Annotated in this window: 50 protein-coding genes, 1 tRNA gene, 2 pseudogenes and 1 riboswitch (1 of these 54 only partly in view); of the genes and pseudogenes, 37 read left to right on the top strand and 16 right to left on the bottom strand. The window is 59.1% G+C overall.

Annotated elements, in window-relative coordinates:
• Positions 1 to 836: the 3' portion of an adenosine deaminase gene (locus OKC40_RS04770; protein ID WP_270794302.1), read on the top strand. The gene continues 229 nt to the left of window position 1, outside the view; 836 of the gene's 1,065 nt are visible here — the last part of the coding sequence; its start codon lies off the left edge, out of view; its stop codon occupies positions 834 to 836.
• A 114-nt stretch (positions 837 to 950) separates the two neighbouring features.
• Here the strand turns inward: OKC40_RS04770 and OKC40_RS04765 are convergent, their stop codons facing one another.
• The 4 genes from OKC40_RS04765 to OKC40_RS04750 all read right to left on the bottom strand — a co-directional run bounded on the left by OKC40_RS04765 (position 951) and on the right by OKC40_RS04750 (position 6,149).
• A complete protein-coding gene (locus OKC40_RS04765; protein WP_270794300.1) occupies positions 951 to 1,937 on the bottom strand; it encodes a zinc-binding dehydrogenase in 987 nt (328 codons plus the stop codon).
• Between the two features lie 145 nt (positions 1,938 to 2,082).
• Positions 2,083 to 3,204: an alkene reductase gene (locus tag OKC40_RS04760; RefSeq protein WP_270794298.1), complete on the bottom strand. Its 1,122-nt coding sequence runs from the start codon at positions 3,202 to 3,204 to the stop codon at positions 2,083 to 2,085.
• 182 nt (positions 3,205 to 3,386) lie between these two features.
• The gene (locus OKC40_RS04755) at positions 3,387 to 4,922 is read right to left on the bottom strand and encodes a TerC family protein (protein WP_270794297.1); all 1,536 of its coding nucleotides are present in this window, start codon (positions 4,920 to 4,922) and stop codon (positions 3,387 to 3,389) included.
• Between the two features lie 300 nt (positions 4,923 to 5,222).
• Positions 5,223 to 6,149: a cation diffusion facilitator family transporter gene (locus tag OKC40_RS04750; protein WP_042059343.1), complete on the bottom strand. Its 927-nt coding sequence runs from the start codon at positions 6,147 to 6,149 to the stop codon at positions 5,223 to 5,225.
• Between the two features lie 163 nt (positions 6,150 to 6,312).
• Between OKC40_RS04750 and ydiJ the strand changes: the two genes are divergently transcribed.
• The 6 genes from ydiJ (at position 6,313) to OKC40_RS04720 (ending at position 15,269) form a co-directional block, all read left to right on the top strand.
• Positions 6,313 to 9,384 (top strand): D-2-hydroxyglutarate dehydrogenase YdiJ, encoded by a 3,072-nt coding sequence (ydiJ, locus tag OKC40_RS04745; protein WP_270794296.1) that lies wholly within the window; start codon positions 6,313 to 6,315, stop codon positions 9,382 to 9,384.
• Entirely contained in the window at positions 9,384 to 9,872 is a 489-nt protein-coding gene (locus tag OKC40_RS04740) for a hypothetical protein (RefSeq protein WP_270794294.1), read from the top strand. Before ydiJ ends, OKC40_RS04740 begins: the two co-directional genes overlap by 1 nt.
• Before the next feature lie 108 nt (positions 9,873 to 9,980).
• The gene (locus tag OKC40_RS04735) at positions 9,981 to 10,442 is read left to right on the top strand and encodes a hotdog fold thioesterase (RefSeq protein WP_270794293.1); all 462 of its coding nucleotides are present in this window, start codon (positions 9,981 to 9,983) and stop codon (positions 10,440 to 10,442) included.
• A gap of 181 nt (positions 10,443 to 10,623) precedes the next feature.
• Entirely contained in the window at positions 10,624 to 12,534 is a 1,911-nt protein-coding gene (locus tag OKC40_RS04730; RefSeq protein WP_042059352.1) for a DEAD/DEAH box helicase, read from the top strand.
• Between the two features lie 334 nt (positions 12,535 to 12,868).
• Positions 12,869 to 13,351 carry a molybdopterin-dependent oxidoreductase gene (locus OKC40_RS04725; protein WP_075113061.1) on the top strand — a complete coding sequence of 161 codons (483 nt, stop codon included), beginning with the start codon at positions 12,869 to 12,871 and terminating at the stop codon, positions 13,349 to 13,351.
• A gap of 1 nt (position 13,352) precedes the next feature.
• Entirely contained in the window at positions 13,353 to 15,269 is a 1,917-nt protein-coding gene (locus tag OKC40_RS04720; RefSeq protein ID WP_075113060.1) for a putative bifunctional diguanylate cyclase/phosphodiesterase, read from the top strand.
• A gap of 134 nt (positions 15,270 to 15,403) precedes the next feature.
• On the opposite strand, the gene OKC40_RS04715 is transcribed toward OKC40_RS04720, so the two are convergent.
• From OKC40_RS04715 to OKC40_RS04705, 3 genes are all read right to left on the bottom strand, one after another.
• Positions 15,404 to 16,726, bottom strand: a complete 1,323-nt coding sequence (locus OKC40_RS04715) for a Na+/H+ antiporter family protein (protein ID WP_042657651.1) — start codon at positions 16,724 to 16,726, stop codon at positions 15,404 to 15,406.
• Positions 16,727 to 17,001: 275 nt separating this feature from the next.
• On the bottom strand, positions 17,002 to 17,679 hold the full coding sequence (rnt, locus tag OKC40_RS04710) for a ribonuclease T (RefSeq protein WP_270794292.1): 678 nt from the start codon (positions 17,677 to 17,679) through the stop codon (positions 17,002 to 17,004).
• 99 nt (positions 17,680 to 17,778) lie between these two features.
• Entirely contained in the window at positions 17,779 to 18,522 is a 744-nt protein-coding gene (locus tag OKC40_RS04705; protein ID WP_270794291.1) for a phosphatase PAP2 family protein, read from the bottom strand.
• Positions 18,523 to 18,769: 247 nt separating this feature from the next.
• Between OKC40_RS04705 and OKC40_RS04700 the strand changes: the two genes are divergently transcribed.
• From OKC40_RS04700 to OKC40_RS04660, 9 genes are all read left to right on the top strand, one after another.
• Positions 18,770 to 19,891 (top strand): 4-phosphoerythronate dehydrogenase, encoded by a 1,122-nt coding sequence (locus OKC40_RS04700; protein ID WP_270794290.1) that lies wholly within the window; start codon positions 18,770 to 18,772, stop codon positions 19,889 to 19,891.
• Positions 19,892 to 20,083: 192 nt separating this feature from the next.
• Entirely contained in the window at positions 20,084 to 21,100 is a 1,017-nt protein-coding gene (locus tag OKC40_RS04695; RefSeq protein WP_270794289.1) for an aspartate-semialdehyde dehydrogenase, read from the top strand.
• 270 nt (positions 21,101 to 21,370) lie between these two features.
• Positions 21,371 to 23,566, top strand: a complete 2,196-nt coding sequence (locus OKC40_RS04690; protein WP_270794287.1) for a FimV/HubP family polar landmark protein — start codon at positions 21,371 to 21,373, stop codon at positions 23,564 to 23,566.
• 199 nt (positions 23,567 to 23,765) lie between these two features.
• Positions 23,766 to 24,575, top strand: a complete 810-nt coding sequence (gene truA, locus OKC40_RS04685) for a tRNA pseudouridine(38-40) synthase TruA (protein WP_234606090.1) — start codon at positions 23,766 to 23,768, stop codon at positions 24,573 to 24,575.
• Between the two features lie 119 nt (positions 24,576 to 24,694).
• Positions 24,695 to 25,558 carry an acetyl-CoA carboxylase, carboxyltransferase subunit beta gene (gene accD / locus OKC40_RS04680; protein WP_042657645.1) on the top strand — a complete coding sequence of 288 codons (864 nt, stop codon included), beginning with the start codon at positions 24,695 to 24,697 and terminating at the stop codon, positions 25,556 to 25,558.
• A gap of 2 nt (positions 25,559 to 25,560) precedes the next feature.
• On the top strand, positions 25,561 to 26,820 hold the full coding sequence (gene folC / locus OKC40_RS04675) for a bifunctional tetrahydrofolate synthase/dihydrofolate synthase (protein WP_160880311.1): 1,260 nt from the start codon (positions 25,561 to 25,563) through the stop codon (positions 26,818 to 26,820).
• 74 nt (positions 26,821 to 26,894) lie between these two features.
• Positions 26,895 to 27,695 (top strand): cell division protein DedD, encoded by an 801-nt coding sequence (dedD, locus tag OKC40_RS04670; RefSeq protein ID WP_270794285.1) that lies wholly within the window; start codon positions 26,895 to 26,897, stop codon positions 27,693 to 27,695.
• 171 nt (positions 27,696 to 27,866) lie between these two features.
• The gene (locus tag OKC40_RS04665; RefSeq protein ID WP_042657642.1) at positions 27,867 to 28,184 is read left to right on the top strand and encodes a heavy metal-binding domain-containing protein; all 318 of its coding nucleotides are present in this window, start codon (positions 27,867 to 27,869) and stop codon (positions 28,182 to 28,184) included.
• A gap of 288 nt (positions 28,185 to 28,472) precedes the next feature.
• Positions 28,473 to 29,075, top strand: a complete 603-nt coding sequence (locus OKC40_RS04660) for a hypothetical protein (RefSeq protein WP_270794284.1) — start codon at positions 28,473 to 28,475, stop codon at positions 29,073 to 29,075.
• Positions 29,076 to 29,189: 114 nt separating this feature from the next.
• On the opposite strand, the pseudogene cysG reads toward OKC40_RS04660, so the two are convergent.
• A pseudogene (gene cysG, locus OKC40_RS04655) lies at positions 29,190 to 29,333 on the bottom strand (siroheme synthase CysG); the annotation flags it as partial.
• A 299-nt stretch (positions 29,334 to 29,632) separates the two neighbouring features.
• Positions 29,633 to 30,475: a patatin-like phospholipase family protein gene (locus OKC40_RS04650; protein ID WP_270794282.1), complete on the bottom strand. Its 843-nt coding sequence runs from the start codon at positions 30,473 to 30,475 to the stop codon at positions 29,633 to 29,635.
• A 265-nt stretch (positions 30,476 to 30,740) separates the two neighbouring features.
• Between OKC40_RS04650 and OKC40_RS04645 the strand changes: the two genes are divergently transcribed.
• Positions 30,741 to 31,757, top strand: coding sequence for a S66 family peptidase (locus OKC40_RS04645; protein WP_270794280.1), 1,017 nt, complete (start codon positions 30,741 to 30,743; stop codon positions 31,755 to 31,757).
• 64 nt (positions 31,758 to 31,821) lie between these two features.
• On the opposite strand, the gene OKC40_RS04640 is transcribed toward OKC40_RS04645, so the two are convergent.
• Positions 31,822 to 34,077, bottom strand: coding sequence for an LTA synthase family protein (locus OKC40_RS04640; protein WP_270794279.1), 2,256 nt, complete (start codon positions 34,075 to 34,077; stop codon positions 31,822 to 31,824).
• Between the two features lie 255 nt (positions 34,078 to 34,332).
• Between OKC40_RS04640 and OKC40_RS04635 the strand changes: the two genes are divergently transcribed.
• Positions 34,333 to 35,418: a hypothetical protein gene (locus tag OKC40_RS04635; protein WP_270794277.1), complete on the top strand. Its 1,086-nt coding sequence runs from the start codon at positions 34,333 to 34,335 to the stop codon at positions 35,416 to 35,418.
• A 57-nt stretch (positions 35,419 to 35,475) separates the two neighbouring features.
• Here OKC40_RS04635 and OKC40_RS04630 read toward each other — a convergent pair.
• Positions 35,476 to 36,378: pseudogene (locus OKC40_RS04630) on the bottom strand (IS4 family transposase); the annotation flags it as partial.
• A gap of 130 nt (positions 36,379 to 36,508) precedes the next feature.
• Positions 36,509 to 37,732: an MFS transporter gene (locus OKC40_RS04625; RefSeq protein ID WP_270794275.1), complete on the bottom strand. Its 1,224-nt coding sequence runs from the start codon at positions 37,730 to 37,732 to the stop codon at positions 36,509 to 36,511.
• A gap of 95 nt (positions 37,733 to 37,827) precedes the next feature.
• Here OKC40_RS04625 and OKC40_RS04620 point away from each other — a divergent pair, with 95 nt between their 5' ends.
• Complete coding sequence (locus OKC40_RS04620) at positions 37,828 to 38,703, top strand: LysR family transcriptional regulator (RefSeq protein WP_270794274.1); 876 nt, start codon at positions 37,828 to 37,830, stop codon at positions 38,701 to 38,703.
• A 63-nt stretch (positions 38,704 to 38,766) separates the two neighbouring features.
• Complete coding sequence (locus OKC40_RS04615; RefSeq protein WP_270794273.1) at positions 38,767 to 39,723, top strand: LysR substrate-binding domain-containing protein; 957 nt, start codon at positions 38,767 to 38,769, stop codon at positions 39,721 to 39,723.
• Between the two features lie 79 nt (positions 39,724 to 39,802).
• Here the strand turns inward: OKC40_RS04615 and ribA are convergent, their stop codons facing one another.
• Positions 39,803 to 40,396: a GTP cyclohydrolase II gene (gene ribA, locus OKC40_RS04610; protein ID WP_005337152.1), complete on the bottom strand. Its 594-nt coding sequence runs from the start codon at positions 40,394 to 40,396 to the stop codon at positions 39,803 to 39,805.
• A 248-nt stretch (positions 40,397 to 40,644) separates the two neighbouring features.
• Here ribA and cmk point away from each other — a divergent pair, with 248 nt between their 5' ends.
• The 6 genes from cmk (at position 40,645) to pyrF (ending at position 45,818) form a co-directional block, all read left to right on the top strand.
• Positions 40,645 to 41,337, top strand: coding sequence for a (d)CMP kinase (gene cmk, locus OKC40_RS04605; protein WP_058051760.1), 693 nt, complete (start codon positions 40,645 to 40,647; stop codon positions 41,335 to 41,337).
• A 94-nt stretch (positions 41,338 to 41,431) separates the two neighbouring features.
• The gene (gene rpsA / locus OKC40_RS04600) at positions 41,432 to 43,102 is read left to right on the top strand and encodes a 30S ribosomal protein S1 (protein ID WP_042013223.1); all 1,671 of its coding nucleotides are present in this window, start codon (positions 41,432 to 41,434) and stop codon (positions 43,100 to 43,102) included.
• A gap of 92 nt (positions 43,103 to 43,194) precedes the next feature.
• Positions 43,195 to 43,479, top strand: a complete 285-nt coding sequence (gene ihfB, locus OKC40_RS04595; protein WP_033136607.1) for an integration host factor subunit beta — start codon at positions 43,195 to 43,197, stop codon at positions 43,477 to 43,479.
• Positions 43,480 to 43,637: 158 nt separating this feature from the next.
• On the top strand, positions 43,638 to 43,922 hold the full coding sequence (locus OKC40_RS04590; protein ID WP_005337143.1) for a LapA family protein: 285 nt from the start codon (positions 43,638 to 43,640) through the stop codon (positions 43,920 to 43,922).
• 9 nt (positions 43,923 to 43,931) lie between these two features.
• A complete protein-coding gene (gene lapB, locus OKC40_RS04585; protein WP_270794271.1) occupies positions 43,932 to 45,098 on the top strand; it encodes a lipopolysaccharide assembly protein LapB in 1,167 nt (388 codons plus the stop codon).
• A gap of 18 nt (positions 45,099 to 45,116) precedes the next feature.
• On the top strand, positions 45,117 to 45,818 hold the full coding sequence (gene pyrF, locus OKC40_RS04580) for an orotidine-5'-phosphate decarboxylase (protein WP_270794269.1): 702 nt from the start codon (positions 45,117 to 45,119) through the stop codon (positions 45,816 to 45,818).
• Here the strand turns inward: pyrF and rrtA are convergent.
• Entirely contained in the window at positions 45,793 to 46,386 is a 594-nt protein-coding gene (rrtA, locus tag OKC40_RS04575; RefSeq protein ID WP_174219030.1) for a rhombosortase, read from the bottom strand. The two genes, pyrF and rrtA, sit on opposite strands and share 26 nt — an antisense overlap.
• On the opposite strand from rrtA, the gene OKC40_RS04570 reads away from it, so the two are divergent.
• From OKC40_RS04570 to OKC40_RS04550, 5 genes are all read left to right on the top strand, one after another.
• Positions 46,385 to 47,008, top strand: a complete 624-nt coding sequence (locus OKC40_RS04570; RefSeq protein WP_111808933.1) for a tRNA-uridine aminocarboxypropyltransferase — start codon at positions 46,385 to 46,387, stop codon at positions 47,006 to 47,008. The genes rrtA and OKC40_RS04570 overlap by 2 nt on opposite strands.
• A 20-nt stretch (positions 47,009 to 47,028) precedes the next feature.
• The gene (gene queC, locus OKC40_RS04565; RefSeq protein WP_139408991.1) at positions 47,029 to 47,736 is read left to right on the top strand and encodes a 7-cyano-7-deazaguanine synthase QueC; all 708 of its coding nucleotides are present in this window, start codon (positions 47,029 to 47,031) and stop codon (positions 47,734 to 47,736) included.
• 61 nt (positions 47,737 to 47,797) lie between these two features.
• Positions 47,798 to 48,469, top strand: a complete 672-nt coding sequence (queE, locus tag OKC40_RS04560; RefSeq protein ID WP_270794266.1) for a 7-carboxy-7-deazaguanine synthase QueE — start codon at positions 47,798 to 47,800, stop codon at positions 48,467 to 48,469.
• 1 nt (position 48,470) lies between these two features.
• Positions 48,471 to 48,701, top strand: coding sequence for a DUF3820 family protein (locus OKC40_RS04555; RefSeq protein WP_005337126.1), 231 nt, complete (start codon positions 48,471 to 48,473; stop codon positions 48,699 to 48,701).
• Entirely contained in the window at positions 48,698 to 49,273 is a 576-nt protein-coding gene (locus OKC40_RS04550) for a cob(I)yrinic acid a,c-diamide adenosyltransferase (RefSeq protein WP_106844486.1), read from the top strand. The genes OKC40_RS04555 and OKC40_RS04550 overlap by 4 nt, the downstream gene beginning before the upstream one ends.
• A gap of 69 nt (positions 49,274 to 49,342) precedes the next feature.
• Here OKC40_RS04550 and OKC40_RS04545 read toward each other — a convergent pair whose 3' ends face one another.
• Positions 49,343 to 49,747, bottom strand: coding sequence for an H-NS family histone-like protein (locus OKC40_RS04545; RefSeq protein ID WP_005359895.1), 405 nt, complete (start codon positions 49,745 to 49,747; stop codon positions 49,343 to 49,345).
• A gap of 302 nt (positions 49,748 to 50,049) precedes the next feature.
• Positions 50,050 to 50,221, top strand: a riboswitch (Lysine riboswitch).
• An 88-nt stretch (positions 50,222 to 50,309) separates the two neighbouring features.
• Here OKC40_RS04545 and OKC40_RS04540 point away from each other — a divergent pair.
• Positions 50,310 to 51,890 carry a Na+/H+ antiporter NhaC family protein gene (locus tag OKC40_RS04540; protein ID WP_064337722.1) on the top strand — a complete coding sequence of 527 codons (1,581 nt, stop codon included), beginning with the start codon at positions 50,310 to 50,312 and terminating at the stop codon, positions 51,888 to 51,890.
• Between the two features lie 91 nt (positions 51,891 to 51,981).
• A complete protein-coding gene (locus OKC40_RS04535; RefSeq protein WP_005337121.1) occupies positions 51,982 to 52,563 on the top strand; it encodes a thymidine kinase in 582 nt (193 codons plus the stop codon).
• A gap of 72 nt (positions 52,564 to 52,635) precedes the next feature.
• Here the strand turns inward: OKC40_RS04535 and OKC40_RS04530 are convergent, their stop codons facing one another.
• Positions 52,636 to 53,973, bottom strand: coding sequence for a flavohemoglobin expression-modulating QEGLA motif protein (locus tag OKC40_RS04530; RefSeq protein WP_270794259.1), 1,338 nt, complete (start codon positions 53,971 to 53,973; stop codon positions 52,636 to 52,638).
• 158 nt (positions 53,974 to 54,131) lie between these two features.
• On the opposite strand from OKC40_RS04530, the gene OKC40_RS04525 reads away from it, so the two are divergent.
• The 4 genes from OKC40_RS04525 to OKC40_RS04510 all read left to right on the top strand — a co-directional run bounded on the left by OKC40_RS04525 (position 54,132) and on the right by OKC40_RS04510 (position 57,160).
• On the top strand, positions 54,132 to 54,587 hold the full coding sequence (locus tag OKC40_RS04525; RefSeq protein ID WP_082628315.1) for a YbjN domain-containing protein: 456 nt from the start codon (positions 54,132 to 54,134) through the stop codon (positions 54,585 to 54,587).
• Between the two features lie 134 nt (positions 54,588 to 54,721).
• A tRNA-Ser gene (locus OKC40_RS04520) sits at positions 54,722 to 54,809 on the top strand.
• An 83-nt stretch (positions 54,810 to 54,892) separates the two neighbouring features.
• Entirely contained in the window at positions 54,893 to 56,203 is a 1,311-nt protein-coding gene (locus tag OKC40_RS04515) for a site-specific integrase (RefSeq protein ID WP_148140660.1), read from the top strand.
• Positions 56,204 to 56,494: 291 nt separating this feature from the next.
• Positions 56,495 to 57,160, top strand: a complete 666-nt coding sequence (locus OKC40_RS04510; protein ID WP_270794258.1) for a tyrosine-type recombinase/integrase — start codon at positions 56,495 to 56,497, stop codon at positions 57,158 to 57,160.
• Positions 57,161 to 57,204: the final 44 nt, after the last annotated feature.

The following is a 57,204-nucleotide window of genomic DNA, read 5'->3' as shown; positions in this document are numbered from 1 at the left end:
ATCGCGGAGCCAGCGTGCTGGTGACCGAGCAGGACTTCTTCGACCTCACCTGGGCCTATCTGGCGCGTTGCGCTGCCGACAAGGTGGTGCATGTGGAGATCTTCTTCGACCCGCAGACCCACACCGCTCGCGGTATCCCCTTTGCTACTGTGCTGAGTGGCATCGAGCGGGCGTTGCAGACCGGGGAGAAGGAGTTTGGCATCAGTTGGCGGCTGATCATGAGCTTCTTGCGCCACCTCAGTGAAGAGGAGGCGTTCGCGACGTTGGCAGAGGCTATGCCCTTCCTGTCGCGCATTCACGGCATCGGCCTCGACTCGGGGGAGCAGGGCAATCCGCCCAGCAAGTTTGCCCGGGTCTTTGCCCGCTGCCGCGAGCTGGGGTTGCCGGTGGTGGCCCATGCCGGTGAAGAGGGGCCTGCCGACTACATCTGGCAGGCGATCAACGAGCTGCAGGTGTGCCGCATCGATCACGGGGTGCGCTCGGCCGATGATCCCGAGTTGCTGCGTTATCTGGCCGATACCCGGCTGCCGCTCACCGTCTGCCCCCTCTCCAATACCCGGCTCAAGGTGTTTGGCAATATGGCCCAGCACAATGTGTTGCGGCTGCTGGAGCAGGGGCTCTGCGTCACCATCAACTCCGACGATCCCGCCTACTTTGGCGGCTATATGGGGGCCAACTTTGCGGCGCTGGCCGATGGCCTTGGCGCGACCATGAGTCAGCTCTGCCGTTTGTCGCTCAATGCCGTTGAGGCGAGCTGGCTCTCTCTGGCTGACAAGGCGCGGCTGACCCGCGAGATCCGTGGCTATGCCGCGACCCACGGGGTGATCCTGCACTGAGTCAGGCGCCAATGCCCTCGATATGAAAAGCAGTTGATATAAAAAGAGGCTCGCCATCACTGGCGGGCCTCTCTCGTTTCAATGGCCGGTGTGGTTGCCGGGGGAAGGTCAGCGTTATGCCACTCGCACCAGAAACTTCTCACCCTGTCCTTCGCGCTTGAAGCGGTCGAGCAGGGTGGGCAGCGCCTCGAAGTTGCCGACCACCAGCGGCGGCAGGGTCAGCTCGCCGCTCGCCATCTGCGCCATCATGGCGACACCGGCGGCCACCAGTCGGCTCCACTGCTTGTCGGTGCCAAAGGCGTGTTGAGCACCCAGCGCAATCTCGTGTAATGAGAGGCAGTGGGCAAAGGCGGGCTGCGGATTGTGGGGGATGCGCCCGAGCACAGTCACCATATGGCCGTAGTAGCCAAGGGCAGGCAACAAGCTTTCTGCCTGCTGGCTGGAGACCAGATCGATGATCCCCTCGAACGGCTCGTTGCCGTTGGCCACCTGCAAGGCGGCCAGCCAGTCGGGATCCCGATAATCGGCTACACCCTGCACACCTATCTGTTTGAGCCACTGATGGTGGCGTGGGCTGGCGCTGGCAAAGACCCGCGCTCCCTGTTTAAGGGCCAGTTGCACCGCAAAGCGGCCAACACTGCTGCCTGCGCCTGTGATGAGCAGCGCTTCCCCGTGCAGGCCTGGCAGCTTGGCCAGCGCCTGCCAGGCGGTGAGGCCGGGACAGGGCAGGGCGGCGGCCGCCTCGTCACTCAGGGCATCGGGCACCGGCAGCAGGGCTCGGGCCGGTACACGGGTGTGGCGGGCAAAGCTGCCGTGGTGGCGCAGGTCGGTGTGGTAGGCGAACCGGGCGCCGAGACGCAGATGGCTGACGTTGGCACCGAGTGCCACGATAGTGCCCATGCCATCGACGCCGGGCACCTGACCGTCCTGCCAGTTGCCATGACCATATTCGATCAGCTTCCAGTCCACCGGGTTGAAGGCGATGACCCGGTTGGCCACCAGCACCTCGTCAGGACCAAGGGGGGAGAGGGGCAGATCGGCGAGGGTAAGCTGGGTCGGTTCACCGGGGGCATGCCAGCACCAGGCTTGGGTGTGATTCATGAGGACTCCTTGCGAAACAGTGGGAGAGCTTAACGAGATGATTGCAACAGTAAGACAGTCATAACTATCACTGTTGCGAGTGCGCAACAAGACAGCAGGCCCCAACCTGTGGGGCCTGCTTAAGTGGCCTGCTGGCCATCGGCAATCAGCGGCTGGTGGTTGCGTCATCGGCCTGATAGACGGGGTAGTCGGTCAGCCCCTTCTCGCCGCCGCCAAACAGGGTGGCCGGATCGTGGGGGGCCAGCGGATAGCCGTGGCGCAGCCGGTTTGGCAGATCCGGGTTGGCGACGAAGGGGCGGCCAAAGCCAATCATGTCGGCCCAGCCCGCGTCGAGGGCGGCGCGCGCGCGGGCACCATCATATTTACCGGCGTAGATCAGGGTGTTGGGGAAGGCATCCCGCAGACCCTGCTTGAAGTTCTCCGGCATCAGGGGGGCATCGTCCCAGTCCGCTTCGGCAATGTGCAGGTAGGTGACATTGAGCTGGCCCAGCAGGCGGGCAGCCGCCAGATAGGTCTGCTGCGGGTTGGCATCGACTGTGCCGTTGAGGGTGGTGAGCGGCGCAAGGCGCACCCCGACCCGGTCAGCCCCGATCTCGCTGCAGACCGCTTCGGTCACCTCTTTGAGGAAGCGCAACCGGTTCTCCAGCGATCCGCCATAACTGTCGGTGCGGGCGTTGGATTCGGAGTCGAGGAACTGGTTGATCAGATAACCGTTGGCGGCGTGCAGCTCGATGCCGTCAAAACCGGCGCTGATGGCGTTGCGAGCCGCCTGACGGAACTGGCCCACCACCGCATCGATATCGGCCTGAGTCATGGCTCGCGGGGTGACGGTCTCGACAAAGCCCGGCGCATCGCTGCCGTTATCGACGAACACCTTGACACCCACTGCGGGCAGGGCTGAAGCGGAGATGGGCTGAGCACCGCCGATGTTGTCCGGATGGGTGACCCGGCCCACGTGCCAGAGCTGGGCGAAGATGCTGCCCCCCTTGGCGTGTACGGCATCGGTCACCCCTTTCCAGCCAGCGATCTGCTCGGCGCTGTAGATGCCCGGCGTCCAGGCGTAGCCCTTGCCCATGGGGTCGATTTGGGTGCCTTCGCTGATGATCAGGCCCGCCTCGGCGCGCTGGGCGTAGTAGCTCGCCATCATGGCGTTGGCCACATCACCCGGCTGACTGGCACGGGAGCGGGTCATGGGGGGCATGACGATGCGGTTGGCAAGGTGCAGCTGGCCGAGGCGCAGCGGGCAGAACAGGTGATCGTGGCTCATCTTGAGTTCCTCATGGTGGAAGTGAGGCCACTTTATGCCGCCATCTTGTTGTGAAAAAGAGGGGTAATTGCACAAGAGAATTGTGCTTGATGCAGCAATCAGCACAAACCGTTAGGAAAGAGGCGTTTAGGCATAAAAAAGAGGGCCGTCTGGCCCTCTTCAGTATTCTGCTGGTGGCAGGCTCAAGCCGTGGCGGGCATCACTTTCACCCGCTCGATGCGTCGCTCGCTCACCTCGATCACCTCGAAGTTGAGCTGCTGCAGTTGCAACTGCTGGCCCGGGGTGGGCAGAGTGCCGAAGTGGGAGAGCAGCATGCCCGCCAGGGTCACGTATTCATCGCTCTCGCTCACCAGCCCCTCGTGCTCCAGCACCTGCTCCACATGGTGGATGTTGGTGCTGCCGTTGATCAGCCACCCTTCGCCATCGCGCACGATATCCGGGGTTTCGTCCTCGTCCGGCAGTTCGCCGACGATGGCCTCCAGCAGATCGTGGGTAGTGACCAGCCCCTGAATGACGCCAAACTCATCGGAGACCAGAATGAGGCTCCCCTTGGCTTTGCGCAGCTCCGCCAGCAGGCGGATCACGTTGATGGTCTGCGGCACGATAATGGGGTCGTTCTGCTTGGCCAGTTCGCTTAAGGATTGCCCTTCATTCAAGGCAAACAGCAGGTCGCGCGCCTTGAGCACCCCGATCACCTCGTCCAGATCGCCGTCACAGATGGGGAACAGGCTGTGGGGCTCGCGCTGCAGCAGGGCACGGATTTCGTCGCTGGAGTCGTTGATGTCGATCCAGGCCATCTCGGAGCGCGGGGTCATGATGGTGCGAATGGATCGCTCGGCCAGCGACAACACGCCGGTCACCATGTAGCGCTCCTCCTCGCCAAAGCTCAGCGGCGCAGGCGCCGGTGCGTCCAGATCGTCATCCGGCTGATCCTGATAGGCCTTGCTGCCCATCAGCTTGAAGATGGCGGCAGTGGTGCGCTCGCGCAGCGGCTGTTTGGCTTCGTGGCGCTCGGCGCTGCGCTGGGCCAGCTGGTTGAAAAACTCGATCAGCACCGAGAAGCCGATGGCCGCATAGAGGTAGCCCTTCGGAATGTGGAAGCCGAAGCCCTCCGCCACCAGGCTGAAGCCGATCATCAGCAGGAAGCTCAGGCAGAGCACCACCACGGTCGGGTGGGCGTTGACGAAGCGGGTCAGCGGTTTGGAGGCGAGCACCATCACCACCATGGCGATGGTCACGGCGGCCATCATGACGCCCAGGTGTTCCACCATGCCGACGGCGGTGATGATGGAGTCGAGCGAGAAGACCGCATCGAGCACCAGGATCTGGGCGATCACCACCCCGAAGCTGGCGTAGGCGCCGACCGGGCCATCGTCATGGGGTTTGGCTTCCAGCCGCTCGTGCAGCTCGGAGGTGGCTTTGAACAGCAGGAACAGGCCGCCCCCCATCAGGATCAGGTCCCGACCGGAGAAGGGGTGATCCCACAGATGCAAGATCGGGGTGGTCAGGGTGACCAGCCATGACATCACGCTCAGCAGCGCGAGTCGCATCAGCAGGGCCAGCGACAGGCCGATGATGCGCGCCTTGTCCCGTTGGGCGGGGGGCAGTTTTTTCACCAGGATGGCGATGAAGACCAGGTTGTCGATCCCCAGTACGATTTCCAGAATGATCAGGGTAAACAGACCAATCCAGATATGGGGATCCAGCAGCAATTCCATTGTATGACCTCAATAAAAACAGACAGAGCAAACAGTGATCACGGCGCGCGAAGGCCGCAGTAACAGCAAGGCAAAGGTGTTATTCAGAGGCGCTGATGAAGCAGATAAAGATAGGCTTTGACAGAAAGGGACGAAGGGCAACTTCGGGGATTGTCCATGATGGGCAATAAAACCTCGGGTAAAAAATGAGCCCTGATGATAACGATTGGCGCCAATTTGGCAAGTGCAGCATCAACGGGGCGTGACGGGGCTGTGATGAGACAGAGGGAGGCGGCCGGGCCGCGCTCCCCCGTGCGGTCGTTACAACCAGCGCTTTTCGCGGGTGAAGCAGACCGAGAGCCAGGCATCGCCCAGGGTATCGCCGAGGCGGGACCAGAGCTCATGGCGCAGGGCATCCTGCCGTTCGACCGGCCAATCCTGATCCGGTGCCACCAGAATGTTCAATTCCAGATCGAAGCGGCGACCGCTTTTCGCCAGATGGCTGTAGCACTCGAAGCCATAACGCTGGCGCAGCGTCTCGATTTCCCGCTCGACGTGCTGTGACACATCGCCCTTGGGGGCAATTTTGAATACTTCCCGCAGGTTTCTGCTCAGCACCTTGATGGGAATGAGAGTGGCACAGAGGGCCAGCAGCGAAACCAGCACCGGGTCTATGTAGCGGTTGTATTGGCCGTGGCCGATGGCATCCAGACCAATGGCGACCAGAAAACCGACCAGCAGGGTGGCACTTAAAATGGTATCGACCAGCCACTCCTCGGAATCAACCCGCACCAGTTCGGAGTTGAACTGCTTGGCCAAGCGGGCTTCGACCAGATAAAGCAGCGAACAGAGGAAGGTGGAAATGGCCGCACAGATGAGGGCGTGACCGAGGTTTATCTCGCGGCCACCCTCCAGCAGGGTGGTGATGCCGTTATAGAGTGCCCCGAGGCAAAGCAGCAAGATGATGAGGCCGTTGATCACGTTGGCAATGGGTTCGAAGTGGGCGTAGCCGTACTGGAAGCGCTCATCGTAGGGGCGGGTAACGAAGTAGGCCGTGACCAGACCCAGACCTGTCATGCCCATGCTGAACAGGCTGAAAATACCGTCGAGCATGATGGCGTGGGAGCCGACCAGCAGACCGTAGCCAATACCGAAGATGGCAAAGGCGATGCTGCCGACGAGTGACAGGGTGAGCGCCTGCTTCTCGGTGGTGATAAGCGTACTGATAACATGGCTGGGGTGAGCCATAAAAGTCCTCCTTTCAAATGGTGAATATTGCCAAGCGCAAGCGGTTTTCTAGCTGATATACTGCCCGCTCACATGTGAGCGGACTGGCCGGATTGCCATTGACAGGCGGCCAGTCGTAGTCGCCGGCGTGCCGGCATCAAGCAAAGGATGGGAACAAGGATTCATGATCCCGAGACTCGATTACCAGGACAGTTTGTCACCCGCAACCCTGCAGTTTCTTGAGTTGCTAGAGCGCAGCGCATTTCGTGGTGATATCGAAAAGTCTTATGCAAGCCGGTTGGCGATGGCGACGGATAACAGCGTCTATCAGGTAGTACCTCAGGCGGTTCTCTATCCGCGCAGTGCGGACGACATAGCAGCAATGCTCAAGCTGGCCGCAGAGCCGGCGTTCGCTTCCTTGAGTTTTTTCCCTCGTGGTGGCGGTACCGGCACCAATGGTCAGTCATTGGGCGGCGGCATTATCGTCGATCTCTCCCGTTATATGAACCAGATCATGGAAATTAATCTGGAGGAGGGGTGGGTGCGTGCCCAGGCCGGGGTGGTGAAAGACCAGCTCAACGCCTGGCTCAAGCCTCACGGCTACTTTTTCTCGCCGGATCTCTCCACCTCCAACCGCGCCACCTTAGGGGGCATGATCAACACCGATGCCTCGGGGCAGGGGTCTCTGGTTTACGGCAAAACCTCGGATCACGTGCTGGGGCTCAAGGCGGTGCTGGAGAACGGTGACATCATGGTCACCGAGCCGGTCAATGGCTCCCGTCTTGAGGACAAGCTGGCCCTCGAAACTCGGGAAGGGGAGATCTATCGCACCCTCTATCGCATCGGCAAGGAGCGTCGCGCCGACATCGAAGCCACCTTCCCCAAGCTCAACCGCTTTCTGACCGGTTATGATCTCAAGCACCTCTATCATCCCGACACAGATACGCTGGATGTGAGCCGGGTGCTGTGTGGATCGGAAGGGTCCCTCGGCTTTATCACCGAAGCCAGACTCAACATCACACCGATCCCGCGCTACCGCACGCTGGTTAACGTCAAGTACGACAGCTTCCCATCCGCCCTGCGCAACGCCCCTTTTATGGTGCAGGCGCAGGCCCTGTCGGTGGAGACGGTGGACTCCCGGGTGCTCGGGTTGGCCCGCGCCGACATCATCTGGCATTCGGTCAAAGAACTTATTCAGGATGTGCCCGGCAAGGATCTGCAGGGGCTAAACATCGTCGAGTTTGCCGATACCGATGAAGCAGAACACAAGGCCAAGGTGGCGGAGCTCTGTCGCCGTATCGATGCGCTGCTGGCCAAGGGCGAGGCGGGGATCATCGGCTATCAGGTGTGTGACCACCTGCCGAGCATCGAGACCATCTACACCATGCGCAAGAAGTCGGTGGGGCTGCTGGGCAACGCCGAAGGTCGCAAGAAGCCGGTGGCCTTTACCGAAGATACCGCGGTGCCGCCCGAATCTCTGGCCGATTTCATCATGGAGTTTCGTGCCCTGCTCGACGCCCACTGCCTCGACTACGGCATGTTCGGCCACGTCGATGCCGGTGTGCTGCACGTGCGCCCGGCGCTCGATTTGTGCGACCCGGAGCAGGAGGTGCTGCTGCGCCGTATCTCCGATCAGGTGGTGGCGCTCACCGCCAAATATGGCGGCCTGATGTGGGGGGAGCACGGCAAGGGTTTTCGCTCCGAATACAGCCCTGCCTTCTTTGGCGAGCTGTGGGAAGAGTTGCAGCGGGTCAAGGGGGCGTTCGATCCGGCCAACCGTATCAACCCGGGCAAGATCTGTATCCCCTATGGCAGCGGCGCCGAGCTGGTATCGGTCGATGGCCCCAAGCGCGGCAAGTATGACCGCCAGATCCCGCTCGCCGTGCGCACCAGCTACACCCGCGCTATGGATTGCAACGGCAATGGTCTGTGCTTCACCTTCGAGACCGACTCCCCCATGTGCCCCTCGGTCAAGATCAGCCGCGATCGCCGCCACTCCCCCAAGGGGCGAGCGGGTCTGATGCGCGAATGGCTGCGTCAGTTGGCGGAGCAGGGTTTCGATCCGCTGGCTGAAGAGGTGGCGCTGCAATCCGGTGGCGTGCGTTTCAAACAGCTGGTGGACAAGGTGCGCAACAGCTGGGCCAAACAGCGTGGCGAATATGATTTCTCCCACGAGGTGATGGAGGCGATGGCGGGCTGTCTGGCCTGCAAGGCGTGCACCAGCCAGTGCCCGATCAAGGTGGATGTGCCCGATTTTCGCGCCCGCTTTATGCAGCTTTATCATGGCCGCTACCTGCGCGCGCCGAAGGATTACTTCGTCGGCACCGTCGAAAGCTATGCGCCGCTGCTCGCCAAAGCGCCGAAGCTGGTCAACTTCTTCCTCGAAAAAGAGTGGGCCCAGAAGGCGACCGAGAAGAGTATCGGCATGGTCGATGTGCCACTGCTCTCGGTGCCGACCCTGGCCGAGAGCCTGCACGATAACCGCGCCCGCTATTTTGATCTGCCGGGACTGGAGCGGATGAGCGCCGAGCAACGCAAGCAGGTGGTGCTCATCGTGCAGGATCCCTTCACCAGTTACTACGATGCCCCCGTGGTGCGCGACTTGGTGAAACTCGCCAGCAAGCTTGGGTTCCAGCCCTATCTGCTGCCCTTTAAACCGAACGGCAAACCCCAGCATATCAAGGGGTTCCTGCGCGCCTTTGCCCGCACCGCGGCCAACAGCGCCCAGTTCCTCAACAAGGTGGCGGCGCTCGGCATCCCCATGGTGGGGGTGGATCCGGCCATGGTGCTCTGCTATCGCGACGAGTATGCCAAGGCGCTGGGGTCGGCCCGTGGCGATTTTCAGGTGTTGCTGCCACAGGAGTGGTTGCTGTCGTTGCCGACAGATCAGCTGCCTGTCAGCGCCGATAAGGCAACGAGCGGGGAGGGGAGCGAACCTTGGTATCTGTTCGCTCACTGCACCGAGAAAACCGCCAAGCCCTCGACCCACGGCGACTGGAGCACCCTGTTTGGCCGCTTCGGGGCCAGCTTGCAGCCAGTTTCTGTGGGTTGCTGCGGCATGGCAGGCACCTATGGTCACGACATCAAACAGGTGGAAAACTCCAAGGGCATCTATGGCCTGAGCTGGGCCGACCCCCTTGCTCGTCTGCCCAAAGCGCGCTGTCTGGCGACCGGCTATTCCTGCCGCAGTCAGGTCAAGCGAATGGAGGGGGAGAAGCTCAAACATCCATTGCAGGCCCTGCTGGAGCTGCTCTGATGTTGCGTTTTCCCAAACGGTTTCGGGTGCCGAAGGCCTATCGGCACCCGCGTTTCTTGTTGTTGCCCGCCACCCCTGCTCAGGCGGTGGTGGAGTTTGTCGCCATGTTGCGCGAGCGTGAGCAGCTTCATCAGCTGTTTCGCCCGAACGATATATGGCCCTCCGCCAACTTCAGCCTGAGTCAGCACGAAGGGGATCTGGAGTGGCAGCAGTCGGAGTTTCTGGCCAAGCGCTCCTTTGCCTATGGCCTCTGGAGCCCGGATCGGGAGCCGCAGTTCTGGGGCGGGGTTTATCTCTACCCCTCGGTGCTGCCGGAGGTAGCGGTGGAGCTCTTCTTCTGGAAGGTGGCCGAGGCGCCCATCACGGATGAGGAACTGGAAACGCAGCTGCGCGACTGGCTCGCCAGGGTGTGGCAGTGGCCGGAACCCTGTCTGCCGGGGCGAGAGGTGCCTTGGGACGAGTGGCCCGGAGTCACCTACCCCTGGTGACGCAAGGTGGTTGCCAGGATGCCCCGATCGGGGCATCTTTTTTTCGTTGTCTTTTTCGCCGACACTGCTCGCGTTCAACCCATTGATTACATAAGGAGTCTGCTCGCCATGAGTCAAGAAAACGCCCCCATCTGGCGCAAGCCCATCAGTCTGGAGGGGCTCAACGCCACCTCTCGCAACACTCTGATGGCCCATCTCGATATCGTCTATACCGCCTTTGGCCCGGACTGGCTGGAAGCGACCATGCCGGTGGATCACCGTACCCATCAGCCCCTTGGCATGCTCCACGGCGGCGCGTCGGTAGTATTGGCAGAAACCCTGGGATCGCTGGCAGCCAACATGGCGGTGGGACCAGATAGCTACTGCGTGGGACTGGAGGTGAATGCCAACCATCTGCGGGCCAAGCGGGAAGGGGGGGTGACCGGTCGTTGCGCGCCGCTGCATCTGGGGGCGACGACTCAGGTGTGGCAGATTGAAATTCGGGACGAACGGGGACGTTTATTGTGTACCAGCCGACTGACGATGGCGGTGCTCAAACACAAGCGGGGCAAGGACTCCAGCGAGGAGTGACCTGCAATAACGCACCAGTAGTGAAAAATAAGCAAGCCATAGTCGCAAGATCCCTCTATAATTGCCAACGTCTTGAGAGGCTTATCACATTTTTCAAGACAGCAGAACAAAGTGGCGCTATAATCGCCGCCTTTTTGCTATTCCGCGGTGCTTAGCCGCCTGCCTTAATCTGGAAGAATCTATGTCTGATACCGAACAACTGCCCCTTTTTAGTGAGCTTGGACTGGCCGCGCCTGTATTGAAAGCGCTGCAAGACGTGGGCTATGAGCGCCCGTCACCGATCCAGGCCGCAGCAATTCCCCACCTGATGGCGGGACACGATCTGCTGGGGCAGGCGCAAACCGGTACAGGGAAGACCGCTGCTTTTGCCTTGCCTCTGTTGTCTCGTCTGGAAGCTGGTAACCGCAACACTCAGGTTTTGGTGCTGGCTCCGACCCGTGAACTGGCCCTGCAGGTTGCCGAGGCGTGCCAACGTTACGCCAAGCACATGCCTGACTTCCACGTCCTGCCGATCTACGGTGGCTCCTCTTACGAAACCCAGACCCGCGCCCTGCGTCGCGGTGCCCAGGTTGTCGTCGGTACCCCGGGTCGTGTGATGGATCTGATCCGTCGCAAGAACCTGGACCTCTCCGGCCTGAAAGCCCTGGTACTGGACGAAGCCGATGAAATGCTGCGTATGGGCTTCATCGATGACGTGGACTGGATCATGGAGCAGTGCCCGGCCACCCGTCAGGTTGCCCTGTTCTCCGCTACCATGCCGGACCAGATCCGTCGCGTTGCCCAGAAACACCTGAAGCAGCCGAAAGAGATCAAGATCATCACCAAGACGTCCACTGCACCGACCATCCGCCAGCGTTACTGGCAGGTAACCGGTCTGCACAAGCTGGACGCCATGACCCGTCTGCTGGAAGTCGAACCGTACGAAGCCGTACTGGTCTTCGTGCGCACCAAGAATGCTGCCGAAGAGCTGGCTGGCAAACTGGCCGCTCGTGGCCACGCCTGTGAAGCGCTGCACGGTGACATCCCGCAGAAACTGCGTGAGCGTACCGTCGACAAGCTGCGTCAAGGCCAGCTGGACATCCTGATCGCCACCGACGTTGTCGCTCGTGGTCTGGACGTTGAGCGTATCACTCACGTAGTGAACTACGACATTCCGTACGACACCGAATCCTACGTACACCGTATCGGCCGTACCGGTCGTGCCGGTCGTAAAGGTGAAGCCATCCTGTTCGTTGCTCCCCGTGAGCGTCGCATGCTGCGCGCCATCGAGCACGCTACTCGTCAGGCCATCGAGCCGATGAAGATGCCGAGCACCGAGGACATCAACCAGCACCGCCTGACCAAGTTCAAAGAGCGCATCCGGGAAACCATGATGGGTGAAGAGCTCGAGATCTATGTGAACCTGGTTAACGAGCTGATCGAAGAAGATTCTGCCGATCCGCTGGAGCTGGCTGCCGCACTGGCCAAGCTGGTACAGGGCGACCAACCGCTGCTGCTGGATGACTCCATCCCGGATCCGCTGCTGAATGCCAGCAACGATCGTGGTGGTCGTGATTTCGACCGTCGTGACGGTGGCCGCGATTTCGGTGCCCGTGACTTCGGCGACCGTGGTGATCGTCCTGCCCGTCGCATGCCGTCCCTCGAACCGCGTCCGCTGAAAGACAACCCGGATGTGGAGATGGAGCGTTACCGCGTAGACGTGGGTGCCCATCACGGCGTCAAGCCGGGCCAGATTGTTGGCGCCATCGCCAACGAAGCGAACATCGAGAGCCGTTTCATCGGCAACATCGACATCGCCGATGACTTCTCCACCGTCGATCTGCCGAAAGGCATGACCGCCGATGTACTGGAAGTGATCAAGAAAGCCCGTGTTTGCCAGCGTCCGCTGCAGATCACTCGCTACACCGAAGTGCCGGCCGGCAGCAACACTGCTCCCCGTCCTCCGCGCAGCGATCGCCCCTTCAACAAGGAGCGTCCTTTCAACAAGGATCGCCGTCCCCAGGGTGACCGCCCGTTCAACAAGAGCGGTGAGCGCCGTGAAGGTGGCTTCAACAAAGATCGCAAATTCAGTGGCAAGCGTCGCGAAAGCTGATTGCTGACCCAGTTATGAAGAAGGCCGCTCATTGAGCGGCCTTTTTTTGTGCCTGCGATAGGGGCTGTGCAGTCAGTTTGCCTGTGTTGGGGGCCACCTCCCTGTTCCACAAGCCAAGTTGAGAGCCAAAGGGACATGAATATTTTCCGATGCGGTTGCGACAGTCGGAGCGTAGATGCCATGCTTTTGGTGGCATTCGGGTACAGCCTGATGCAGGTTGACTGTTGTGGTGAGCTGGTTGCAGCAACATTGTTTTGCATTGTGACTTTGCCGTTTCCATGTCGGTGGGCAGAGTGAAACCAATAAAACAAACAGTACGATACGGAGGTTTATCATGGGTGGATGGCTTGGCAGGATGCTGCTGTTATCCGGCTGTCTCGTTTCTGGCATGGTGTTGGCTGATGGGCCCTTCCTCAAAATAAAAGAGGATGGCTGTTGCAATGGTACGGGGGAGGTCGTACTGACCCGGGCCGAGTTTGAGGCCTTGCCTCAGACAGAGGTCAAGACCCAGACCCCCTGGACCGAGGGGGACCACACCTATCGTGGTGTGCTGCTGCGAGATCTGGTCAAGATTTACGATCTCAAGAGTGCGGAGGTCAAGGCGGTCGCCATCAATGACTACTGGGCGGCGGTGCCGCTGGAAGATGGAGATAAATACTCGGTACTGCTGGCCGAGAAGCAGGATGGCAAAGCGTTGACCCTGCGCAACAGGGGGCCGCTCTGGGTCATCTATCCCCTCTCTGATCACCCGGAGCTGAACAAGGAGCTCTATCACAGCCGGATGGTGTGGCAGCTGACAGCGATCGAGAGCAAATAAGATGCTGCGCGGCAAGTTTCTGAGCTTGATCCTGATGGTGACTACTTTTTTGGGGGTCGCCATCTGGTCGGTCTGGAACTATGACCGTGCTTTTAATGCCGTGACCCGCTATACCCAGCTCTCCGCTTGGGCGTTGGCTCAGCTGGAGCTGGAGATCCATGGCTTTGATAAGGCACTTTCTCTCTATCGTACCGGTTCAACCAGTCAGGAAGAGATGAACAAGCGCTTTGATATTGCCTGGAACCGGCTCGATGTCTTCCTGCACGGGGAGGAGGCCAAGCCGGTGAGAACCCGCTTTGGGGCTGAACAGGCAGCAGGCAAGATCATGACTCTGTTCGAGAAGTATGAGCAGGCAGTGGTCAGCGGAGAGCGAGATTCAACAGAGCTTGCCCGTTTAGCCGAGGAGCTGGCTCGGGATCTGGCAGCGATCCGCAATGTGATGGTGAAAAACTTCACCGGCCCTTCCGCCATAGCCCAGCGGGAGGTGCTCAATTCGTCGCGTACCCAGAACTTCTTCATTCTGGCCTTCTTGATGTTGGCGACCGTGGTGATGCTGCTGATGCTGTTTCGCGAAGTGCGCCACCAGTATTTTCTTGCGTGGAATGATGCGCTAACCCGCTTGCCGAACCGGGCCTCTCTGATCAAACACCTCAAGCATCTGACAGGACATAAAGGGCGACCTAGCAGAGTGACTGTCTGTCTGGTGGATCTTGGCCATTTCAGGGAGGTAAATGACAGCTTGGGATACGAGGTGGGAGATGCATTGCTGACGCAACTGGCCGAGCGGATCCGCGCGGTATCGGTTGACGGTATCTTTGCCGCCCGCACCGGTAGCGATGAGTTTGCCATCATTATTTCCGGGGTCATGCCCACCTATCTGCGCTTTCCATTTCTGGAACAGCTGCGCAATGAGCTTGCCGGGCTCGCCTTGGCGACCGACCCCGCCCACCGGGTACGGGTCTTTATGGGGATCAGCCAGTACGTGCGACCGGTGCATACGCCGGAGGAGATGCTGCTGTTTGCCGACATCGCCCTCGACAGCGCCAAGCGCAAGCGGCTGAATCACTACGTGGTCTTCTCCAGCAGTATGTATCAGCACTATCTGCGCAACCGCCGCTTGTCGACCGAGCTGCGCGAATTGATCCAGCACCCCGACGATTTGCAGCTGAGCCTCTATTACCAGCCCATTGTCCGTGGTCAAGGTTCGGTGCGACTGGGGGCCGAGGTGCTGATCCGCTGGAATCACCCGGAGTACGGTTTTATTCCGCCACTCGATATCATTTCGCTGGCGGAAGAGAACGGGCTGGGGGAGGCGCTCGGGTTATGGATCTTCCGGCGCTTGCAGCATGATCTTGCCACTTTCCCTAGCGACTTGATTGAGCCGCTGGAGATCTCGGTCAACCTCTCCAGCTCCATGTTCAATATGGGGTTGGCAGCCCAGCTGGAAGAGAACATGAAAGATGGACCGCTAAGCCTGCAACAGCTGATCGTCGAGCTGACCGAAACCATTGCTCTGGATGATATCGAGCTGAGCAAGCAGATCATCGACACCCTGCGTCAGATCGGAGTGCGGGTGGCCCTCGATGATTTCGGCACCGGCTGGTCATCGTTCTCCTACTTGCGGGAACTCTATTTCGACAAGCTCAAGATAGACCGCTCATTTATCACTGCCATCGACAACGATACCCGTCAGGCCCTGTTCGTCGAGGCGATCACTAGTCTCTCTCATCAACTCGGTGTGCGGGTGGTGGCGGAAGGGGTGGAAAACAACGATGAGCTGAAGGCGGTGCTGAGCATCGGGGTGGATGAAATTCAGGGCTATTTCTACTCGAGACCCTTGCCGATGCAGGCTTTTTTGCTGTTCTGCCATCGCTACTTTATCAATCGGAGCATCATGCAGGAGGTGGCGCTGGGTTAGCGAGTGATTCCTTTTCACTGTCACCACAAGCTACCGTGCTGTTGTTTCTCTAGCCGAATCAATGAAGAAGGCGACCATCAGGTCGCCTTCTTGTTGTGCATGGTGAGGTGCTCTGGTCGCAGCCAGCGGGGCTATCAGAGCACCATGGCGGCAATCCAGCCGAAGATCACCAGCGGGATGTTGTAGTGAATAAAGGTGGGTACCACGCTGTCCCAGATATGGTCGTGCTGACCATCGGCGTTGAGGCCGGAGGTCGGGCCCAGGGTCGAGTCGGAGGCCGGTGAACCCGCATCCCCCAGCGCGCCGGCGGTACCGACCAGTGCGATGATCGCCATCGGTGAGAAGCCAAGCTGCAGACAGAGCGGCACATAGATGGTGGCGATGATGGGCACGGTGGAGAAAGAGGAGCCGATCCCCATGGTGATGAGCAGGCCCACCAGCAGCATCAGGAAGGCGGCGATGCCCTTGTTCTGGCCGATGCCGGAGGCGACCACCTGAACCAGCGTATCGACGCCGTGGGTTGCCTTCATCACGGCAGCAAAGCCGGCGGCGGAGATCATGATGAAGCCGATCAGCGACATCATGCGCACCCCCTGGGTGAAGGCATCCTGGCTTTCGCGAAACTTGATGACGCCACCGCAGGTGAAGATGACAAAACCGGCCAGCGCACCCAGCACGATGCTGTTGGTCATCAGTTGCAGCCCCAGTGCCACGCCAATGGCCAGCAGAGCGACCCAGATGTGGGTGAGATTGAGTTCAACGGTCTCAGGCTCCGCATCCAGGATCTTGGCGAGATCGTACTGGCGCGGTTTGCGATAGCTGATGAACACTGCGATCAGCAGGCCCAGCAACATACCGGCGACCGGAATGGCCATCGCCAGCGGGATCTGGCTGGTGGTGATGGGCACGCCGTTATCGATCAGGTTCTTGGCCAGAATGTTGTTCAGGAAGATGCCACCAAAGCCGACCGGCAGCACCATATAGGTGGCTGTCAGGCCAAAGGTGATGACACAGGCAACCTGACGACGGTCGATCTGCATCTGCGCCATCACATGCAGCAGCGGCGGGATCAGGATGGGAATAAAGGCGATATGAACCGGGATCAGGTTCTGGGACGAGATGGCCACGGCCAGCACGGAACAGAGCAGCAGGGTCTTGACCCACATGATGCGGGTCGAGCTGGCATCCTTGCCTAACTGGCTGATCACCTTGCGGGCCAGCAGGTCGGTGATCCCGGAGCGGGAGATGGCAACCGCAAAGGCGCCCAGCATGGCGTAGGAGAGGGCAATCTCGGCGCCACCGCCCAGGCCACCGCTGAAGGTGGTGAGGGTATCGGTCAACGACAGCCCGCCGACCAGGCCGCCAGCAATGGCCCCCAGCGCCAGCGAGACCACCACATTGATCCGCAGCAGACTGAGCACCAGCATCAGCCCGACTGCGATAACAACTGGATTCATTTGATTTCCTTATAGTTTGTTATTGCTGTCTGTCATGTGAAGGGGAGTTAGTTTGCGAAAAATGTGACAAATGTCGAGAAAAAAATCAGTCAACCCCCTCATATCGCAGCAGCATCTGGCACAAGGTGGATCAAAATGAGGGTTTGTGGCCGGTTTGTCTCAGTGCATTGCGCGCGCAGCGGTTGATCGTGACGTTGATGGCGCTTTTTTGTGCGCAGAGCGATCAATCACGCCCCCGAAAACAACGAAGGCTGCCTGTGGCAGCCTTCATCCGTTTATGCCTGCACGTCGTCATCGGCAGGGGTATCCGGCGTGTCGTCATCCGGATGCGCTGGCGGCCAGCCCCCCATGCTCTTCCAGCGGTTGACGATATGACAGAACAGTTCGGTGGTGCGCTCGGTGTCATAGAGGGCAGAGTGCGCCTCTTTATTGTCAAACGGGATGCGGGCGCTCTGACACGCCTTGGCCAGCACGGTCTGACCCAGCGCCAGCCCGGAGAGGGCAGCGGTGTCGAAGGTGGCAAACGGGTGGAACGGATTGCGCTTGAGGCCAGCCCGTTCAGCGGCGGCCATCACGAAGCCGTGATCGAAGGTGGCGTTGTGGGCCACTATGATGGCGCGGCCGCAATCCTGTTCCTTCATCCCCTTGCGGATCCCCTTGAAGATCTCGGTCAGTGCCTCTTTCTCCGAGACAGCGCCACGCAACGGGTTGTAGGGGTCGATGCCGGTGAACTCCAGCGCGGCCTTTTCCAGGTTGGCCCCTTCGAAGGGCTCGACATGAAAGTGGAACACCTGGTCGGGAACGAGCCAGCCCTGCTCATCCATTTTCAGGGTGTAAGCCGCGATTTCGAGCAAAGCATCGGTCTTGGCGTTGAACCCGGCTGTTTCAACATCGATGACGATGGGGTAAAAACCACGGAAACGGCCCTTGAGGGTATGAACTGCGTCGGTCATGGGATCTCGGTCGGGATAAAATGAGGCGGCATTATGGCAAAAAAGCACAGGCTTGTCCTCCCATCCCACGCAGGAAGCCTGTGCAAGATGGCGCTGGATTCAATATCTGTGCAGCCACCAGCGGGCGGCGATCAGCGCCGTGACAGTGCCAAGCAGGGCGCTGGTCAGCACATCCATCGGCCAGTGCATTCCCATCACCATGCGCGACAGGCCAATCCCTAGCGCCCACAGCGGTAGCAGCCAGACGCCCGTGGGGGCGCGGGCCAGCCAGATCAGACCGAAAAACTGGGCCAGGCTGATGGCGGCGATGCTGTGGCCAGAGGGGAAGGCGTAATTCACCTCCTTTTGCCAGTGGTGACCGAGCCACTCGGGCAGGGCCAGCAACTGGCTGGCGGCGTGAACCTGTTCGCTGCGTACCTCGACGCTACTGGCGTAGAAGCTCTTGATGGCCGGGATCAGCGCCTGACTCTCCAGCCAGAGCAGGTAGGGTCTGGGCTCCTCGGTCAGGTGCTTGATCAGGCTCTTGATCACCCAGTCGCTGGCAAGCAGGGCCGCCAGTGTACACCCCAGCGCAATGAAGGGGGCCCACTCCAGTTTCAGTTTGTAACGGGTCAGCAGCAGCAAGAGGGCACCACTGACACCGATCCCGGGAATATCGACCATGCGGGTGAGGGCGTATGACCACCATAGCCAGCCAGCTTGCAGCGAGCCGGTCAGAAAAGGTTGCCAGGGCAGCGTGGCGAGTAGCAGCAGGGGCAGGATCAACAGGGCACTGAATCCGAGTACCTGACTGCGGGTGAGTGAGGCGGTTGACGCTGGGAGCAACGGGGCGTGTAGCGGCATGGTGGGTATGGGCGATCGCGAAAAAGAGGGGCATTGTGCCATCGCGGCATGCCCGCACCAAGCCGAGCAGTCGGTTTGTTACCTCTGCTTACACATTTGTGGCGACATCCTCTGTTTGAACGGGCTGATGGGGTGGCCGCCGCGCAATGTGCTGTCCTTTCGCGCCTGATTGCATCACAGGCTGAAATCTCGGGCGGCTTTGCGCTAGAATGGCGCCCCCGTGGCGGTTGTGACCAAAGAGAGCCCGATGAAGATAGTCGTTGATGAGAATATGCCCCATGCCGTGGAGCTGTTTGCCGAATTTGGCGAGGTGATCCCCTTGCCCGGACGGCAGATGCAGGCCCGCGATCTGCTGGATGCCGATGTGTTGCTGGTGCGCTCGGTCACCCGCGTCAACGGCGATTTGCTGGCGACCAGCCCGAAACTCGGGTTTGTCGGCACCGCCACCATCGGCACCGACCATGTGGACAAGGCACTGCTGGCGAGCCGCAATATTCCCTTCTTCAGCGCCCCCGGTTGCAACAAGTATTCGGTGGGAGATTATGTGCTCTCAGCCCTGCTGGTGCTGGCGGAGCGTTACGAACTCGACCTCTCGGCCATGACGCTGGCGGTGATTGGCGCCGGCAATACCGGCGAGTGTGTGGCTGGCAAGGCCGAAGCGCTCGGCATGCGGGTGCTGCGCTGTGATCCGCCCAGGGCGCGGGATAATCCCGCCGGCGGTTTTGTCGATTATCAGACCGCCCTTGGCGCCGATATCGTCAGCTTCCACGTACCCATCACCCGCGAAGGGCAGGATGCCACCTACCATCTGCTGGATGCCGAGCTGATTGCCGCCCGTCCTGCCGGGCAGATCCTGATCAACGCATCCCGTGGTGAGGTGTGGGATAACCGGGCCCTGCTGGCGCGCCAGTTGAGCGATGCGCCATTGCGACTGGTGATGGATGTGTGGGAGAACGAGCCCGAGCCACTGGTCGCGCTGGTGCCCCATACCGAGATTGCCACCCCCCATATCGCCGGTTACAGCCTGGAGGGGAAGGCGCGTGGCACCTGGATGCTCTATCAGGCGCTCTGCCTGCAGCTGGGGCGTCAGCCTCGTCAGGATTTGAGTCGGCTGTTGCCTGCCCCCGATGTGCAGGCGGTGGTGCCGGGCCGAGTGCCGGATCAGGCGCTGATCAAGCAGCTGGTGCATCTGGTCTATGATGTGCGCCGCGATGATGCCCGTTTTCGGTCCCGACTCGGCCTGCCCGGCAGCTTTGATAAGCAGCGCAAGCACTATCCCGAGCGCCGTGAACTATCCTCCCTGCAGATTGAGGGAGCTTTTGCCGACAAGGCGCTGGGCGCATTGGGATTTGCACTGTCACGCCCCTGAACGGGGGCAAATTGTTGGAAGATAACCGGAAGGGGTGAGCCGCGTTGGCCACACCGACCCCATTTTTTACTGAGCTGGCGCAGATGCTACTGCGCTGGTTCAGCCATATCAGGCAGCGTCATCTCGCAGCGCGAGAGCCAGCCGACCATGGCGCCAGCCGGTGCCATTGCAGCATTATCAGAGGAGAACAGAATGAGCCAGCAGTTTAACGTAGCGGTATTGGGTGCCAGCGGCGCCGTGGGTCAGGCGATGATCGAGATCCTGGAAGAACGCGAATTTCCGGTGGCGACCCTCTATCCGCTGGCTTCCAGCCGCAGCGCCGGTGATACCGTGCGTTTTGGTGGCAAGAACCTCGAGATCCTCGATGTGGAGGAGTTTGACTGGAGCCAGGTGCAGATCGCGCTGTTCTCCGCCGGTGCCGAGGTCTCTGCCAAGTGGGCACCGATTGCTGCCGAGCACGGCTGCATCGTCATCGACAACACCTCCTGCTTCCGTTACGACGAAGATATCCCGCTGGTGATCCCGGAAGTGAACCCGGACGCGCTGGCCGATTTTCGCAATCGCAACATCATCGCCAACCCCAACTGCTCCACCATCCAGATGCTGGTGGCCCTGAAGCCGTTGCACGATGAAGTGGGGATCGCCCGCATCAACGTGGCCACCTATCAATCCGTGTCAGGCTCGGGCAAAGAGGGGGTCAGCGAGCTGGCGGGCCAGACCGCGCAGCTGCTCAACGGTCGTCCGGTGGAACCGACCCTCTATCCGCAACAGATCGCCTTTAACCTGATCCCGCAGATCGACAGCTTCACCGACAACGGCTACACCCGTGAAGAGATGAAGATGGTGTGGGAAACCCAGAAGATCCTGGGCGATGCCAGCATTGCCGTGAATCCCACCTGTGTGCGGGTGCCGGTCTTCTACGGCCACGCCGAGGCGGTACATGTCGAACTGCACCAACCGCTCGATGCCGAACAGGTCAAGGAGCTGCTGCGCAATGCGCCGGGCGTGACCCTGTTTGATGACGAAGGGGATTATCCGACCCCGGTGCGCGACGCAACCGGCAAGGATGAGGTGCTGGTCGGTCGGGTGCGCCAGGATATTTCTCATCCGAGTGGTATCAATATGTGGATCGTGGCCGATAACGTTCGTAAGGGCGCGGCAACCAACAGTGTACAGATTGCCGAGCTGCTGGTTCGCGACTATCTGTAAAGCTGAACGATGCCACCGATGCGCAGCAGGGAGTGCTGCGCATCCGGCCGGTGAGTACTGCGGGGTGTGACCCATGCCGCACTCCGCCACTTCAAGATTCTGTTGCGATATCAACTGATTAAGTTTTTTCCTACACTCAGAGTCAAGTTGGGTGCTAAATGTGTCGGACTGCTGGCTTGCTAGGCGAGCCTGATTTATATTGAACCGACTGTTTTGGGGTAACTATCCAGATTTTTCAATGCGATAGGGCCGTCATACGAAGGAACGAATATGGGACATTCCCGCATAACATTGGCAACGCTACTCGCATTGGGTCTGCTGGGCACCGTCCAGGCTGAAGACTCGGCGCGGGAGCCTTTTTTTGTCGAGCTAAAAGGCCCTGACGAACCTGCACCTCCCGCCGTCAATTCCCAGCCGCTGGCGCAACCGGTCGCCAGACCCGTGGCGCAGCCGGTACGCGCAACCGCCGAGCCGGTGGTGCGTCAGGTCACGGCCAATGCCGGTAGCTATGGCCCTGTTCGTCCGACCGATACCCTCTGGAGTCTGGCGAGCAAATATCGCCCCTCTACGAGTGTCAGCGTCTACCAGACCATGGTGGCGATCTACGAGAAAAACCCCCGCAGTTTTGCCGATGGCAATATCAACCACATTCTGGTGGGTTCCCGCATTCTGCTGCCGACCGTGGCCGAGGCGAGTGTTATCACCGATGCCCAGGCCCGCGCCAAATTCCGCAGCGACAACGCCAGCTGGAAAGGGCTGAGCCCCAAATATCTGGCCAACAAGCAGGCCCACACGGCCAAACCGGTTGCAGCCAAACCTGTTAAGGTTGAGGCGGCCAAGTCCGAGCCGGTGAAAGCCGCGCCTGCGCCGCTGCCGGTGGCGAAAGCCGCACCCATTCCTGCACCGGTTGTGGCACCGCAACCGGCTGCTGAAACCAAAGAAGTGGCCAAGGTGAGCGAGCCCGCGCCGAAAGAGGCGGTGGCTCCCGCGCCTGTACCAAGCGCTGCAGAAGGCACCACACCGGCGCCTCTGCCTTCCGATCTGGATAAACCGGTGGGCAAACCGGCCACCGAGATGGCGCTGGCACTGGAAGATGCCAATGCCCAGCTCGGCCAGGTGACCGAAATGAACCACAGGCTCAAGCTGCGCCTGCAATCGCTGACCGAAGAGGTGGAGACCCTCAAGGCCCAGCTGCAGGATCAGACTGCGCTGCAAAAAGAGATTGCCGAGCTCAAAGCCCAGCCGGTTCCGCCGGTGGTCGCTGCGCCCGAGCCCAAGCAAAATTGGCTGATGGATCTGCTCGCCTCACCGCTCAACCTCGCCATGATCATCTTGCTGCCGGTGTTGCTGGTGCTGGCACTGGTGACCCTCTGGCTGCGGGCCCGTGCCCGTCGCGAGCTGGAAGAGCAGGAGAAGAGCCTCTCCGAATCCACTGCCATGATGATGGATCAGGAGCAGAGCGAATTTGATGATCTGCTGAGCGTCGATGTGACCGACAATGAGCCGGTGCGCCCGGTGCCGGATCTCAACACCCCCGATGGCTTCATGCCGGTTGAACCGGACAAGCCGGACCTGGATCTGGTGTTCAGCGACGACGGTGAGATGGATCTGCAAGGCTTTGAGCCGGAGCGGATGGCGGCCCAGCCTGCCAGTCGTGACCCGGATCTGGTGCCGGATCTCGATCTCTCGCTGGATGAGCCCATTGCCCTGGCCAACGAGCCCGCCATGGATCTGGCCAGCGAGTTCAATCCCAAGCCCAAGGCCGCTGATGAAGTCATGAGCGAAGAGGAGCTGCAGGCCGCCCTGTTTGCCGAGCTGGATGCGGATCTCTCTGCCGACCTCGAGCCCGATTTGAACTCCATTGACGAAGTTGGCGCCGCTGACGACGATCTGGCCAGCTTCGATCTCGGCGAGTTCGAAAATGCCTTCGACGAGCCCGCCGCTGGCAAAGATGATAACGCCATTGATCTCAGTGCCGACGAGAGTGCCGATGCGATGCTGGCTGAGCTCGGTCTTGAGCCGGCCAAGGCGAAGACGGCGAAGGACGCCGAGCTGGATCTGGAGTGGGATCCCAACGAGCTGGCGCTCTCCGATTTCGAGGATGCGTTCGCCGAGGTGGAATCTCATCCGGCCGATGTGCAGCCCCGTGAGCAAGCGCAGGAAAGCGGCTACGTCGAGATCGACAAGCTGCTGGCCGAGGCCGATGCCAGCACCACTGAGCAGGAGCCTTATCAGGGCTTCTCGCTGGATGTGGGGCTCGATGGTTTCCCCGAGGTGCTGCCGGAATCCACCGGGTTTGACGTGGATGCCGACGACGGCGGTGTGGGTGCCAAGCTGGATCTGGCCCGTGCCTACCTCGAGATCGATGACAAGGATAGCGCCCGCGAGCTGCTGCAAGAGGCGGCAGAGCAGGGCAGCGATCACCAGCGCGCCGAAGCCGAGAAGTTGCTCAAGCGGTTGGGCTAAATCAATTCCCATCACGGGATCAGCAAAACGGGGGCAGCCAGTGGCTGCCCTCTTCTTTTGGCGAGTTGCGATGGGGTGAGGGTGGCCACGCAGGCTGACCATCCAGGCCAATTGCGCGCGTGGTGGGACTTTTCGGGCTGAGCGCGTATAATCCGCCCCGTTTCTTTCACTGCGTTTTCACAACAAGACAAGTTTATCCATGCGAATTGCCCTAGGTATTGAATATGACGGCAGCCGGTATTTCGGCTGGCAGCGTCAGCGTGAAGTGATCAGCGTGCAGGCTGAACTGGAGACGGCTCTGAGCCGGATTGCCAACCACCCTGTCTCCATCCAGTGTGCCGGACGCACCGATGCCGGTGTCCATGCGACCGGCCAGGTGATCCACTTCGATACCGAGGCGAACCGCGCCGAGGGCGCCTGGACCCTGGGGCTCAATTCCAACCTGCCGCCGGATATCGCCGTGCGCTGGGTCAAGCCGGTGGACGAGAGCTTCCACGCCCGCTTCAGCGCCACCGCCCGTCGCTACCGCTATGTCATCTACAACCACAACTACCGGCCGGCGATCCTCGGCAGTGGCGTCAGCCACTACCACGAGACCATCGATGCCGAGCTGATGCACCTGGCGGGTCAGAGCCTGCTGGGGGAGCATGACTTCAGCACCTTCCGTGCCGTCGCCTGCCAATCCAACACCCCGTGGCGCAATGTGACCCATCTGTGCGTCAGCCGCTCCGGCCCCTACATCGTGCTCGACATCAAGGCCAACGCCTTCCTGCACCACATGGTGCGCAACATCACCGGCTCCCTGCTGCTGGTGGGGCAGGGGCTCAAACCGGTGGAGTGGATTGCCGAGGTGCTGGCTGCCAGGGATCGCAATCTGGCCGGGCCGACCGCCAAGGCCGGTGGCCTCTATCTGGTCGATGTCGATTACCCGGCCGAGTTTGCTCTGCCGCAGTTGCCGCTCGGCCCGCTGTGGCTGCCGGACTCGGCACCGGGTACGACCAGTTTTTAGTAACTGCGCCCGAAAAATTGTGGTTTAATGACCCGTCATTTGTTGCCATCGAGCTAGTAAGTCATTGAACAATCTAGGCTCGATGCGTTTTGTCAGGCACAAAAGCATTAAGGAATTCCATGAGCTGGCTTGAGAAGATTCTTCCCAAGAGCAAGATCACTGCGCCCCGTCGTCACAACATTCCCGAAGGGGTGTGGACCAAGTGCAGTGCTTGTGAACAGGTGCTCTACCGGGCAGAGTTGGAGCGCAACCTCGAAGTGTGCCCCAAGTGTGATCATCATATGCGTATCAGCGCCCGCGCCCGTCTCGAGAGCTTCCTCGATGAGCAGGGTCGTACCGAGATCGGTGCCGAGCTGGAGCCGCAGGATGTACTGAAATTCAAGGATTCCAAGCGCTACAAGGATCGTTTGTCCGCCGCCCAGAAAGATACGGCAGAGAAAGATGCGCTGGTGGTGATGAAAGGGACCCTCAAAGGGGTACCGGTTGTCGCCTGTTCGTTCGAATTCTCCTTCATGGGTGGCTCCATGGCCTCCGTGGTCGGTGCCCGCTTCGTGCGCGCCGTCGAGGAGTGCATCAAGGAAGGTCGCGGTCTGGTCTGCTTCTCCGCCTCTGGTGGTGCTCGCATGCAGGAAGCGCTGTTCTCCCTGATGCAGATGGCCAAGACCAGTGCGGCGCTGGACAGACTCACCAAAGCCGGCCTGCCCTATATCTCCGTGCTGACCGACCCCACCATGGGTGGCGTCTCCGCCAGTCTGGCGATGCTGGGTGACATCAACGTGGGCGAGCCCAAAGCGCTGATCGGTTTTGCCGGCCCGCGCGTTATCGAGCAGACCGTGCGCGAGAAATTGCCGGAAGGCTTCCAGCGCTCCGAGTTCCTGCTGGAAAAGGGTGCCATCGATATCATCATCGATCGCCGTGAAATGCGTAACCGTCTGGCCAGCCTGCTCGCCAAAATGCTGAATACTCACGTCATCGAAGAGTGAAGATGAGTTCAAACATGCAACAATCCCAAAGCCGGTCGCTTGTCGACTGGCTTTCTTATTTGGAGCAGATCCATCCGGTCAATATCGACATGGGGCTGGATCGGGTCGGTGCTGTCGCCCGGCGCATGGGGCTTACCCAGCTGCCGTTCAAGGTGATCACGGTGGCGGGCACCAACGGCAAGGGCTCCAGCTGTGCCATGGCGGCCAGCATTCTGATGGCCGCAGGCTATAAGGTTGGCGTCTACTCCTCGCCCCATCTGCTGCGCTTTACCGAGCGGGTGCGGGTCAACGGGCAAGAGCTGCCCGACAGCGATCACTGCGCCGCCTTTGCCGAGGTGGAAGCGGCTCGCGGCGAGATTGCCCTTACCTTCTTCGAGTTCGCCACCCTGGCCGGTTTGTGGCTCTTCTGCCGCGCCGCGCCCGATGTGCTGCTGCTGGAAGTGGGGCTGGGCGGCCGGCTCGACGCCACCAACGTGGTGGAGTCCGATGTGGCGATGATCACCTCCATTGCCCTCGATCACTGCGACTGGCTGGGTGATACCCGCGAAGCTGTGGCGGTGGAGAAGGCTGGGGTCTATCGCGCTGGCAAGCCCGCCATCAGTGGCGAGCCCAATCCGCCTGCGACTATCGCGAGCGAAGCACAGCGTCTTGGCGCCAACCTGCGTCAGGTCGGTATCGATTTTCGTGGCGATGAGCACGAGAGCGGTTGGGATTATCACGGCCTAAACCAGTGGCGGGATCTGCCAAAACCGGCGCTACCGCTGATGAACGCGGTCACCGTGCTGGCGGCGCTGGAATCCCTCGGCTTGCCGCTGCCGGAGTCCGCCATTCGTGACGGGCTTGCCAATGCCCGGCTGGCTGGCCGGATGCAGCAGCTGCAAAGTGCGCCGCTGGTGATCGTCGATGTAGCCCACAACCCCCATTCGGCGGCCTATCTGGCAGCGCAATTGCGCAAGATGCCCTGCTCGGGTGTACGCCGCGCCGTGGTCGGCATGCTCAAAGACAAGGACATGGCGGGATCCCTTGCCGAACTTGATGGTCTGATTGGCGAGTGGTATCTGGCCAGCCTCACCGGCCCGCGCGCCGCCACTGCTGCGCAACTGGCTGCGGCGCTGGGGGAGGGAAAGGGCCCTGCCAGAGAGTTTGATGATGTCAGCGCCGCTTATCAGGCAGCGTTGGCCGCATCGAGTCCGGACGATATGGTCATTGTGTTTGGTTCGTTTTACACTGTCGCCGACATTCTGGCGGGTGTCGCCGTCTAGGGCACACCCCGGCTCCCCGGCCTTCGGGCGGGGAGCCAAATCGCATATTGAGTTACGTAAAGGTAGGATTCAACTTGGCCTCGAAGTTTCAAAACCGTCTGGTGGGCACCGTCATCCTGGTGGCCCTGGTTGTTATTTTCCTGCCGGACTTGCTGGATGGTCACAAGCTGGCACAAAAGGAGGAGGCCTTTGCCAAGATCCCGCTGCGCCCCGAGCTGGAGCCTGCCAAGCCTGCGCTGCAGGTCTCGGCAGCCAGCAGCCTGCCCGCCGATCATCTGGCCAGCCAGCAACAGGCCTCTGCGGCCCAGCAGTGGCAAGTGGAAGAGGTGGCTGACCCCATGACCCTCGCCGGTCAGGGCAACGGTGCGCAGCCAGCGACAACCCCTGCCGCACCGGCGCCGGTCCAGCCGCAACAGAATGCCCAACCCAAGCCACAGCCCAAGCCGGAAGTGGTGGCCAAAAAACCGGTCGAAGCGCCCAAGCCTGCACCCAAGCCGACGCCAGCCAAACCGGTTGAAGTGGCCAAGGCTCCCGCACCGAGCAAGCCGCAGGCGGGTCAGATCAAGTCCCTCGACGATCTGATTGAAAGCAAGATGACCCAGCCGACCACACCCGCGCCTGCTGCGGCACCGGCACAGGGTAGCTGGATCCTCCAGCTTGGCGCCTTCAAGAACGTCGACAGCGTCAACGCGCTGGTGAGCAAGCTGCGGGCGGCGGGTTACTCTGCCCACACCTCGCCGCGCACACCGGTGCAGGGTCAGCTCAACCGTGTCTTTATCGGACCGGATGTCTCCAAGGCCAAACTGCAGGGGATGCAGGGGCGGATTTCCCAGATGACTGGCCTCAGTGGCTCGGTAGTCTCTTACAATCCGTAACGGTCTGGCCGCTGGCCATGACGTTCCGATAGCAACACCGCGCCCGTGCGCGGTGTTTTTTTATCTGGCCGTCGTGATTTTTAAGGACGGCGTCGCACAGGCCTCCACCCCGTTGGGATTTTCGGGCAGTTGGGGTAGTCTGAGCCCTTCTGCTACTCACAGGAGTTCAAGATGATCCTCTCGACGACCCCCACGCTGGAAGGCAAAACCATTCGTGAATACCGCGGCATCGTGGTGGGCGAAGCCATCCTCGGCGCCAACATTTTCAAAGATCTCTTTGCCGGGATCCGCGACATCATCGGTGGCCGCTCCGGCGCCTATGAAAAAGAGCTGGCCCGTGCCCGCGAGATCGCTTTCGACGAGCTGAAAGAGCGCGCCGCGGCCCTTGGTGCCAACGCAGTGGTCGGTATCGATATCGACTACGAGGTGGTGGGGCAAAACGGCAGCATGCTGATGGTCAGTATCAGCGGCACCGCCGTGGTGTTCTGATATCCTGCCGCCAGCTGTTCGGGCCAAAGCCGATAACCGGGTTATCGGCTTTTTTGTGCCCGGCTGCGGGCAACGAGGCGTGAACGGGGTGTTGAACTCATGCCATTAATGAATCTAAGTTGCTGATTTCAAAATTTTATATTTTTTCATAACCCGATGGCTCGGGTTTTATTTTTTTTAACTGGGCCCCCCTGGATCGCCGGACTAGAGTGGCAGCCATCAGGACGACACCTCATCATGGATGATCCCCATTTTGCATGAATCACTCTTTCTTGAAGGCGTATCAAGATGCACAAAAAATCTGCTCTGTTGACTGTTATCACGCTGGCCATCGCCGCTTATGCCGGTAGTGTTGCCGCGGCCGTTCCCAACTTTACCGCCAGCTGCCCGATGAATATTCAGGTCAAGGCGCAAGGGGGCAATGTCTTTATCAATGGCAAGAAGGCCACGCTGAAAACCGATGCGCCGACCGCCTATACCGCCCAGAGCGGCAAGATCATGATCGGCATCACCTCTGACTCCGCGACCAGCGAGCCCAGCGTCGATTACGCCATCAAGCATGACAAGCGCGCCAACGGCATCTGTACGGTCAGCGCTTGGTCTGCTGGCAAGGCGGCTACGTTGCCGATGGCCAAAGGGGATTCCCCTTATCAGGGCAAGTGGACCGCCAAAAATAGCGAGACCGGTGCCACCGTGGCCAACATTCAGGTGGATGGCAAGGAGCAGGTGTGGGTCAACGGCGTGAAGGTGAAGGCCAAGCGGGCCGATGGTGCGCTGCAGTTTCGTCAGGGCACCATCCTCTATACCCTGCAGGGGGATCCGCGCATTCGTTATGAGAGTGACTGGAATGACAGCGATGCCCAGAACACCGGCCCCATCACGCTGGAGTAACGGGCGCGTGATTTAGCGCTTATCCTGTTGATGAAAAAAGCAGACACCGGTTGCCCGGTGTCTGCTTTTTGCCTCTGGAGGGCATTAGCCCGCCCCTTGGACACGTCTGCCAGATCAAGCTCCGGTGATGGTGTTGGCCTCCCCATACCAGTCCAGCTTGTCGGCCAGAGTCACCACCGAGCCGATGATGAGACTCGGGCTCTTCACCTGACGGGCCAGTTCGGCCAACTGCTGCAGCTCGCCGCGCACCACCCGCTGGCCGCCCCGATATTCGGCCGCGGGCGCCATGATCCGGTAATCGGGCAGCAGCCGCTCGAACAGCTGCGCCAGCGCGGGATGGGTGAGAAGAAACGACATAAATAAACACCTTGTGTGAGGGTGAGATGCCCTGGCATAGGGATGAGGCGCAAGCCGGTCAGGATGTCTGGCATCTGTTCTGGCCGCGCTTGCCTCGCCACGGTCTGTTTTTATGACTCATGTTGCTCAACTGACCCGATTGTTATTGTGTTGGCGGCGCGTGCGTCGCGGCAGGTCGGGTCATGCCTGTAAAAGCCTTATCAATTGAGCAGGGCGGCCTGATAGCCTGCGCACTTGCCCATCACGTATCCCATCTCCAGCTTGTTGATATCGCGGGTGAAACGGGAAACGGGGAAGTAGTCGGCCGGGGCGATCACCTCGATCTGGCAGTCCTCCGGCGGATTGGCGATAAAATCGAGCGCCTCGTTGTAGCTGCGATCCCGCTGCTCCAGCGCCTGTGCCAGCGCGGGGCGGGTCTTGAGCAGAGTGCGGATCATCCAGGGGAAGGGCATCGGCTTGAGCCGGTAGCCAAGGGGCTCGGAGAGGATCACCGTCAGGTGACGGGCACCGCGGCGGTAGGCCTCGATCACCGGGATGGAGTCGGCCACCCCGCCATCTGTCATCGGTACCCCGTGTACCTCCGGGTATTCGTGGGAGGCGAGGGGAATGGCGCAGCTGGCGGGCAGCACCTCGTTCATGTTTTCCGGCTTGACCCGGATGTACTCCGCCTTGCCGGTCAGGGTATTGGTCACCACCGCATAGAAGGGGATACCGGTCTCCCGGTAGGCGTGAATGTCGAGGGGATACTTGCTGCAGCTGGTGTGCCACAGCCAGTGGATATCCACCAGATTGCCCCCCTTGGCAAAGCGCAGGGGATCCATAAACTGCTGGCTGCACGCCAGTTTGGTCAGGATCTCGTGGCTGCGGCCATGCTGGCTGGCGAGATAGGCCAACAGGTTGGTCGCGCCGGCCGAGACGCCGATGGCGAAGTCAAAGGGGCGATAGTCATGCTCGATAAACGCATCCAGCACGCCGCTGGCAAATATGCCGCGCATGGCACCGCCTTCTACAACCAATGCGCTGGGGGATGCGTTTTTGTTCATGACAGGCACCTCATTGATAAGTCAGAGAGAAAAAGTGGGAAAGAGAACGTTCGGGCTGTCAGGCCGACCATTCTGACAACCAACCGGGGTTGGCCATCGCAATGAGGTCATTCTAGGAAGGGGATGGCGTTTAGAATATCTGTTAATAATGAATGAAGTGTTTTGTATTTCTAAACGTTAACGATAAAACTGTTGTACTAGTGGAGGATTTGTAGGAGTCTCAACGACTCTGTGATGGCTGGATATTGGCAAGGATGAGTGTGTCATGACGTTATTGGTTCCCCCGCTGCTCCGACGTGGCGATACCATCGCTTTTTTCTCCCCCTCCAGTGCGGCGACCGCCTGGGCCCCGCAGCGTTTTGCCCGTGCCAGGACGTTTCTTGAGGGGCAGGGTTTCAAACTCAAGGCGGGCAGCCTCACCGGCCAGCAGGATCACTGGCGCTCCGGCTCCATCGCCGCACGGGCCGAGGAGCTCAACGCCCTTATTCGCGACCCCGAAGTGCGCTGCATCATGTCGGTGATTGGCGGCAACAACTCCAATTCCCTGCTCCCTTACCTCGATTTTGAGGCGCTGAAGCGCGATCCCAAGATAGTCATCGGCTACTCCGACGTGACGGCCCTGCTGCTCGGCATTCATGCCCGCACTGGCCTGGTCACCTTCTACGGGCCGGCGTTGGTGGCCTCTTTCGGCGAGCTATCGCCACTGGTGGACGAAACGCTGGCGGGCTTTCGCCAGATCTGCCAGGCCGGGGGCACCGCCGTGCCCCACACAGTGCCGACCCCGGTGCAGTGGACTGATGAACGACTGGATTGGGAAAACCAGACCCGGGCCAAGCAGTGCCAACCAAACCGACTGATCTCGGTGGGTACCGGTCGGGTGCGGGGCCGGCTTATCGGCGGCAACCTCAATACGATGGCGGGGATCTGGGGCTCCCCCTATATGCCAGCCATCGAGCAAGGGGACATTCTGCTGCTGGAGGACAGCCTCCATTTGGCAGCGACGGTGGAGCGCTCGTTTGCCCACCTCAAGCTGTGCGGGGTGTTTGATCGGATCGGCGCGCTTATCCTCGGCAAGCACGAGCTGTTCAACGATCAGGGTAGCGGCAAGCGCCCCCTCGATATCCTGCTGGAGGTGGTGGGGGAGCCGAACTTCCCCATTCTGGCGGAGTTTGACTGCGCCCATACCCACCCCATGCTGATGTTGCCGCTGGGTATCGAGGTGGCGCTCGATCTCGACCGTCAGCAGCTCACCTTGCTGCAGCCCTGGAGGCGAGCAGAATGAGTGCTAAATGAATGTCAAAAAACAAGGCCGCTGATGCGGCCTTGTCTGTTTTTGTGGGGTGGGATCAGGGCAGGGCATCGGGCCGGAAGCTGGCGCGGATTTGCGGCACCAGGCTCGAGGGGTCGAATCCCTTCTCTTCCCCCAGCACCGGATGGAGCAGGGGCTTGTCCTCGATGGGGGTGATATCCCCCGCCAGCAGCTGACGAGTCGCCTGACCCATCTGGTAGAGCTGGCGCACTGGCGCAAACTGGGTTGCCAGATTGAGGGGATCATCAGCGCGGGCAAAGGCCATCATGGGGATCTGGTAGGTGGCATCGCGCGCCGGTTTGTCACCGTGGATGCCCTTGCCGGCGGACATCAAAAACGGCTGGTGATCGCCAAAGGCCACCACCAGATAGCGTTTGCCCGACTGGTCGAGGGTCTTGAGCAGCCGCTCCAGCGAGGCCATGGCATCCACCACCCCGGTGTAGTAGGTGTTGAGCAGCTGGGTGTCGCTCTCGCTCTGGTTCGGGCAGGCGCCGCTGCGCTCCTGCCCCTGATAGCGAGGGCCATCGAAGGGGCCGTGCCCCTGCATGGTGACCGCGTAGGCAAACAGCGGCTGGCTATCCTGCTCGCTGCGCTTGAGCATATGGTCGATCAGCGCATCGTCGGAGATATAGAGCCCCTTATGCTCGAGGGTGGTGAAGCGGGTATCGAACCAGCGCTCCTCATAGCCGAGCGCCGGGATCGCCTTGGCGCGGCCCCAGAATTTTTCCACATAGGGGTGGGCGAACAGCGTCTTATAGCCGCTCTGTCTGGCGCTCTGGGCCAGCCCCGGCACCTGCTCAGAGAGGTAGTAGTAGGGCACCACCCCCTGCTTGAGCAAGCCCACCGGCAGGCCGGTGTTCATCTCGAACTCCGCCAGCACCGTCATGCCGCCGGTGGTGGGGGAGTGGATGGTTTTTTGCCACTGCTGCACGCTGGCGGGCAGGGAGAGAGTGGGAGCCGGAGCGCAGATCCGCCCCTTCCAGTCGAGCCAGAGCGACTCATATTGCAGCACGATCACCAGATCCCAGCGCGGCGCTATGCCCTGGGGCGGATAGCTCAGCTGTGGGGCCAGCTCGTTGATCTGCAAGGGGTAGCGAAACACGCTGCCACTTTGCAGCATCTCGTCCACCAGATTGAACAGATAGAGGCCGGGGCCGGAGCGAATGATGTCCCTGTGGTAGTTGACCGCACGGTCCACGTAGCGAATGTTGGCTCCCAGCAGCTTGTTGCCGGTCTGGGTGGCAAAGACGCAGAGGGCAAAGAAGGCGACGGTGGCGGCGGCAGTGCGCAACACCCAGCGCGACAGGGCAAAGCGCCAGCAGAGAAACAGTGCCAGCAATACGGTGAAGATGGGCAGGATGGGGTGCTGGTCGAGCAGGATCCGCAGCAGCGCCAGCAAGTTGCCAAAATCGTCCCCGCCGAGCGGCACGCCGTAGATGGCGATCTTCATAAAGTTGGCCAGCAGACCTATGCCTGACAGCGCGGTAAAGACCAGCCCCATATAGAGGTTGAAGCCCGCCAGCGCGCAGAGGCTCCAGCCCAGCACCATGCTGCCCCAGGCCAGATAGTAGTGCTCCGGCCGAAAGCCTGACCAGAGCAGAAACTCCCCCAGCTTGAACACCACGAAGCCGTGCAGCAGCACAAAGGTGAGGTTGCCGAGCAGCAGGCTGCCGATGATCCGCCAGCGCAGGCTGCGGCGCAGCTTTGGCAGCACCGTCTTGAGCACGGCGGCGCTCAGGGCCAGCACCAGCGTCAGGCTCACCACTAGATAGGTGAGGTTGAAGCCCTGCTCCGGCAGGGTTTGCAGGATCTGGCTGAAATCGCCGCTCTCGGGGCGATCTTTGAGCAGCAGACCAATGCGCAGCTGATAACGGCTGGCCAGCGCATCGTCCGGTGCGCGCAGGGTGCTGTTGAGATCCAGCGAGCAGCGGTTATTGCGGCACACCTGACGTTTATCCACCGCCTGACTCAGCTCGTCGATCCGCTCTCCCTTGTCGTTGAGCAGCTCCACCCGCACCTTGTCCCCCGCTTGCAACGGCCCCCGCAACTGCCACTGGCTGCGCACCACCAGATAGAGGCCGCGGCTGTCGCTTTTATAGAGCAGGGCGTGGCGGGTGAGGGTGGCCAGCGGATTGTCGGCGGGGCCCAGCACCAACGGCTGGGCACGGCCCAGCCAGCTGCCGGGATTGATCAGCGGCAATAACAGCGTCAGCAGCAGCAATCCGCCCAGCAGGGCCAGCAGCCCAGAGGGCAGACTCAGGACGCGATGGCGGCCTGAGGAGGGGCGATTCATATAAGCTCATCCTTTGAGCGAGTGAGGGAGAGATCGTTCATCCGCATAGAGTTTGACCCGATGGTGCGGGCCTTGTTCCGGGTTGTCAATTTAATGACCACTCAATGAATATTTGGTTACAGTTCAACCTTGCAAATTGTGATCCCGATCGAGGGGTTGCACGGAATATGTGATGAAAGCGTCATCATGGGGTTTTGCCGCTGGCCTGGGAGAAAGGCGCTGTTTAGTCTCTCAATAGCGACAGGAGGTACATGTATGAATCCTAAGGTGATGGCGCGCCAGGCCAGATTGCTGCGCATGCTGGAGAGCAAGGAAGAGATCCGGATCGGGCGCGAGCGTGACTGCCCGTTGCCGCTGGCACAGCTGGTCAAGCTGAAGGATAGCCATCCGGCTGTGGTCAAGGTCTATCGCCACGGTCTCACCGCCGAGGTGTTTCACCTCAAGGTGGAGGGGCACCACTGGTGTCTCAAGCGGCGGCGTCAGGATTCGCTGGTGGCCAACCTCGATGGCAAGACCGCCTTTCTGACCGAACTGGAGCGGCGGCGTGAAATCGAGGCGCTGCGCGAGTTGCATCCCACCATCCTCTCCCATGTGGTCTGCACCAGCTTCGGCTCGGCGCGGGCCGGAGTGCTGGTCTCCCCCTGGCTGCGGGGCGTGCCGGTGCATCAGCTCAACGAACGCAATCTGGCCCAGATGCTGGAGGTGCAGGGGGAGCTGGCCCGCTGGGGCTGGTTTGACTGGGATCCGAGCCCGGGCAACCTGCTCGATGACGGCGAGCAGATCAGCGTGTTCGATTTTGGCTATATGTGGACCTTCGATCCCCGCTTTGAATACAACTCCAACGGTCTGGTCGACCCGCAGTTCCATGTGCCGGAGCGGCTGGAGACCCGCACCCTGTCAGGGCTTTGGCTCGATGAGGCCGATCCCTTGCCGCAATTTCGCTACTGGCGCGAGCTTTGTCTGAAATGGGTGAAACGGGAGATCCATCACCTGATCCGTGAAGGGGCCAGTGCCCCGGTGCTGGCCCGCCTGCACGCCCTGCAAGGGGAGTGGAGCGCCGCACTGGCAAGCGACGAGGCGCTGGTCGCCAACTGGTGGCGGGACATGTATCGCAGCCACCGGCTCGATGTGGCCGATGATCTGAGCGGCCAGAGCTGCGGCCCGCTAACCCTGCGTCGTCTCGACTGGCTGGTGCAGGCGGTAACGGAGCATTATCCGCTGCTGGTGGATAATCTCTCCTCTCAGGAGACGGAACTGGGCCAGACCGGGCTGCTGGCCCGCTTGCAGCAGCTGCGCCGGGAAGCCGTGGCCTGCCAGTTGCCCGCCACCAGCTTTACCTGAGCCAATACGTCAGTGATACACAAATAAACAGGGCTCCTTGTGGGTAATGCCAGTCAGTTAAGCCTGACTGGCATTGTTTTTATTGGCTTTTTTCACACTATACCTCTGTGGCCTTGGCTTCACGCAGCGGGGGTAACCTCGCTCCCTTCGTTCTGGCAATACAAACTGTCCCGCCTGTTTCTCCAGCTCAGCTACCCGCTTCGGGATAGTCCCCGGCGACATGTACAGCATGCAGCTCAGTTCATGAATGAGATAGACCGACGCCATGTGAAAACTCAGCTGGCTAGCCAAGTCTCCCTTGAGACTCGCGGCCATCTTCACCATCTGGCTGCGCAGGGTCAGTCGGTGTTGTTGCAGGTTGTGTTTCATCTCCCGATAGCCCAGATCTATATTTCCCTGCGATGGTTGTAGAGCTCGACGATGTCAGTCCCAGGGAAACGCATCGGGTCGACCATCGAGGTCAACACTTGGTGCTCCTTGCCGTTGATAGTACGAGTCAGCAAGCGGGCTTCTATCGTTTCGGGCAACAGCGGCCACTTCTTTGCGCCCCCGCGTTGAGTGGCAGCAGCCAGTGCCGCTCGTTGCCGGTGGTTTGCCTGGCGTGTGGTCGATAAGCTTCTCCGCCAGCACAATCTCGTTGACGGCGCAGCTATCCATGACGGTTTGAACAAGCTGGTGGCTGGTTAGCTCCATCTGACAAAGTATGCGAACCTGCGGATAGGCGGTCTCGCCTGCTGGGTACCGGACTTGGCAAAGGCGGCAGAGTTGTCCGGGGGATCGGGCGTGCGCCACATCACTCTATCGACGGCAAGCAGCTGCAGCTTGGCCCAACCGGGGTGATTAGACCACTACATTGGCCTGCGGGTGCCTGCCTGCGGCGGTGTCGTGGAACCGCCGCTCGATGCTCTTGTGGCCAAGCTTTTTGCTAGCTTGCAGGAAAGTGCTGGGGGCGACAAAGGGGGCTAGAAGGATCGGTCAATGGATCCTTAAATGATCGGCATTATCACCGTGTGACACCTTTTGCTATCTGGCGGTGCTTGGCCGCGAGATGGTTATCTAATTGTGCGTGAGCCTGTTTGCGCGGAGCCCCTTACCCGTGCCGGTGGGGTTGCTGGGTGGGCAGTGGCGATTCTGTTTGTTGCTTGAGACGACCAAGCCAGAGGCTCAAGCCCACCGTCAGGATGAGGACCAGTTCAATTCCCATGACCAACCCGCCCAGCTCGCCCCGTTCCCAGAACGGGTGCAAGTAAAGCCCACCCAGACTGGCTCCCAGATAGTAGGCCACCAGATAGAGGGAGGATGCGAGGGCCCGGTTGTGTTCGACATGATGACCGACCCAGGCACTGGCACAGGCGTGTGCCAGGAAAAAACCGAAGCTGGAGACCAGCAAGCCGCTCAGGATCCCGAGCAGACTGCCCTGCAGCAGCCACAGACTGCCGATGGCCATCAGCGCGATCCCGACCAGCAGCATGCGTTGTGCCCCCCAGCGGTTGGCGAAACGGCCGCTCAGGGAGGAGGCCACGGTCCCCGAAAGATAGGTGAGAAACAGCATGCCGAGCCATTGAGTGGGCAGGGAGAAGGGGGGCTTGGCCAGCAAGAAGGTGAGGTAGCTGAACTGGTTCAGAAACACCATAAAGTTGAGGCCGCCAATCAGATAGGCCCCTACCAGCAAGGGGTTGGTCAGGTGTTGCTGCAAGGCGCGGACAAATTGACCACGAACGGGGGCGCTCGCCACAAAGCGGGTCTGAGGGGGCAGCAGCCAGAAGACCAGCGGCAACAGCGACAGGCTGATAACACCAATCCCCAGAAAGGTATGCTGCCAGTCGCCAAACCAGCCCGCCAGCAGGCCACCGACCACCCGACCGGCAATGCCACCGAGGGAGTTGGCGGCAATATAGACCCCTACCGCCGAGAGCAGCGCCCGTTTGCTGAACTCTTCCCCCATATAAGCAATCGCAGTGGCTGGTAACCCGGCCAGCAGCGCCCCCTGCAGGATGCGCAGCAATAGCAGGGAGCTGAACTGCTCAACCAGCGGGATCAACAACGAGAGCAGGATTGCCAAGGTGAGGGTGCCCAGCATGACCTGCCGACGGCCATGGCGATCCGCCAGTCTGGCGCAGATCAGCAGGGAGGCGGCGAGTCCTGCGGTACAGCCTGCCAGGGTCCAGCTGGCCGAGAGGGAGTTGACCGAGAAGACCTCGGCAATCAGGGGTAACAGGGGGTGGGTCTGGTAGAGGTTCAGAAACACCAGAAAAGAGCCCAGGCTGAGGACCAGGGTTGCACGTATCCACTCGCGACTTCCGACTTCAATCATTGCGTATTGTCCTGACAGCTTTTGGTCAGGGTAGAGTCCTTGCTGTTATAAATATAATATATTTAAGTTATCTATCTCATAAGACAAATTGATGCATGGATCTGAAACAGCTCACCTATCTGCTGGCGGTCAGGGATACCGGTTCGTTTACCAAGGCTGCCAACAGCCTGCATGTGGCACAACCTGCCATCAGCATGGCCATCGCCAAACTGGAGCAGCAGCTCGAGTTGCGGCTGTTTGATCGGCAGGACCGTGCGGTACGGCTCACCCCGGAGGGGGAGGTGCTCTGTCGTCATGCCGAGCGCCTGTTGCTGCAAATGCATCAGGCCGAGGCTGAGATGGCCGAACTGAAGGGGTTGGAGCGAGGGGAGGTGCGGATCGGGATCCCCTATATGATGGGTTCCTACTATTTTCCCCCTCGTCTGATGGCCTTCAAGCATCGCTATCCCGGGCTCAAGATCCGGGTCGAAGAGGCCGGTACCCGCGAGCTGCTCAGCCGGATGGTGGATGGCTCCCTCGATCTGGCCATCCTCATCACCAGTGATCTGCCGCCCGCCATCGAGGGGGCACATCTGCTAAGCGAAGAGATGTTGATGGTTGTAGGGGATGATCACCCCCTGCGCGGCGAACCGGCCGTGACCCTCTCGCAGTTTTTTGCTCAGGAGTTGGCGCTGTTTCGCCGCGGTTTCTATCACCGGGAGCATATGGAGGCGCTGGCCCAGAGCCTGGGCGTCGAACCCGATATCGCCTTCGAGAGCAATCTCATCCCTCTGCTCAAGGCGGTGGTGCGGCAAGGCTTTGCGGTGACCACCTTCTTGCGGATGGTGCTGGAAGAGGAGCCGGATCTGAGTGGTGTGCCCTTCGACCCGCCCATCTATCTCGATCTCTGTGTGGCGTGGCGGCGTGGCGATCCGCTCTCCATGGCCAACCGTGCCTTGCGAGATTTCCTGCTCAAGGAGCGCCCGACCTGATGGCGGCGGGCCATTGCTGAAAGTTTGTTACTATTAATGGTGGGTTCGCTTGAGGGCTACACCATGAAACTGCAGCAATTGCGCTATATCGTCGAGGTGGCGAACCACAGGCTGAATCTGTCGGCCACCGCCGAGAGCCTCTTTACCTCCCAGCCCGGGATCAGCAAACAGGTGCGGATGCTGGAGGATGAACTGGGGATCCAGATCTTCGAGCGCAGTGGCAAACACCTGACCCAGATCACCCCCATCGGTCGGGATGTGATCAAAGTGGCGGCCGAGGTGCTGGACAAGGTTGCCACCATCAAGGTGATGGCCAGGCAGCATGTGCATCCTGAGCAGGGAACCCTCACCATTGCCGCCACCCATCTGCAGGCTCGCTATATTCTGCCCGCCATCCTCAAGGGCTTCATAGCCCGCTTTCCAAAAGTCGCCGTAACGCTGATGCAGGGGAGTGCAGCGCAGTGCCGTACTGCCGTGCATGATGGCGCTGCCGATCTGCTGCTTGCCGATGAGTTGGAGGAGGGGCGCGATCTGCTGATACTGCCCTGTTTTCAGTGGCAACGGGGCTTGGTGCTGCCAAAGGATCATCCGTTGGCCAAAGCGACATCGCTGACCCCGGCCGAGCTGGTCGAGTTTGCACTGGTGACTGACGGAAGGGCTCTCTCCACTACTCAGGGCACTGATTGCGCTCATGCCGAGAGCCGGATCGCCTGTTGTGCGAGCGACAGCGATGTGCTCAAGACCTATGTCAGACAAGGGATGGGGATTGGGGCGATGGCCACCTTTGCCTGGGAGCCCCAGCGCGATGGTGATCTGCTGCTCAAGGCTGTGCCCTGGCTACCTGGTGGTGTGGCCGCTATCGGGTTACGCAGAGGGGCGTTTTTGTGCGGCTATCTGTATGACCTGATCGGCCGTCTCGCGCCGCAATTGACCCGGGAGCTGGTCGACCAATGCTGCGCAGCCCGCACTGGCGAAGAGCTTGATGCACTGCTGGCCAATCTGGCCGTGCCAGTGCGATAGCCTGGGGCGGTCAGATTGTCTCAAGAAAAACGCCTCCGAATTGGAGGCGTTTGACTATCTGGCATCTGTCAATGCAGGCTCACTTCTTCAGCATGTGATCCAGCTTGTTGGCCTTGGTCGACAGATAGAACTCGTTGTGTGGATTGCGCCCTTCCTGCAACGGCACCCGTTCGGCCACCGGAATGCCAAAGGATTCCATCGCCTTCATCTTGCGCGGGTTGTTGGTCATCAGTTTGAGTGACTTGACCTCAAGCTGCTTGAGCATGTCGGCGCAGATGGTGTAATCGCGCATATCGGCGGCGAAGCCCAGGGCCACGTTGGCCTCAACGGTATCGGCACCCTGATCCTGCAGGTGATAGGCACGGATCTTGTTGAGCAAACCGATGCCACGGCCCTCTTGACGCACATACAACAACACGCCACGACCCGCCTTGGCGATATTTTCCATGGCGGCCTGCAACTGGAAACCGCAGTCACAACGCAGGCTGAACAGGGCGTCTCCGGTCAGGCACTCTGAGTGGATCCGGCCCAGTACAGGCTCTTCACCGGTAATGTCGCCCATCACCAGTGCTGCGTGATCCTTGCCTGTGCCGGTTTCCTGAAAACCTACCAGCGTGAAGGTGCCCCAGGGGGTTGGCAATTTTGATTTGGCCACGAGGGTAACGCTGCTCATAGGTTGCTCCTTACTGCTAACGGCTCAAAAAAGGGGGCCAGTTTAGCGCGCCTTGTCGGCAACGACCATAAGAACAAGTCCCTGCATTGCTTAATGAAATGTCCAGGTAAGAGACAAGCACCGCTGCCCGCCGGGGTTTTGGTCCTTTGTGCGGATTGATGACTGCCAGGCTCACCACATTCGGGTATAATCGGCGCCCATTAACCCACCCCCTCGGGATGGGAGCAACACAGTGCAGGAGAGAAGTTATGCCTCAGATGGCCCCCGTGATGACAATTGATGGCCCCAGTGGCGCAGGAAAAGGCACCTTGTGTCAGCTGCTCGCCGAGAAACTGGGTTGGCACTTGCTGGACTCGGGCGCCATCTATCGGGTGTTGTCCCTGGCCGCTCTGCATCATGATGTAGCGCTGGACAGTGAAGCCTCATTAGTACCGCTGGCCGCCAATCTGGATGTGCAATTTCAGGTTGAAGGGGATCTGGTCAAGGTGATCCTGGAAGGGGAAGATGTCTCACGAACCATCCGCACCGAAGAGGTGGGCAATGCCGCCAGTAAAATCGCCGCCTTCCCCCGGGTGCGCGAAGCCTTGCTGCGCCGTCAACGGGCATTTCGTCAGGCTCCGGGTCTGATCGCCGATGGCCGCGACATGGGCACAGTGGTTTTCCCCGAGGCCGAGGTGAAGATTTTCCTCGACGCCAGTGCCGAAGAACGGGCCCAGCGCCGCTATAAGCAGTTGCAAGATAAGGGCTTTGATGTTAACTTTGAGCGTCTTTTAACCGAGATCCGGGAACGTGACGATCGCGACAGAAATCGCGCTACGGCACCCCTGAAACCGGCAGAAGATGCTCTGGTGGTAGACTCTACCGCCATGACCATAGATGAAGTGCTGGCAACAGTGCTCGCCTATGCAGAGCAACAACTTGGTGATGCCAGCGCAAGCTGACACCCGGTCGTCTGCACCAAGGATGGCGCAGATTATTTAAAACAGCCCCGCTTGCGCCGGATTGCAAGTGGATGTTTCATTTGTGACATAAACAATGATCGAATCTTTTGCTCAACTCTTTGAAGAGTCCCTGAACGCCGTTGAAACCCGTCAAGGTTCCATCGTCAAGGGTACTGTCGTTGCTATCGAGAACGGTTTCGTACTGGTTGACGCCGGTCTGAAATCCGAGTCCGCTATTCCGGCTGAAGAATTCAAGAACGCCATGGGCGAGCTGGAAATCAACGTCGGCGATACCGTTGATGTGGCTCTGGACTCTATCGAAGATGGTTTCGGCGAAACCAAGCTGTCCCGCGAAAAAGCCAAGCGCCACGAAGCCTGGCTGCAGCTTGAGAAGGCATACGAAGAGCAAGCTACCGTTATCGGTATCATCAACGGCAAGGTCAAGGGTGGTTTCACCGTTGAACTGAACGGCATCCGTGCCTTCCTGCCGGGTTCTCTGGTTGACGTGCGTCCGATCCGTGACACCGCTCACCTGGAAAACAAAGAACTCGAGTTCAAAGTCATCAAGCTGGACCAGAAGCGCAACAACGTTGTTGTTTCCCGTCGTGCCGTGATCGAGACCGAGAACACCTCCGAGCGTGAAAGCCTGCTGGCTAACCTGCAAGAAGGTCAAGAAGTTAAGGGTATCGTCAAGAACCTGACCGACTACGGTGCATTCGTAGATCTGGGCGGTGTTGACGGCCTGCTGCACATCACCGACATGGCGTGGAAGCGCGTTAAGCATCCTTCCGAAATCGTCAACGTTGGCGACGAGATCGCTGTCAAGGTTCTGAAGTTCGACCGCGAGCGTACCCGTGTATCTCTGGGTCTGAAGCAGCTGGGCGAAGATCCCTGGGTTGCTATCGCCAAGCGTTACCCGGAGACCACCCGTCTGTCTGGCCGCGTGACCAACCTGACCGACTACGGCTGCTTCGTTGAAATCGAAGAAGGCGTTGAAGGCCTGGTACACGTATCCGAGATGGATTGGACCAACAAGAACATCCACCCGTCCAAAGTTGTTAACGTTGGCGACGTGGTTGACGTGATGGTTCTGGACATCGACGAAGAGCGTCGTCGTATCTCCCTGGGTCTGAAGCAGTGCAAATCCAACCCGTGGCAGCTGTTTGCCGAAACTCACGCCAAAGGCGACCGTGTTTCCGGCAAGATCAAGTCCATCACTGACTTCGGTATCTTCATCGGTCTGGATGGCGGCATCGACGGTCTGGTTCACCTGTCTGACATCTCCTGGAACAACCAGGGCGAAGAAGCCGTGCGTGAATTCAAGAAAGGCGACGAGATCGAAGCCGTTGTTCTGCAAGTGGATCCGGAGCGTGAGCGCATCTCCCTGGGTGTCAAGCAGATCGAAGAAGACCCGTTCAACAAGTACCTGGCTGACAACAAGAAAGGTGCTATCGTGAAGGGTAAGGTTACCGAGGTTGATGCCAAAGGTGCCGTTATCGAACTGGCTGACGGCGTAGAAGGCTACCTGCGTGCCTCCGACGCTGCTCGTGACCGCGTAGAAGACGCCACTCTGGTGTTGTCTGTTGGTGACGAAGTAGAAGCTAAATTCATGGGCGTTGATCGTAAGAACCGCACCGTAAGCCTGTCTGTCCGTGCTAAGGACGAGGCTGATGAGCGTGTTGCTATCGATAGCCTGAACCAACAAGAAGAAGTTGTGTTCAGCAATGCTATGATGGAAGCGTTCAAAGCCGCCAAGGGTGAGTAATCCTTGATGCAAGAAAAGGGCGGCATTGCGCCGCCCTTTTTTATCCTGGCAAAATTAATATTGCATGTGATCGGGGAAGGAGATTTAACGTTATGACCAAATCAGATCTCATCGAACAACTGGCATCCAGCCGCATGCATATGCCGGCCAAGGATGTCGAAGCCGCCATCAAGGAGATCCTTGAACAGATGGCGTCGACCTTGCAAAACGGCGACCGGATTGAAATCCGCGGATTTGGCAGTTTTTCACTGCACTATCGTGCGCCCCGTGTGGGACGCAACCCCAAGACCGGGGACAAGGTTGAACTGACCGGGAAATATGTCCCGCACTTCAAACCTGGCAAAGAGTTGCGCGAGCGCGTCAACATCATTGAATAATGCAGAAATGGGCATACCTCGGGTATGCCTTTTTTGTTTTTGGCGCCTATTCCTGTGCCAATCGTCTTGTTTCTTAAACTCTTTTCCCATTCACTCTAGAGTCTGCCTGCGATTTTAAGGATAATCAGCCTCTCATTAGATACTGACAGGGAGCTCTTATGAAGCGTATTTTGGCCCTCATTCCGCTGGTGCTGGTGTTTGTTCTGACCCTGGCGCTGGGCTCACAAAATGGCCAGCTGGTTCAGTTCAATTATCTGATTGCTCAGGGCGAGTTTTCACTTGCCATGTTGTTGGGCTTCTTCTTCGCTGGTGGTTTTTTGCTGGGCTGGCTGGTATTCGGCCTGCTGTTCCTGCGCCTGAAAATGCAAAACCGCACCCTCAACCGCACCATGCGTCGTCAATCCCGCGAGTTGGAGCTGGCCCGGTCACCGGGTAAGGAATAATGTTCCTCAATGCTTGAACTGCTTTTCCTGCTGTTGCCCATCGCTGCCGGTTATGGCTGGTACATGGGGCGCAGGAGTGTTCGCCAGGACACCCAGAAACAGAGTAACCAGTTTTCCCGCCAGTATGTGGCGGGCCTCAACTATTTGCTGTCCGATGAATCTGACAAGGCGGTGGATCTCTTTATCCAGCTGCTTGAGGTGGACAGTGAAACCATCGAAACACACCTCTCCCTCGGCAACCTGTTTCGCCAGCGCGGGGAGGTCGATCGTGCCATCAAGATCCACCAGAATCTGGTGACCCGCCAACTGACCCGGGAGCAGCGCCAGCTGGCCTTGCAGGAGCTGGCTCGCGACTTTCTGGCTGCCGGTTTGCTAGACCGTGCTGAAGCGCTCTGGAATGAGCTGTGTGACGACAGCGATTATGAAGAGACGGCGCTGGCACAGCTGTTGATCATCCACCAGCAGTTGCGGGATTGGGACAAGGCCATCGATGTGGCGATTCGTCTGCAAAAATTCCAGGGCAAGAAGCTGGCCGACCCCATTTCCCATTTCTATTGCGAGCAAGCCGAGATCGCGCTGCGCGAGGGCAATAAAGGGGAGGGGCTGGCCAAGCTCAAACGGGCGCTCACCATCAATCCGGCATGTGCCCGGGCCTGTTTGCGTCTTGCTGAGCTCGCCATGGCAGAGGGGGAGTATGAGCAGGCCAGCAAGGAGTTGCTGCGGGTGTTCGAGCAGGATATCGATTTTGCATCCGAGGCAATGCCCAAATTGCTCGAGTGCTATCAGCAGTTGGGCCGCACGCCGGCTTTGATCCCGCTGCTTGAAAAGGCGGTGGAAGATCACGCCGGTGTCAGCGTGACCCTTGCCCTTGCCAAGCTGGTTGAAGAGCGTGATGGCCTGAGCCAGGCCCGTTCGCTGGTGTTGCGTCAGCTGCGTCGTCATCCGTCGATGAAAGGTTTTTACCAGCTGGTGGGTTTTCAGCTGGCCAGTGCGGAGGAGGGACCTGCCAAGGAGAGCCTCGAACTGCTGCAACAGCTGGTCGGCGAGCAGATCAAAATCAAGTCAACCCACAAGTGTCGGCAGTGCGGCTTTGCCACTCACTCGCTGTTCTGGCAGTGCCCGTCTTGTCGCCAGTGGGGTTCCATCAAGCCGATCCGTGGTCTGGACGGTGAATAACAAGCAATAGGATGTGAGATGCAAGATCCCAAAGTACTGGTAGCGCTGGATTATCAGCACGAGGCAGATGCCTTAGCGTTCGTTGAACGTATCTCTCCGGCCCAGTGCCGTCTCAAGGTAGGCAAGGAGATGTTTACCCTGTTTGGCCCACAGTTTGTACGCCAGCTGGTGGCCAAGGGATTCGATGTCTTTCTGGATCTGAAGTTTCACGATATTCCCAATACCGTTGCCAAAGCCGTGGCAGCCAGTGCCGAGCTCGGTGTCTGGATGGTCAACGTGCATGCCAGTGGTGGTGAGCGGATGATGCGTGCCGCCAAAGAGGCGCTACAGCCTTATGGCGACAAGGCGCCGCTGCTGATTGGGGTCACCGTGCTGACCAGCATGGAGCAGTCCGACATGATCCCCCTTGGTCTGGATGTGAGCCCGGCCGAGCAGGTGATCCGGCTGGCGACCTTGACCAAGGCATCCGGTCTGGATGGGGTGGTCTGTTCTGCCAACGAGGCCCATGAGCTGAAAGCCTTGCTGGGCGCCGATTTCAAGCTGGTGACCCCGGGTATTCGCCCGACCGGTTCAGCGGCGGGCGATCAGCGCCGGGTGATGACCCCCAAAGCGGCGGTCGAGGCGGGTGCCGATTATCTGGTTATCGGTCGCCCCATTACCCAGGCTGCCGATCCGGCCGCCATGCTGGCCAGTATCAATGCCGAGCTGGCTGGTGCGTAACAGGCTCACTCAGTGAAACACGGTGCAGGCCGAGCAACAGGCCTGCACCGGCCCCGATAAGATGAGAGCCGATGTGTACCCTGGCATTGATCAGGGTGGAGATCGGGCTCTCTCCTGCGTTGTAGAAGTCCATCACCAGCTTGAGCCCCATCCCTGCCAGCAGCAGCCAGCCCGATGTTCGGCGTCCGTGGCGGATATCCTGCATCGCCCCCCAGACAAACAGACCATGCAGCGAGCCGGATAGCCCCATGTACCACTGGGTCTGCGGGCACCACCACCAGATCCCCAAGCCTACGGCCAGCCAGAGCAGCAACATCAGCAGCGGCAGGCGAGCCTGACCCAGGTAGTCGCGAAACAGGCTATAGAGAATGGCGAGGCCGCTTAGATTGAGCAGCAGGTGCCACAGATTGGTATGAGCCAGATTGCCTGTTATGATCCGCCACCCTTCGCCACCTGCGATCAAGGGTCGATCGAAGGAGAGCTGAAGATTGGGAACGGTAAAGAAGAGTAGCAAGCTGGTGAGAGAGAGCGTGATAACCCAGAGCAATCCAGATTTGTCTGACAACATGAAACAGTCCAACGACAAGAACAGTCGATACTGTACACGTTGCACCCGAGCCCTCAAAGCCTGCCTGTGCGATTATATTGTGCCGGTTGACAATCACACGCCCCTCTACATCTTGCAGCACCCCAACGAGGTAGCACATCCCAAGGGCACCGCGGCGCTGCTGGCGGCCTCTTTGCAACAGTGCGAGATCCATGTGGGGGAGGATTTTTCCCGCGATGAGTGGCTGAGCGGGCTGCTCGCCGATCCTTCCCGTCGCTGCTATCTACTCTGGCCGGATGAGGATGCCATTTCGCTGACCGATCTTCGCCAACAGCGGGAGAGTGAATCCTCTGACTCGGCCGCCGTTGCTTTTATCTTGCTCGACGGCACCTGGCGCAAAGCTTATCGCATGTTGCAGAGCAATCCGGCACTGGCCCGCTTGCCCCGCATCGGCATTGGCGCTATTGCCGGTCAATATGCCATTCGCAAGAAACCGTTTCCCGATGCCCTCTCTACCATAGAGGCGGGCTATCACCTCTTGTCCCGGTGGGAGGGGCGGCCGGAGCGCTATGCGCCCTTGCTGACCCTGTTTAACCGGTTGAATACGCAGTGGCAGGACTTTGCCGAAGGCCGCCGCGCGTGACATTTGAAGGAGTTATCAAGATGAAAAAAGCAGTCGTGGTTTTCAGTGGCGGTCAGGACAGCACCACCTGTCTGGTACAGGCATTGGCTCAATATGATGAAGTACACGCCATCACCTTCGACTATGGCCAGCGCCATCGGGAAGAGATCGACACCGCGCGCCGTCTGGGCAGTGCGCTGGGGATCGCCGCCCACAAGGTAATGGATGTGACGCTGCTCAATGAGCTGGCGGTCTCTGCCCTGACCCGTGACGACATTCCTGTCAGCTGCGAGCTGCAGGATAACGGGTTGCCCAACACCTTCGTGCCGGGCCGCAATATCCTGTTCCTGACGCTGGCCTCTATCTATGCCTATCAGGTGGGCGCCGAAGCGGTGATCACCGGGGTGTGCGAGACCGATTTTTCCGGCTATCCCGATTGCCGTGACGAGTTCGTCAAGGCCCTCAATCAGGCGGTCTCGCTGGGGCTGGGTCGTGGCATTCGTTTTGATACTCCCTTGATGTGGCTCGACAAAGCCGAGACCTGGGCGCTGGCGGATCACTATGGTCACCTCGACACGGTGCGCCAGCAGACCCTGACCTGCTACAACGGCATTGCCGGTGACGGTTGCGGCACGTGTCCGGCTTGCGAGCTGCGCAGTCGCGGCCTGCACAACTATCTGGCCGACAAGGCGGGCATCATGACCAGGCTGTATGAGAAAACCGGGCTGGGCGAGAAAAGCGCAGAGTGAGCCTGCGTCTTGCCGTGGCTTGGGGTATAATCCGCGACTTTTGCAACAAGCCGTGATCGAGATGCACTACCCAATTAACGAGATTTTCCAGACCATCCAGGGGGAGGGCATCTTTACCGGCCTGCCCGCCATCTTTGTTCGCCTGCAGGGTTGCCCGGTGGGCTGCCCCTGGTGCGATACCCGTCATACCTGGGTTGTTGATCCGGCTCGTGAAGTGGTTAAGGAGGCGGTGCTGGATCGCTCCAACGAATCAGATTGCTGGAGCACACTCAGCACCGCGCAGATTATCAAGAGCTTTAGTGAGCTGGGTTATCAGGCGCGCCATGTGGTGATCACCGGTGGCGAGCCCTGCCTCTACGATCTGCACGAACTCTCGTCAGCCCTGCTGGCGGCGGGTTATCAGGTGCAGATTGAAACCAGTGGCACCAGCGAGATCAAGACCCATGAGCAGACCTGGGTCACTGTTTCGCCCAAGATTGGCATGAAAGGCGGGCTGCCAGTGCTGGTCTCGGCGCTGGAGCGGGCCAACGAGATCAAGCATCCGGTGGCCACCGAGCACCATATTGAAGAGCTGGATGCGCTGCTGGCTACCGCGACCCTGCGCCCTGATGTGGTCATTGCCTTGCAGCCGATCAGCCAGAAGCCAAGGGCCACCCAATTGGCGATGGATACCTGTATCGCGCGTAACTGGCGACTCTCAATCCAGACTCATAAATATCTGGATATCGATTAATATGGATTGGCTATCCGACGAACAGGTGCTGCTGACCCTGACCAACAAGATGCCTTACGGTAAATATCAGGGTCGACGTATCATCGATATTCCCGAGCCCTATCTGGTGTGGATGGCGCGCAGCGGTTTTCCGGCGGGTAAATTGGGCCAGACGCTGGCGTTGGCTTACGAAATCAAACTCAATGGACTCGAGTCCATGATTATTCCCATTATTAACAGGATGTCGGTATGAGAATATATACGAGGCAGGGCGACAAAGGCATGACCCGGCTGGCCGATGGTATCCCATTGCCCAAGGATCATTTGCGGGTCGAGACCTACGGTTATATCGATGAGCTCAACTCCCATATTGGCTTGCTGATTTGTGACGTCCCGTCGCAAGAGGTCGGCTTATTGGCTGATTTACAGCTGTTGCAACAGGAGTTGTTTGATCTGGGGGGGGAGTTGGCATTCTCCAGCGACGCCCAGAATGAATCAATTTGGCAAGTTAATGCCGCCTGGACCACTCGCCTTGAACAGCAGATAGATCGTTATAGCGAGCCATTGCCACCGCTGCGCCAATTTATATTGCCCGGTGGTTCCCGTGCCGCGGCGCAAGCACATGTGGTGCGTACTCTGGTGCGTCATTGCGAGCGTTTGCTGCTGACATTGAGCCGGGAAGAGCGGGTCAATCCCGAGGTGCTGCCCTATCTGAACCGGATGAGTGACTGGTTCTTTACCGTTGCCCGCTATCTCATCTGCGTGGCAGGGGAGCGTGAAGTGCTATGGGTCAAGGCAGCAGATCGCCCGCAATCAGCTATCTGATATTTCACGTTTAAGCGGCAATAAAAAACCTCGCCTTGGCGAGGTTTTTTATTAGCAACGAGATTGAGATCAGATAGCAAAGTCTTCCAGTGATTTGCCTGCTGCCACAGCGCTGGCAATAGCCGAAGGCATACGGCCCTGGCCGGTCCAGGTTTTCTCTACGCCATTATCCTGATAGCGATATTTGGCAGGACGTGGCGCCCGCTTGGCTTTTTCTGATTTGCCGGGGTTGGTAGCGACAGCGCTTACCAATTCTGCCGGATCAATACCGGCGGCTTTCAGCATTTCGCTATATTCGTTAATTTTCCGCAGATGCTCTTCACGGGCCTGACGCTCGGCAGCTTCATCCTGCTGACGTTCAGCAACGATAGTAGAGAGTTTTTCCAGTGCCTCTTCCAGTTGTTCCAGAGAAAGCTCGCGGCAGGTCGCACGCAGACTGCGGATATTAAGCAGTACCTTTAAAAATTCATTCATAGGAGTTACCACGTCGAGTCAGAGAAAAATATTATGTTCCAGCTGATTCTTGCTTGGCGATTTAAATAAGTCAAGCCGGGTTAAATATAATATCCGTGGGGAACATCAATACAGATATTTAATATGGCCTGCAATAGGCTTGGAGATTGGATGCCAATGAAACCGCAGTAGGTGAAAATAGCGTCAAAGCTGGCGTTGTTGCATCATTTGACTACCATTTTTCGACCTTGATATGTTTATCGTGACTATTTAATCAAAAAACTTGCTATAAGCTGCCATCTCGATAAAATGTGCGGCGAATACCTTTAAGTAGAGGCGCGCTGCCTATGAGTATTTGTGCGGAGGGTGATGCCTGTGATGCACAAGGAAAGGAGTCAGCGCCGAAGTGGCCAGGCCATCATACCGGGCTGCTGGTTCTGCATCTAATAGGTGCAGGACTGCCATAGTCATCCACTATGGAGCGCTACCTGAAGGGGCTGAGGAGTATGACCTCCCCATAGGTTTTGTTTCTTTAGATCCTCTCGGTAGATCTCCACCTGTAATCTTTAGGTGCAAAGAGATCATGGACATTAGTCATTTCGCCGACTCCGGTTGGTCCGTTCTTCCCCCCCTGTTGGCTGTCGCGCTGGCGATCCTGACCCGCCGCGTACTGTTGTCCCTTGGTGTGGGCATCGTCACCGGCAGTTTGCTGCTCAATCAGTTTTCACCCCTCGAATCCCTGCATTACATGTTGAATACCGTGCTCAAGATCTTCTGGGTCGATGGCGCGCTCAATCGTGACAACGTCAACATGATCCTGTTTATGCTGCTGCTGGGTGGCCTCATCAGCCTGATGAGCGTCTCCGGGGCGACCCGTGCCTTTGCCGAGTGGGCCGAGCGTCGTGCCAAGACCCGCAAGGGCGCCAAAGCCCTGACTGGCATGATGGTGTTTGCCTTCTTTATCGATGACTTCTTCCACAGCCTGTCGGTGGGGGCCATCTGCCGTCCGGTGACCGACCGCTTCCAGATCTCCCGTGCCAAACTGGCCTATCTGCTGGACTCCACCGCGGCGCCGGTCTGCGTGCTGATGCCCATCTCCTCCTGGGGTGCCTATATCATTGCCCTGGTTGGCGGCATCATGGCGGCCCACGGTCTGACTGAACAGAGCCCCATCGCGGCATTTGTCGAGATGATCCCGATGAACCTCTACGCCGTCTTCACCCTGATCATGGTGCTGGTGGTGATTGCATTCCAACTCGACATCGGCCCGATGCGTCAACATGAAGCGTGGGCGCTGGAAGGCAAGCTGTGGGATGAGTCCAAGGGCCGCCCCATCGGTCTGGATATGGAGAGCCCGGAAGAGAGCAACGGCGGCATGATCGACATGGTACTGCCGATCCTGACCCTGACCGCCGCCACCATCTATTTCATGATTGATTCCGGTGCTGCGGTGCTGAGCGAGAAAGGGCTGCCATTCAGCGTGCTCGGCTCGTTCGAAAATACCAACGTCGGCTCTTCGCTGGTCTACGGTGCCCTGTGCAGTCTGGTCGTCTCCATCGGTCTGGCTATGCGCCTGAAGCTGGGAGCCAAGAACTGGATCAAGGCTGCTCCGCAAGGCGTCATGGCCATGCTGCCAGCCATCAACATCCTGCTGTTTGCCTGGACTATCGGTGCCGTGGTGCGCGATGTGGAGACCGGCAAGTACCTGGCTTCGCTGGCTAACGGCAACCTGCCGATCGAAGTGCTGCCTGCCGTGGTCTTTATCCTCTCCTGTGCCATGGCGTTTGCCACCGGCACCAGCTGGGGCACCTTCGGTATCATGCTGCCGCTGGCCGGTGACATGGCCGCCGCCAGCGACATCAGCCTGATGCTGCCGATGCTGGCTGCGGTACTGGCAGGTTCGGTATTCGGGGATCACAGCTCGCCCATCTCCAGCACCAGCATCCTCTCTGCTACCGGTGCCGGTTGCCATCACATCGATCACGTGATGACCCAGCTGCCCTATGCACTGGCCATCGCCTTCGGTGCGGCCATCGGTTACTTGGCGATGGGCTTGATGCACTCCAGCCTGGCCGGTTTCAGTGTCAGTGCCCTCTGGTTCGTGCTCTTTACCGGCTATCACCTGAAAAAGGCCAAAGCGCGGCCAGTGCTGGCCACCGCGTAACATTTATAGAGCAAGGGGCCCGCGGGCCCCTTGGTTTTGTCAGGGGCTTTGGTTAGCATGCGCCCCATAAATTCAGTTTCGGAACAGTATCATGGCTTCACTGCACTACAAATTTGCCACCATGAATTCAGGCAAATCCACCCAGCTCATTCAGGCGCACTTCAACTATCTGGAGCGGGGCATGCATCCTCTGGCGATGACGCCAGCCATCGATGACCGTTTCGGGGTCGGGGTGATCAGTGCCCGGGTTGGCCTTGAACTGAAGGTGGACGTGTTCAGCGACAGCTGCGATCTGTTTGAAATGGTGAAAGAGCGCCATGCGAAGAAACATATCGATGTTTTCATCGTGGACGAGGCCCAGTTCCTGACCCGTGAGCAGGTCTACCAGTTAGCCCGCATCGTCGATGAGCAGGATATTCCGGTGATGGCCTATGGCCTCAAGACCGATTTTCGCGGCGAGCTGTTCCCGGGTTCCTACCATCTGCTCTGTCTGGCCGACAAGTTTGAAGAGCTGAAGAGCATCTGCTGGTGTGGCAACAAGGCTCACATGAACTCCCGGGTCAACGAAGCGGGTCAGGTGATGCGCGATGGCGAACAGGTGGAGATCGGCGGCAACGATCGCTATGTGTCGCTCTGCCGCAAACACTATCTCGAAGGTCGCGCCTACAAGTAAGTCGGCTGCGATATTTGAATAGTCGAGAAGGGCGCCAATCTGGCGCCCTTTTTCTGCTTGCTTCTCTGCGGTTCAGTCAATCTCGATATCCACCGGTGCGATGATGGGATCGGCCACCGGCAGGCGTTGAAACAGCTGGCGAAAATGATGCTGTACCCGGCCGATATCGACCAGCGACATGCCGGAAGCAAAACCGAACCAGACGTAGAGCCCGGTGAGATCGCGAAACATCGGCGGCAGGTAGCGGGGAGCGGCAATCAGCCCCTCCAGATAGTGCTGATAGAGCACCGGAATATCATCCAGCGTCACCTTGCCGACAAACAGCATCGGCAGGATCTCGGGCACCCCTTCCAGCACGGCACTGCGGATAAAGTTGACCGTCTCCACATAGCCGCGCACGTAGGAGAGATCCTTGGTAAAGCAGGCGCTACCGCCCACCATGCCGCCACGAAAGACCCGCTGGGTGATCTTGTAGGCGTCGTGTTCGCTGGTGCCCTGCTGCACGAAGTGCTGAAACACCTCGATAAAATCGGCGCCCCGCTCGGCCATGTCGATGGCCATCACCCGATCGGAGATACGCTTGGCCCGATCCGGAAAAGAGCTGAAGGTGAGCGTCTCAATCAATACCGCCAGCCCCTCCTGGCACGCAGTGATCCGCGGTGAACCGGCGCTCAGCCAGGTGGCATAGGGCTGCTGGCGACCGTTGAGGGTGGTGCCGACATGAACCCACCCCTCGTGTACCTCCAGCACCTGCAAATCCAGCTCGGAGAAACGGGCGTGGGAGTTGAGCTTGATGTAGTCACCACCGGCCGCGGCGTCTGAGACGATGCCATCACTCAGCTTCACCTGCACCGTGCCGTCACTGAAGTAACTCGACAGCTTGCCCTGCAGTTTGGCAACTGCCGCTTCTCCTTCGAACTCCTTGGGGTAGGGGCGCACCAGATGGCGCGCACCGGGCAAAGAGAAGATGTCGCACAGGCGGGAGCCCAGCTCCTTGAGGGTCTTGCGATCCCCGCGCAGGTGATCGCTGGCAGAGCCATAGAGCAGCTGGCTGTAACGCTGAAAATCGGGTTGGCCGCGCTGGCGCAGCATCTCGATCACCACCATGTACTGATCGACCGTCTCTTGCAGGATCCGGCCAAGATCGTCTTGTGGCCCCAACTTTCTGCGGATCCTGTCCCGCAGCTCCTTGAGCTCCAGATACTTGTTGCGTGGATCGAAGCCAAGGGGGAGAGCTTCATAGAAGTGCCTGTCGATAGCGGGCAGCTCTCTGCCACCGCTTGCCAGAAAGCGCTCTTGCAGATGGCGTGGCCACTTGATGGCATCCAGAATCCGGATGGGTTTTTGCAGGGTGAGCAGCTCATCCGAGAGGGATTTCAGATGAAGGCGATACTTTTCTTGGATGGTCATTGGGCCCCCTGTGGGGCAAGCGTCGTCGTGGATTTGGCTGAGTATATGCATAGCGCTTGCCAAAAAGAAGCGAGCCGCAGGGTTATCGGGTTGGCGTGCTTTTTGTTGCTAGCAAATTGGTTTAGACTGCGCCCCTTGATCTCAATCTTGTCGTGGAAATGATGAATATCCCCAGCTCCGAAATGATAATGCGTTGGTTGCAACAGGCTCGTATCGAGCACTATGTCTGCGACCAGTGTCACGGTATCCACATTGTCTCTTTGCAGTCGGTCGATGGTATTCAGGAGAGCCGGATCTTCGTGGAAGAGGAAGGCCTGCTGTTCTCCTCCGAGCTGGAAGTGCGCCCCTCCGCAATGCTGCCGCTGGTCGCCGAACTGGGCCGACTCAATATGCAGTACCCCTCCCTCAAGGTGTTCCTCGATATCATCGATGACAACCTGCCGCGGCTGGTTGTCGGCCACACCGTCTTTACCAAGGCCGGACTCAGCGTTGAGCAGTTCCTGCTGTTCGTGCAAAGCACCATCGCTGCCACCCACGAACTGGTTGCCGAATGCGAACGTTCCGGCTTCCTCAACCTGGCGGAAATCCAGGTTGCACCGGAATCTGTGCATTAAGTGTTCGAACGGTTCGTCAGGTGAAAAAAGCCGTTGACGCGGGCGGGGCTTTCCCCTAAATTACGCCCCGTTCCAGCGCAACAGCGCAGCGAACACCGTGTTGGCTGAACACGTTAAACCACAGACCAAAATTTGGTGAGGTGTCCGAGTGGCTGAAGGAGCACGCCTGGAAAGTGTGTATACGGCAACGTATCGAGGGTTCGAATCCCTCCCTCACCGCCAAATATAACCCGTTGAATTTCAACGGGTTTTTTCATTTCTAGACTTACGTGATTTTTTTCCTGGATCAACTGGGTGGAACAATCATGTATCTGAGCAAAAATGCCTCCGGCACCTACTACACTCGGCTTCCCTTGCCCAAGAATTTGCGTGACCGAGGCTTGCCGTTTGCTATCCGCACTTCCCTCCTTACCAAAGAACGTCAAGTTGCCGTAGACCGTAATCTGGTGCTGGCGGCGCGTGTCCGCACCCTCATTGCGGCGACACCTGCCGATGCCACGACCCATAGTTTTCATGCCTGGATCAGAGCTGAGATCGATGCATTCAAAGCGGCGGGCTTTACCGTACCGCAATATCATGCTCTTTCTGTTGCGCTTTCGTCCGTTCCCCAGACCATCAAGCAACCCGTCGATACCTCTCCACCTACTACAGGGGTCCCCCTCAGACAGGCGCTGACGAAGTTTATTGAGAGTAAGGCCAGTGAGGGGATCCAGCATAAATCCGTCGGACAACTCCAACTGCGGGTTCAGGCGTTCGTCACTTGGGCCAAGGGGCACATGGTCGATGAGATAACGCCTGCCCTAGCTCAAGCCTTCCGTAACACTCTGCTCCGTAACGACAGTATCAGCTTCAAAACCAAATCAGATTACCTTGCCGCCACCAAGCAGTTCTTCCGCTGGTGCATGATCCTGGGCTATTGCAGCCGCAACCCGTTCGACAGCTTAACGGCGGGCAAGAAGCCAGTGAAAAAGCGGGCAGATGAAGCCAGGGTACGCTGGCATCGCCCGCAACTGGACACCCTGTTTGCGAGCCTGCGAGCCAAACAATCCCAAAAAGGCAAAAAACTCAAGCCCCAGGACTTCTGGGTGCCGCTGCTCTGCCTCTACGCCGGACTGCGCCCGTCTGAGGCATGTCAACTCAAGACCCGGAACGTCAAACAGATCGAGGGGATCTGGTGTCTGGTGGTCGAGGCGGGCGAAGAAGATCAGCAGCTCAAGACGGCCAACGCCTACCGTGATGTTCCGCTGCACAGTGCACTGATCAGACATCACTTCCTAGAGTATGTCGGCCACTGCCGTAGCCAGGGCAGCCAGTACCTGTTTGATGATAAACCCTCGGGCCAGGACGCCGACTGGTCACACAACCTGGTGTGTCGGTTCCAGCGCCATCTCACCAATGCAGGCATTGTCGGTAAGGGGCGGCCGACGATCTATGGCATGCGCCACACCTTTGTTGATGAGTTGCAGCAGGCGGATGTGGCAGAGCACATCGTGGCGGAGCTGGTAGGACACAGCAAGGAGGGGCTGACCTTTGGCCGCTACGGCAAACGGGTGAGCATTGCCCTGTTGAAAGCGAAGATCGAGTTGATACCGGCGGATCTAGTGACCGTCATTTGAAGAGAGGCCACCTGAGCTCTGGATATGTCGCTAAGCGCTGTATGTAGCGGTTAGCGCCCCTCCCAGACAGCATGACATCTGGTGCCATAGCCAGGGCGCAGGAGCCAACCCATCTCAATACGGTGGGTCGTTGCAGTACCGATTCATATTATGCGCCCATGTCAATATTAGCCCCTATAAATATTTGTAAATATAAATATTGACATCCATAAAAATGTGTGATCGAAATGTGTTGACGTGGTGCTTGAACGCTCGTAACCTGCTGGCAAGAGTTAGCTGGAATGAGAGCAAATGACCTATGACAAGAACCCGCAGGCCACAGAACTAGATCGAAAAACTGTTGCAGATGCATTGACTGAAAACCTGACGATCAAGAAAAACCAGTACGCCCAATCAACATTTAAGGCCTATTATCGAAAGACAAAGCAACTTCAGACGCTGATTGGAAAAGAGCTATTGGTTACGGTCACCACGACCAAATTAGAGTTAATGATTGCCAAACTCCTTAAGAGGTATAAGGGTAATACCGTTAATCATTACCTCGATATTCTCAGGCAGGTGTTTGCCAGAGCCAAGAGTGATGGCCTGATAGCATTGAGCCCGATGGATAGCATCAAGAAATGCCGGTTTGAGATTGAAGAGCCGCAACCCTTTCTAAAAAAAGAGATAAAACTCTTGCTGCAACGGCAAGAAAGCAATCCGATTGAAGTGGCATTAATCCAATTAGGGCTTGCAACCGGATTGCGGATCAGTGAATTACTGGCTGTGAGCGTAGAAGCATTTGATCTAGACAAACGGATCTTGACGGTAGATCTCGCGTTGGTTGATGGTGCTTATAAGACGCCAAAAACCAAAGGATCGCTGCGGAAGATTGAGCTGACTGAACAGGGAATAATAGCCGCACGTATCTTGATAGCACAGGCTCATGTACAGAACCTTAAGCGGCAAGCGAATTAATAATACCGTCTAACGTGTTGTTTTGCTTGGATTTTCTCTGCCTA

The organism is Aeromonas sp. QDB11 (assembly GCF_027705265.1).
GTDB lineage: Bacteria > Pseudomonadota > Gammaproteobacteria > Enterobacterales > Aeromonadaceae > Aeromonas > Aeromonas allosaccharophila.
Note: the sequence above shows the minus strand (reverse complement) of the source record. Positions and strands in the feature narration are given on the sequence as shown.

Coding starts and splice junctions, on each gene's coding strand:
- queE (WP_270794266.1), top strand. CDS start 47,798: ATGCACTACCCAATTAACGAGATTTTCCAGACCATCCAGGGGGAGGGC.
- OKC40_RS04650 (WP_270794282.1), bottom strand. CDS start 30,475: ATGAACAAAAACGCATCCCCCAGCGCATTGGTTGTAGAAGGCGGTGCC.
- cmk (WP_058051760.1), top strand. CDS start 40,645: ATGCCTCAGATGGCCCCCGTGATGACAATTGATGGCCCCAGTGGCGCA.
- OKC40_RS04750 (WP_042059343.1), bottom strand. CDS start 6,149: ATGGCTCACCCCAGCCATGTTATCAGTACGCTTATCACCACCGAGAAG.
- OKC40_RS04695 (WP_270794289.1), top strand. CDS start 20,084: ATGAGCCAGCAGTTTAACGTAGCGGTATTGGGTGCCAGCGGCGCCGTG.
- OKC40_RS04705 (WP_270794291.1), bottom strand. CDS start 18,522: ATGCCGCTACACGCCCCGTTGCTCCCAGCGTCAACCGCCTCACTCACC.
- OKC40_RS04555 (WP_005337126.1), top strand. CDS start 48,471: ATGGATTGGCTATCCGACGAACAGGTGCTGCTGACCCTGACCAACAAG.
- folC (WP_160880311.1), top strand. CDS start 25,561: ATGAGTTCAAACATGCAACAATCCCAAAGCCGGTCGCTTGTCGACTGG.
- OKC40_RS04525 (WP_082628315.1), top strand. CDS start 54,132: ATGATGAATATCCCCAGCTCCGAAATGATAATGCGTTGGTTGCAACAG.
- OKC40_RS04635 (WP_270794277.1), top strand. CDS start 34,333: ATGAATCCTAAGGTGATGGCGCGCCAGGCCAGATTGCTGCGCATGCTG.
- OKC40_RS04615 (WP_270794273.1), top strand. CDS start 38,767: ATGAAACTGCAGCAATTGCGCTATATCGTCGAGGTGGCGAACCACAGG.
- rpsA (WP_042013223.1), top strand. CDS start 41,432: ATGATCGAATCTTTTGCTCAACTCTTTGAAGAGTCCCTGAACGCCGTT.
- OKC40_RS04540 (WP_064337722.1), top strand. CDS start 50,310: ATGGACATTAGTCATTTCGCCGACTCCGGTTGGTCCGTTCTTCCCCCC.
- OKC40_RS04735 (WP_270794293.1), top strand. CDS start 9,981: ATGAGTCAAGAAAACGCCCCCATCTGGCGCAAGCCCATCAGTCTGGAG.
- OKC40_RS04690 (WP_270794287.1), top strand. CDS start 21,371: ATGGGACATTCCCGCATAACATTGGCAACGCTACTCGCATTGGGTCTG.
- OKC40_RS04535 (WP_005337121.1), top strand. CDS start 51,982: ATGGCTTCACTGCACTACAAATTTGCCACCATGAATTCAGGCAAATCC.
- OKC40_RS04700 (WP_270794290.1), top strand. CDS start 18,770: ATGAAGATAGTCGTTGATGAGAATATGCCCCATGCCGTGGAGCTGTTT.
- OKC40_RS04550 (WP_106844486.1), top strand. CDS start 48,698: ATGAGAATATATACGAGGCAGGGCGACAAAGGCATGACCCGGCTGGCC.
- OKC40_RS04545 (WP_005359895.1), bottom strand. CDS start 49,747: ATGAATGAATTTTTAAAGGTACTGCTTAATATCCGCAGTCTGCGTGCG.
- OKC40_RS04620 (WP_270794274.1), top strand. CDS start 37,828: ATGGATCTGAAACAGCTCACCTATCTGCTGGCGGTCAGGGATACCGGT.
- truA (WP_234606090.1), top strand. CDS start 23,766: ATGCGAATTGCCCTAGGTATTGAATATGACGGCAGCCGGTATTTCGGC.
- OKC40_RS04715 (WP_042657651.1), bottom strand. CDS start 16,726: ATGAATCCAGTTGTTATCGCAGTCGGGCTGATGCTGGTGCTCAGTCTG.
- OKC40_RS04530 (WP_270794259.1), bottom strand. CDS start 53,973: ATGACCATCCAAGAAAAGTATCGCCTTCATCTGAAATCCCTCTCGGAT.
- OKC40_RS04730 (WP_042059352.1), top strand. CDS start 10,624: ATGTCTGATACCGAACAACTGCCCCTTTTTAGTGAGCTTGGACTGGCC.
- OKC40_RS04720 (WP_075113060.1), top strand. CDS start 13,353: ATGCTGCGCGGCAAGTTTCTGAGCTTGATCCTGATGGTGACTACTTTT.
- accD (WP_042657645.1), top strand. CDS start 24,695: ATGAGCTGGCTTGAGAAGATTCTTCCCAAGAGCAAGATCACTGCGCCC.
- lapB (WP_270794271.1), top strand. CDS start 43,932: ATGCTTGAACTGCTTTTCCTGCTGTTGCCCATCGCTGCCGGTTATGGC.
- rnt (WP_270794292.1), bottom strand. CDS start 17,679: ATGACCGACGCAGTTCATACCCTCAAGGGCCGTTTCCGTGGTTTTTAC.
- OKC40_RS04665 (WP_042657642.1), top strand. CDS start 27,867: ATGATCCTCTCGACGACCCCCACGCTGGAAGGCAAAACCATTCGTGAA.
- OKC40_RS04645 (WP_270794280.1), top strand. CDS start 30,741: ATGACGTTATTGGTTCCCCCGCTGCTCCGACGTGGCGATACCATCGCT.
- OKC40_RS04570 (WP_111808933.1), top strand. CDS start 46,385: ATGAAACAGTCCAACGACAAGAACAGTCGATACTGTACACGTTGCACC.
- OKC40_RS04740 (WP_270794294.1), top strand. CDS start 9,384: ATGTTGCGTTTTCCCAAACGGTTTCGGGTGCCGAAGGCCTATCGGCAC.
- ydiJ (WP_270794296.1), top strand. CDS start 6,313: ATGATCCCGAGACTCGATTACCAGGACAGTTTGTCACCCGCAACCCTG.
- rrtA (WP_174219030.1), bottom strand. CDS start 46,386: ATGTTGTCAGACAAATCTGGATTGCTCTGGGTTATCACGCTCTCTCTC.
- OKC40_RS04760 (WP_270794298.1), bottom strand. CDS start 3,204: ATGAGCCACGATCACCTGTTCTGCCCGCTGCGCCTCGGCCAGCTGCAC.
- OKC40_RS04660 (WP_270794284.1), top strand. CDS start 28,473: ATGCACAAAAAATCTGCTCTGTTGACTGTTATCACGCTGGCCATCGCC.
- ribA (WP_005337152.1), bottom strand. CDS start 40,396: ATGAGCAGCGTTACCCTCGTGGCCAAATCAAAATTGCCAACCCCCTGG.
- OKC40_RS04625 (WP_270794275.1), bottom strand. CDS start 37,732: ATGATTGAAGTCGGAAGTCGCGAGTGGATACGTGCAACCCTGGTCCTC.
- pyrF (WP_270794269.1), top strand. CDS start 45,117: ATGCAAGATCCCAAAGTACTGGTAGCGCTGGATTATCAGCACGAGGCA.
- OKC40_RS04755 (WP_270794297.1), bottom strand. CDS start 4,922: ATGGAATTGCTGCTGGATCCCCATATCTGGATTGGTCTGTTTACCCTG.
- OKC40_RS04725 (WP_075113061.1), top strand. CDS start 12,869: ATGGGTGGATGGCTTGGCAGGATGCTGCTGTTATCCGGCTGTCTCGTT.
- ihfB (WP_033136607.1), top strand. CDS start 43,195: ATGACCAAATCAGATCTCATCGAACAACTGGCATCCAGCCGCATGCAT.
- OKC40_RS04640 (WP_270794279.1), bottom strand. CDS start 34,077: ATGAATCGCCCCTCCTCAGGCCGCCATCGCGTCCTGAGTCTGCCCTCT.
- OKC40_RS04510 (WP_270794258.1), top strand. CDS start 56,495: ATGACCTATGACAAGAACCCGCAGGCCACAGAACTAGATCGAAAAACT.
- queC (WP_139408991.1), top strand. CDS start 47,029: ATGAAAAAAGCAGTCGTGGTTTTCAGTGGCGGTCAGGACAGCACCACC.
- OKC40_RS04590 (WP_005337143.1), top strand. CDS start 43,638: ATGAAGCGTATTTTGGCCCTCATTCCGCTGGTGCTGGTGTTTGTTCTG.
- OKC40_RS04515 (WP_148140660.1), top strand. CDS start 54,893: ATGTATCTGAGCAAAAATGCCTCCGGCACCTACTACACTCGGCTTCCC.
- OKC40_RS04765 (WP_270794300.1), bottom strand. CDS start 1,937: ATGAATCACACCCAAGCCTGGTGCTGGCATGCCCCCGGTGAACCGACC.